We start from the raw sequence: 57,671 nt of genomic DNA on the forward strand, positions 1-57,671 counted from the left end.
ACGTCAGTTGTACGTACGTAGAACTGTGGACGGTAGTTATTATGGAATGGAGTGTGACGTCCACCTTCTTCTTTTTTCAAGATATAAACCTCAGCTTTGAATTTAGCGTGTGGTTTTACTGAACCTGGCTTAATAATAACCATACCTCTTTTGATATCAGCTTTATCAATACCTCTTAACAATAAACCTACGTTATCTCCAGCTTCACCTCTATCAAGGATTTTACGGAACATCTCAACTCCTGTAATAGTAGAAGTTAATTTTTCAGCTCCCATACCAATGATTTCAACAGGATCTCCAGTGTTAGCAACTCCAGTTTCGATACGACCTGTAGCAACAGTTCCACGACCTGTAATTGTAAATACGTCCTCAACTGGCATCAAGAATGGTTTAGCAACGTCACGTACTGGCTCTTCGATCCAAGCATCAACAGCTTCCATTAATTCGATAATTTTAGGTACCCAGTTTGGATCATTGTTTAATCCTCCTAAAGCAGAACCTTGAACTACAGGACCATTATCTCCATCATATTCGTAGAAAGATAATAAATCTCTAATTTCCATTTCAACAAGCTCTAATAACTCAGCATCATCAACCATATCCACTTTGTTCATGAAAACAACGATTCTTGGAATACCAACCTGACGTCCTAAAAGGATGTGCTCACGAGTTTGTGGCATTGGACCATCTGTAGCAGCAACCACTAAGATAGCACCGTCCATTTGAGCAGCACCAGTAACCATGTTCTTAACGTAATCCGCGTGACCTGGACAGTCAACGTGAGCGTAGTGACGGTTAGCAGTTTCATACTCAACGTGTGATGTATTAATAGTAATACCTCTTTCTTTCTCCTCTGGAGCGTTATCGATTTGATCAAACGATTTTGCTTGACAGTAACCAGCATCTGACAATACTTTAGTAATTGCAGCAGTTAATGTAGTTTTTCCGTGATCTACGTGTCCAATTGTACCTATGTTTAAGTGCGGTTTGGAACGATTAAAATTCTCCTTTGCCATTTTACTTAATTTTTAATCTTAGTTATATATTAATTTTCAATTTCCTACTTACTTGAGCCAATGTCGGGATTTGAACCCGAGACCTCTTCCTTACCAAGGAAGCACTCTACCCCTGAGCTACACCGGCAGAGAGTTCTGATTTTAGAATTCAGATTTTAAATTTTAGATTTTATTAATCCAAAACCTACAACCTAAAATCTCAACTTCTTATTAGTGGGGAGAGCAGGATTCGAACCTGCGAAGTTCACACAGCAGATTTACAGTCTGCCCTCGTTGGCCGCTTGAGTATCTCCCCTAATTTTTAAAATCCCATTATTTTAAAGAACCAATTTCAAATCGCATTTGAAATATTTTGAGCCGATAGAGGGACTCGAACCCACGACCTGCTGATTACAAATCAGCTGCTCTAGCCAGCTGAGCTACATCGGCGAATACATTAAAAAAGTCCGCTATTTCTAACGGACTGCAAATGTAGCTATTTTATCTTTTAATCAAAACATTTTTTGAAAAAAATTTCAATTATATGTGTGCTCTTATTTTTTCTTTCCTTTTCACAAGCAAACGTTCTAACGATTCTGCCGAAAGCTCAACCGCTTCTTCAAAAGTTTTACACTGTTTTTTTACCAAAAAATCATCACCGGGAACATTAATCTTTATCTCCACCACCTTATTCTCCTTATCACTTGTTCTTTCAACTTTTAAAAAAACATCTGATGAAACCACTCGATCGTAGTATTTTTCCAGCTTACCCATTCTCTCTTGGATAAAATCGACCAATTTTCTGTCGACAGTAAAATTAACTGCATGAACATCTACCTTCATAATAAAAATTTTAAGATTAACATTTTAGAGTCATTACTTATTCCTTGGATGCGCCCCCTTATATACTTTTTTCATTTCCGCCAAACTATTATGAGTATAAACTTGTGTAGACGCCAAACTAGAATGCCCTAGTAACTCTTTAACTGAATTCAAATCTGCCCCGTTATTCAACAAGTGAGTTGCAAAAGTATGCCGAAGCACATGCGGACTTTTTTTTACCTTTTCCGAGACCCTACTAAAGTATGAATTTATTAAACGATAAACAAAAGATTCACTCAATTTTAATCCTTTTTTTGAAAGAAAAAAATAATCAGAATCAACAATATCATCCAAGTCATCCCGCTCTTTTACATATAGCCCGATTTGATCAGTTATAATTGGAAGAATTGGAACGATACGCTCTTTATTTCTTTTCCCCAAAACCTTTACAACACCAGACGAAAGATCCACATTCTTAATCATTAAATGAATCAACTCTGCACGACGCATTCCAGTCATATAAAACATCTCCACAATTAATTTATCCCGAATTTCTTCAAAACCAACCGGAAGATCCATTTCAGCCAACAAATCACTTAACTCTTTTTCAGAAAAAGGAACCTGAACTACTTTAGGCGTTTTCAAAGATTTATGCTTCAACATCGGACTAACTTCAATTTGCTTTGACTTTAGAAGAAACTTATAGAAAGCTTTTAAAGAAGCCATCTTCCTATTTACCGTAACATTCGAAACATTATGATCAACCAAACAAACAATCCAACTTCTAATCTGACCATAATTAACCAAATCAATACTATCCTGCTCAAACTCCTCTTTCACAAAACTTTCAAAAGCGTCCACATCTTTCAAATAAGCTTGCACGGTATAAGGAGAATATTTTCTCTCCAACAAAAGATAATCCCTAAAACTTTCCTTATTTGTTTTCATACAAATTAAAATCTGAATATTACGAGCACAAAAAAAACCGTTAGAATCAAAATTAAAACATTTTGATCACTAACGGTAATTATTTTTGAAAAGCTAAATATTAACTTTCTAAGCTATCTTTCAAACCTTGAATGTAAGCAGCTTTTTGAATTTGAGCTCTTTTGATAACAGAAGGCTTAATAAAAGCAGTACGTGCTCTTAATTGACGAACAGTTCCTGTTTTATCAAATTTTCTTTTATAGCGCTTTAATGCTCTATCGATATTTTCTCCGTCTTTAATTGGTATAATTAACATAATATAGACACCTCCTCTCGTTAAGGCTGCAAAAGTAAAAATTAATTATTAATTATAAGCTATTATTCTAAATTATTTTTCATAAACTCCATTTTTACCCGTATGCGTGAGGGATTGCAACGGAAATCCTTTTTGTTTTTTCTTTAAAAACAAAAAGATTGCAGTGAAAAGCCCGACCTTAAAAACAAAAGCCACTCTGCACCTGCTAAATGGCTTTTGTTTTTAAGGGCACGCCCAAAATATTATTATCCTTTTAATAGATTTCTAGAAATAACAACCTTTTGAATTTCAGTTGTGCCTTCTCCTATGGTACAAAGTTTAGAATCTCGGTAGAACTTTTCTACAGGGAAATCTTTGGTATAACCATAACCTCCGTGAATTTGGACAGCATCATTAGCAATTTTAACACAAGCTTCTGAAGTATACATTTTTGCCATAGCACCAGCTGTTGTAACTTCTTTATGTTGTTGTTTTAAAAAAGCAGCCTTTTGAAGCAATAACTCTGAAGCTTCGATTTCTGTAGCCATATCTGCAAGTTTAAAAGAAATTCCTTGAAAATTACTTATAGGTTGACCAAACTGATGTCTTTCTTTCGAATATTTCAATGCAGCCTCGTATGCTCCTTTTGCAATTCCTAAAGACAAAGCACCAATAGAGATTCTTCCTCCATCAAGAATTTTCATTGCCTGAACAAAACCTTGCCCAACTTCACCCAGTCTGTTTGCATCGGGAACACGGCAATTATCAAAAACCAATTCTGCAGTTTCACTGGCTCGCATTCCAAGCTTGTTTTCTTTTTTTCCTGACGAAAAGCCTTTCATTCCTTTTTCAAAAACAAAAGCAGTCATTCCTTTAGAATCTCCTTTTTCTCCAGTACGAACTACTACAACCGCAATATCTCCCGAGATTGCATGTGTTATAAAGTTTTTCGCTCCATTTACAATCCAGTGATCTCCATCTTTTACCGCAGTTGTATTCATTCCTCCCGCATCAGATCCCGTATTGTGCTCTGTTAAACCCCAGGCACCAATATATTCAGCAGTAGCTAATTTTGGCAACCATTTTTTCTTTTGTTCTTCATTTCCAAAAGTCAAAATATGATTGGTACATAACGAATTATGCGCCGCAACTGATAATCCTATTGAAGGATCTACTTTTGAGATTTCTTCAATTATAGTAACATATTCATGATAACCCAAACCTGAACCTCCATATTCTTCGGGAACCAAAACTCCCATAAACCCCATTTCTCCAAGTTTTTTAAATAACGGAATTGGAAAAATCTGCGACTCATCCCATTCCATTATATAAGGTCTAATATTTTTTTCTGCAAAGTCTTTTATAGACTGAGCAATCATTAATTGTGTTTCGTTGTAATCAAAGTTCATCAGTTGGTTTCTTTTAGAACTCCAAATATAAACTAATTATTTTTGCTTTTTCAACAGGAAAATCTTTAATTTTTGCTAAATCCTCAATATTATTAAAATTTCCGTTCATACTTCTATAAGTGACTATTTGTTTTGCCAATCCATATCTGAAATATGAAAATTGAGCCAATTCCTTTAAAGACGCATTGTTTATGTTTATTTTCTTTAACGTTGGAGGAATTATAACTTTAAAATGGCTGTTTAATTCCTTTACAACCTCAGGCGAGAGTCCCCAGATATCTTTCATCTGTTCCATTGAGACAAAACAGCCTAAAATTTCTTTTTGCTTTAATATTCTTACCGACAAGCCTTCGCCTATTCCATATACCTTCATTAAATCTTCCTGGGTTGCCTGATTGATATCTAGTACCGGAAGTTTTTCTTTTTTAGGAAATTCTTTTTTTACGAAATAAGGCTTATTCGATTTAAATTCTGTTTTATGTTGCACCCAATTTGGAAATTTGAATAATGGAGCCATTTTCTTTAGTAAAGAATCTGAAATACCAGTCACCTTTTGAAACTCTTCGGCAGAATTCACAAATTTATTTTCTTTACGAAATGCCACCAAGCGATCTATTTCCTCAACTGACATTCCAAGCTTATATCCTTTATAATCTGAAATAAAATTAGGATTAAACAAAAAAACGACTGGCTTTCTATTTTCTGTTGCCGCTTTTTCATTATCAATTTCAGATTGTAAAGAAAGCCATTGTTCTTTTTCAGGATTTGCCTGTTCTGAAACATTAAAATCAGAAAACAGATAAAACAACTGTAATCCTACTATAATAATAAAGAGTAAAAAAATACCTGTTCGTTGATATTTCGTAAAGTGTAAATACGTTTTAAAAGATCTAAAATTCATAACAAAAAACATTTTCAATAATAAAGAAAGAAAAAACTTTCAAATCTATCAAGAAAATTAGTAAGAAAAGTAGTTTTTAAAAAATTATTGAATCTGTTACAAAACGTCAATTAATTTAATGAATATCAATACTTCCCGAAAGTTTCTTGAGAGTCCTATAAAAAAATTAAACTTTTTATAACTTAAAACATGATAATTGTTTTTATTTTTTACAAAAAACAATACATTTGGCACTTAATAACAAATAAACCAATAAAATAGTATGTCAATTTGGAGAGTTAAACCTATATCAGCCTTTGAGGCCGATATGAAAAAAAGTGATTTAAAGAGGGTCCTAGGAAAATGGAGTCTTACTGCCATTGGTGTTGGTGCCATTATCGGTGGGGGAATTTTTGTACTTACAGGTACTGGGGCTTATTATCATGCAGGTCCAGCATTAGCAATTTCGTTTATAATCGCAGGTATTGCTTGTGTTTTTGCGGCTCTTTGCTATTCTGAATTTGCTTCCATTTTACCTGTTGAAGGATCTGCTTATGCTTATGCCTATGGTACGATTGGAGAAATTTTTGCTTGGATAATTGGCTGGGGACTTATTTTGGAATATGCAATGGGATCTATGACCGTCGCCGTTTCCTGGTCTGGATACTTTAATAAATTACTTAAACTATTTCACATACAACTTCCTGATTGGCTTACAACAGATCCTGCAAGTTACACTGGCGAAGGTTTCTCAATGAATCTTCCAGCTTTCTTGATCGTTATTTTAGTTATTTCTCTACTTATTAAAGGAACAAAAGATGCTGCAAAAGCGAATAACGCCATAGTTATTCTTAAAGTATCTGCAGTAATCTTCGTAATTATAGCTGGTCTTTTCTTTATCAATACAGCAAACTGGAGCCCATTTATTCCTGATGCGGCTCAAATCGTAGAAAAAGAAACCACTCACAATGCTTACGGAATTGGAGGAATTGTTTCTGGAGCTGCTGCGATTTTCTTTGCTTATGTAGGTTTTGATGCTGTTTCTACACAAGCCGGAGAAGCTATTAATCCTAAAAAAGATGTTCCTTTTGCTATTATCGCTTCTTTATTAGCTTGTACTACACTATATATTCTTGTTTCTTTAGTATTAACAGGAATGATGAATTACAAAGATTTTAATCCACTAGGAAAATATCCTGAAGCGATTAAAGCTCCTGTTGCTTATGCATTTGATATTGCTGGACAAAGTTGGGCTGGATCTATTATTACCGTTGCTGCAACTATTGGTTTGATTTCTGTATTGATGGTAATGATCATGGGACAATCTAGAATTTTCTTAGGGATGTCTAAAGACGGTTTAATTCCGCCTGTTTTCTCTAAAGTAAATCCTATTTCTGGAACTCCAAAAACAAACTTAATGATATTGGGCGCTATTATTGCAATCGTTGCCGCATTTACGCCAATCAATAAATTAGCCGATATGACAAGTTTTGGTACTTTGTTTGCCTTTACAATGGTTTGTATCGCTGTGTGGATTTTAAGAGTAAAACAACCTGGGTTAAACAGAACTTTTAAAGTTCCTGCTTTACCAGTGATTGCTGTTTTAGGAATCGCAATCAATTCTTACTTAATTTTCAATTTAAGTTTAGACGCTCAATTGTTATCGTTTGGATGGCTTTTAATTGGTATTGTGGTTTACTTTGGATACAGCAAGAAAAGATCAAGACTTAACAACAGAACTGAAGAATAAAAATACTATTTCAAAAATAGAAAAGGCTCCAATTAAATTTGGAGCCTTTTTTTATAAATCAAATACCGATGTTCTTTTGGAGCGAATTAGATCCTTTAGTCGAATCCAAAAAGCGAGCGTCAGATAAACTCCAAAACCTAAACCTGCAGTAACAAACGAAATATAGATAAAAAACAACCTTACACTTGTTACACGCATTCCCAGTTTATCTGCTAGTCTTGAAGAAACATGAAAACCATATTTTTCAAAAAAGAACTTAAGTTTTAAAATAGCTGACATTTAGATTTTTTTAGATTTTACAAAAATACAAATTATCTCATAATCTTATTTCCAAATTTTCTAATTGTTTTTGAGTAGCTCCACTCCTACCGCACATTTTAAACAGGCTTTATGATTACAATATTCGTTTTTGAGTTCTAACAAGGACTGACTTTCAAATGCAGTCTTAGATTTTATCCCAAATGAATTAAACTTATCTATTACCGCATTTTTCTCTGAAGCTACTTCATTCATAAAATCAATCAAATCTTCAGCTATTGATTCTCCTAAACTACTAGAATAAGCAAACTGAATTGGAATGATTGTATTTATAACGATTAAATCTAAAAATGATTTTGACAGCAACTTCGATTTCTTGGGACTTTCTTTGTCAAACTGATAGTGATTCTGCCAATAAGCGCTTGCCGAAACATACAATAAATCATGAACTTCATTAAGTGTTTTTAGCTTTATAATCTTAGAAAACAAGTTGGGTATTTTTTGATACAAGCCTGCTAATTGAGAAAGTCGTATGGTTGGAAAATTATCTGGACGAAGTTTAAAAAACTGAACTGGCTCAACAAATGTTCGCTCTAACTGATATTTATTAAGTAAATAAAAATATCTAAATTTTAAATCTTTAAAATAGACATCTTCTTTTTCTGTCTCTAATAAACGTGCTGTTCCAAAGAATAAAGCTTCTAAGTTTTCATGTTCAAAACTTTCTTTTCTGATAATCGAAAACGGAATTGATTTGGCAATTTGTAGAAAAGAAGTTCCGTTTGTGTTTAAACCAAAATTCTTGGCTAAAAGGCAAAATAAAACAGCTTCCCAATCTTGATTTGTTTCTTCCAATAATTCATAAACAAACTTTGATTTACGCTCTAAACGCTCAAAAAACAATCTTTCCTGCCAACTTTTAAAAACAAAATCATCGATGTCTTTAATTTGTTTCTCGCATGAAATCCATGTTTTAGGTGAAATCAATTCGGCATAATTGGACACCATTTCTTTAGCAACATAATCTTTAAGAACCAAAACAGGAATTTCTGAATTGTCTTCTCTAAAAATAGCCGTATCGTTTTCCCAAACCACATGCAGAATTACATTCTTGTATGCAGGATCATTTTCGTGGTTGTGTAGATACCAATCAGATGATTTGACATGAATTTCTACATTTCCAGCCCATTTCTGATTCCCTAATTCAATATGAGCATTAAAAAAATCAGGGCCCGAAAGTTCCAAATAATCACCCGTTTTCAAAATTGTAATTAATTCTCCCTGAACCGTTTTTAAATTTAAAGTATTAAACTTCTTGAATTTCCAGAGATAATGAAGAAAGTCTTCTTTCATTTTTTTTAGACATTATAATGATTTACAAAATCTAAAATTAATAAAAATTTAAAACTATTCTTACAAATTATATTTATTTAACGGAGCATGTATAATTTTGCACAAGCTCTTGCATCAGATAAAGCTTCATGGTGATTCAGCTGAATTTTCATTTCTCGACAGCAATCACTCAATTTTGTTGGTTTTACACCTTTAGCCTTATAAATTTTCACAGTGCATTCCCATTTTAATGCAATATTTAAATCTTCATAAACCAAACCATGCAACAGCATTGATTTCATCAAAACATTGCGGTCAAAACTTTCGTTGTGTGCTACTACAACACGATTTTTCAATCTTTTTTCAATCTCCGGATAAATCTGAAAAAAAGATTTCGCATTGACTGTATCTTTTGGATAAATCCCGTGAACACGAATTGTAAACGGACTGTATTCGTTGTTTGGTGGTTTAATCAATGATACATATTCGTCTACAATTATTCCGTTTTCGACCGTCACAATTCCGACAGAACAAGGATGATAACCCGTAGCTGTTTCAAAATCTATCGCTGTAAAATTCATTTTATATTTTTAAAAGAGAAATCCATAAATCTGATTACAAAAGCAATCATATTTATGGATTAATTTATTTTATCAATGGTCTATTTTATAGAACCAATAATATCATATTTTGTAATAATGTGATGATTTCCATTGCCTAAATCAACTAAAACGGCATCATTTTCTTTGCTGAAAAGTTTTGACACTTCTTCAATTGGAGTTCCTAATTTTACAATAGGAAAAGGTTTTCCCATTACCTCTTTAATTGGTTTTTCGGCTACATTTTTATCTGCAACGTAACTTCTAAACAAATCTGTTTCATCTACAGAACCTACAAAACCATTGATATCCACAACAGGAATTTGAGAAATTTTATATTTACGCATACGTTCAATAGCATGCGAAACCAATTCTTCTGTACGAACAACAATTAATTCTTTATCAATATGATCTTTAATAACGTCTTCTGCTTTTGTTACGTTTTCTTCTAGAAATCCGCGTTCACGCATCCAGTCATCGTTAAACATTTTTCCGACATAACGGCTTCCAGAATCATGAAACAGAACCACCACAACATCATCGGCTTTAAAATGTTCTTTTAACTGCAATAAGCCTTTGATACAAGCTCCAGCTGAATTCCCAACAAAAATGGCTTCTTCAAGTGCAATCTTTCTGGTATACACTGCTGCATCTTTATCTGTTACTTTTGTGAAACCATCAATTAAAGAAAAATCAACATTTTTAGGCAAGATATCTTCTCCAATTCCCTCAGTAATATAAGAGTAAATTTCGTTCTCATCAAAAATTCCAGTTTCGTGGTATTTCTTGAAAACAGAACCATAAGTATCAATTCCCCAAATTTTAATATTTGGATTTTTTTCTTTTAAATATTTCCCCACACCAGAAATCGTTCCTCCGGTTCCAACACCTACAACAAAATGCGTGATCTTACCTTCTGTCTGTTTCCAGATTTCTGGTCCTGTTTGTTCATAATGTGCCAATGAGTTAGACATATTATCATATTGGTTTACATACCAAGAATTTGGTGTTTCTTCGGCTAAACGCTTTGAAACTGAATAATACGAACGAGGATCTGTAGGTTCAACATCTGTTGGACAAACCACTACTTTTGCTCCAACAGCACGAAGAATATCCATTTTTTCTTTTGATTGCTTATCTGAAATCACACAAATCAATTTATATCCTTTTACGATTGCAACCAAAGCGAGTCCCATTCCTGTATTTCCAGAAGTTCCTTCAATGATAGTTCCTCCTGGTTTTAATCTTCCGTCGGCTTCTGCATCTTCAATCATTTTCACAGCCATTCTGTCTTTTACAGAATTACCTGGATTAAAAGTTTCGACTTTTGCCAATACTAACGCATCAATTTCAGCAACAATTTTGTTGAGCTTTACCAATGGTGTGTTACCAATTGTTTCTAAAATATTATTTGAAAAGTCCATTTTATTTAAGTTTATTATGTGGTTTTAAAATTAAAGTAGGTTTTTATTGGAAGAAATTCCAAACCAAACCAAAACGCAATACAAAATCACGATACGGATTATTTGGCGTGGCATAATAGTTACTTTGTGAAAACAATGCATTAAAATGCTCTGCTTTTAAATAAAATCTTGTCTGACGGATTCTTGCATTTAAAAAGAAATCAAATGTTGCAAAACCACCTGTTTTTTTATTTTGCTGCACAAAGAACTCAGCAATAACAGGGTTATAATCATCTCCATAATATTCAGTTAAATAATTAAACACAAGTCCCGTTTGCAAAAATAATGCCTTTTTAAAGAAATGACCTGAATAGTAAAATGTGTTTCTAGTTACAAAATCAGGAACATTTAAAATCAAGTCGGACTGATCTACTTTTTGATATAAAAGTGTATTGTCTAATGCAAAATGACCAAATTTAAACTCACGACTTGCTTTTATTTCCAAATAATTAATCACATTCCCATATTGAAGCGGTCTAACAATTTGAATATTGGCTGCTTTTTGTGCATCTGTACCAACATTAGCAAAATACAAATGATCATTAAGAACCGTATATTGAACTTGTCCTGTCAACCAAGGAGTCTGAATTTCAGCACTAAGCGAATTAATTTTTTCGTTTTTAAAATCATTTGACCAATTGTACTCTACCCAACTACTTTGATATAAATTGTAATTATTGTTTGGTAGTTTATTGATGTTTCGATATCTAAAATCAAACTTAATTTTATCATTTAAATCGTATCGCAGCTTCGCATCCAAATCAGAAAGTGACTGATTCGTAATTGATCTGGAGTACAAAAATCGACCATTCCATTTGTTTTTCTGATATTCGTATTGCCCTCCAACATTATTAAATTGCAAATACAAATTTGCTGGTACAGCATGCCCTGAACTATCAATTATAATTCGCTCGTATTGATAATTTGATCTGTAATCATCAATAAAGAAGTTAAATTTCCCTAAAAGTGAATTTTCATAGGCTAGTCCAGCTTTATTATAAAGCCTTTCATACTTTGTCTTATCATTAATATTACTTGCTGCATAAGAATCTCCAAATCGTGCTACTCGCGTACTAGCATTATTACTATCTGTAACAGTAGAAAGTATTGTTGGTTGCTTATATTCATACGTTTTACTCTCGTAATTGAACTGATGAGTTACATACAAATTATTACTTCCATCTGTCGGATTTACTCTAAATGCATGATCAAAAAACAGTCTTCTTCCTTTTAAAAGAGATTCTGCATCGGTCAAATAAACCTGTAATCTTTGCCTGTTTTTATAGTCTTTATTATCGCTTTCAAAATTATCAGTATTTGTAATACCGCCATTTTCTTCATTTAAAACGTCCTGAGAAGTAAAATGTGCGTTTATCGCATAACGTTTGTCGGTTGTAGCATAACTCGTTGTAAATCTAAAGCTCCCTGCACTAACTAATTGATTAATATAATCTCCCTCAGATCTTAAACCTCTATAGGCAATCGAAAAATTCAGGTTTTTGGAAGTATTTAAAGTGATAAAAGAATCTACATTTTGACCTTTATTAATTGTTGTATTAAAAAACAATTCAGTAAAAGGAGTTGCAGCAGAGTAATATCTGATTTGATCTGCCTGCATATAATTAAAATGTTTTCCGTTAAAACCAATTTCCGGATAAGGAGAAAAACTCGTTAAACTATATTGTAAGGTATTCAATGGCTGCCCAATATTCGAGAATTCCTGATATCCGAAAAGATCTTTTCTAAGATGATTTTGTCTGTAAGCACTTTTAATTGTTAGCGATGTATCAGCATAAATTGTATCGTGCTCCAAAGTGACAATTTTATACTGATCGATCGTCGCTATTTTTTGCTTTTTCTTTTTTACGGTATCCGTAATACTTGAATATTCCGTATTCATATCTAAATTATTTTTAGAAGCTGGCTTTTTTTCCTGAGAAAACAATAACGTTGGTACAACTAATAGATATAGAAAAATGAATATTCTCATTTGATGGCTTTGTATAAATTTATTTTGACAAAATTTGCTAAGCAAAGGTAAATTATAAAAACAAATAAAGAAAAAAACACTTCATTTTATACAATTGCCTTGGCTGACAGTACGAAAACGAATATTTTTGCTGAAAATTTCATCTAATTTGTTATTAAAAACCTAAAAAAATGCTCGAAAAAAATTTCTCAGGATTTGTTTTAGAAACTGGAACAGACGAAGCCGGAAGAGGATGTCTGGCTGGCCCGGTTACTGCCGCTGCTATAATTCTTCCTGCTGATTTTGAGAATACAATCTTAAATGATAGTAAGCAATTATCTGAAAAAGCAAGAGCACTTTTAAGACCAATTATAGAAAAAGAAGCACTCTGTTTTGCCGTGACGCATTTATTTCCAGATGAAATTGATGAAATAAACATTCTTAATGCGTCTATGAAAGGAATGCAGGAATGTATATTAAAATTAAAACATGTCCCTGAATTTATTATTGTGGATGGAAATCGTTCCTTAAATGCCAAACTTGGACTTAAAAATGTTTTTGGAAAACAATTTTCTCAGGATGAAATTACTCTTTTAAAATCGATTCCAAATCAAAGTATTATAAAAGGGGATGGAAAATATTTAAGTATTGCTGCCGCATCTGTTTTGGCAAAAACGTATCGTGATGAATACATGGATCAAATTCATGAAGAATTTCCAATGTACAACTGGAAAAAAAATAAAGGTTATCCAACCAAAGAACATCGAGAAGCCATTAAAGAATTTGGAACTACAAAATATCACAGAATGAGTTTCAGACTTTTACCGGATCAACTAGAACTTGATTTGTTTCAATAAAAAAAAGACTTATCTAAAAATGATAAGTCTTTTCTATTTAGATCTTTTACTTTTATTTCTTAAACAAATTCGGCTTCGAAAAGCTCCGTAAAATGTTTGATGATTTTAGATTTCACTTCTTCTTCATCTACTTTTTCAACACCAAGTTCTACATTTAAAGAAGTCACACCTTTTCCGCGAATTCCACACGGAATAATATTATCAAAATAACCTAAATCGACATTTACGTTTAAGGCAAATCCGTGCATGGTTACCCAACGAGAGGCACGAACGCCCATTGCACAAATCTTACGTGCAAACGGAGTTCCTACACCAAGCCAAACGCCTGTTTCGCCTTCACTTCTACCCGATTCTAAACCATATTCTGCCAAAGTCAGAATGATTGATTCTTCTAGCAAACGTAAGTATTTATGAATATCGGTAAAGAAATTTTCTAAGTCCAAAATCGGATATCCTACAATTTGTCCTGGTCCATGATACGTGATATCTCCACCACGATTGATTTTATAGAAAGTCGCTCCTTTGGCTTCTAATTGTTTTTCGTTTAATAATAAATTTTCCAAATCACCGCTTTTACCTAAAGTATAAACGTGTGGATGCTCAACAAATAATAAATAATTTGGTGTTGGCAGGTCTAGTTCTTCTCTTCTGTTCTTGATTTTTAAATCGACTATATCTTTGAAGATTTCTTCCTGATATTCCCAGGTCGATTTATAATCTTTTTTGCCCAGATCCTGAAGTTGGATTTTTTTATTCATTTTAATTATTTTTCAAACTCAACATCAAAGTTAAGTTTGTCAGGATTCTCCATATAATCCGTAAAAGAGTATTGAATTGTAATTGATTTTCGATCATCGCTAAACAATGCGTTCGGATTAGAAACTTTCTTAATCTTTTTTGGGAAATGATATTTTACAATATAATTAGACGAAGCAAACATCATTTTAGACATATCTGCAGCCGAATCTTTAGCTTTTGCTGCCAGCTTTTGCTGATCTATTGTTGCTTTTCTTGTAAATTTCTTCCCATCATAAGTATAAACTAATTTACTGCCATTGTCTCCAAAACCATTTCCAAGCGGATTTGCATTTGCTCCTCCTTCTAATCTTTGGAATGTACTTAAAGTTTGAAGAATATCCTGCAGTTCATTTACATTTTTAAAATCAGTTCCCATTGTCATTAAAAACTGTTTCTTCTCTGAACTCATTTTTGTACTAACAACAAAATTCTCCAATTTCTTAAGTTCTTTTTGAGTTTCAGGAGACAATTTAGCGATACTGTCTTTTTTTTCTTCAAATATTTGTTTGAATGTAAAAGTGGAGTCAATATCTTTTTTAGTATCTCCCATTTGACCAGCAATTTGGTCTCCAGCCATTTCCATCAAAGCAGAACCATCCATATCTACAGAGAATTTTCCGGTTCCGTTATCGTTAATGTAAATATTTTCTGTGAAGGTGCAACTCGTTAATGTTGCTATTAAAAAAGAAAAACTAAGTAATTTGTATAATTTCATCGGAGTACAATTTTTTATCAAAGATACAAACTCTATTTGAAAGAATACTGTTTTACAATCTTAGTGCTTAATCTTCAAAAGTTACTTTAAAACCAACTTCCATATTATTGCTATCCTCCATATTTTCTAATGGTGCATCGTAAGTAAAACTCTTTTTGTCTGGAGCAATTACAGCACCTTTTAAAGAAACAGTTTTAATTTTCTTTGGAAAATGATATTCCATTGAATATTTGCATTCTTTTAGCATTTCATTCATTTTGGCAGAAAAAGGATCATTTTCGTCTTTTTCTTTCTTTTTACTTTTAGCTTTTGGAAGAGCTTTTTTAGTGTCTTCCGAAGATGTGATTGTTTTAATAAAAACTTTTCCATCATACTTAAAAGAAGCCGAATTTTTACTTTCTGATTTTGGGCCAGCACTTAAAGCTCCAAGATTTTTTTTATCAGATAATGCTAGCTTTTCCATCGCTTGAGCTGGAGAAGCCATTTTTTGAATACTATCTAAATTCGGAAAATCAAAAGCCATATTATACTCCATTTGCTTTTTCTCTTCGTTGATTTTCAAGTTGATTTTAAAATTTTCAAGAACCTTAAGCATTTCTTTTTCAGCGGGTGGCAATTTGGCGATGCTGTCTTTTGCTTTGTCGAAAAGTTCTTTGAAATTGAAGGTGGTATCTATAACTTTTTTATTTTTTAAAGTATCAGAACTCTTCATTCCCATTTTGTACATGCCTGCCATGTCAAATCCGTAGGAGAAAGATCCAGAACCATCTTCGTTTATGGTTACTTTTTCTTTAATGGTGCAACTGGAAATACTTAACGCAATGAACAAACAAAGTAACATTCTTTTCATAGTTTTAGATTTAGGTTGATGAGCGAACGAAGATACTTTCTTTTGTAAATTATTTAGATTTTTATTCTAAAATTACTTCAAGATTTGTGCTTTGAGGATCTTTAATACAATCAGCAAGCTTAAATTCTATAGTCAAAGATTTTTGGTCTGAAGCAATAATTGTTTTTGAATTTGAAACCGATTTTATTTTTTGAGGAAAATGATACTTTAAAACATAAGATTGTGTCAATTTCGCATCACCATATTTAGCTTTAAATCTTTCTGAATCGCCTTTTGCTTTTTCAAATTCGGTTGTATTGATAATGGAAACTGATCGTTTGAAAACTTTTCCATCAAAAGCGTATTCAATTCTGAAATAATGATTTTCGGCTGTCAAAGCATAATTATGCTGAATATCGGATGCATAATCTTCCGTTTTAAATAAATCTGGGATTTCTGAAACTTTATTAAAATGAAGAGTAAAAACAGATCTGAATTCTTTTTCGAATGAACTTCGTTTAATATACGTCTTTACATTTGCATATTTTTGAAATAACTGCTGTTCTTCTACTGTATATTTTTGAAAATTCTCTTTGTATTTGGCTATATAATCTTTGAAAACATAAGTAGTATCCTGAAAAACATTTTCTTTAGAATATTCTTCTCCTACCATTTGCATATAACTGTTTTCTTCTCGAAGCTGCACAACCTCAACGTCTCCGCTTCCGTCTGAATGAATTGTTATTGTTTCTGTAATTTGACAGCTTGTAAAAGAAAGCAATAGGAGAAAAAAGGGTAAATATTTCATGTCTTATTAAAAATCTAAGTTTTGAGCAGCTAATATAGTAAGTTTTTTCACTCATTTAATTCTAACTAAAATGTCTTTTGAAAACAAAAACTTCTACTCTAGCCCCGATAGAAGCGGTATCCTTTTTCTTGCTTCTTTAGCAAGGAAAAGATACAAGCGAATAGCGGGACAAAACGTTCTTGAAAAAACGGAAATTTCTGCTGCAAAAAACCTTAACACTTTGAGTTGAAACTTGAAACAAAAATTTTATCTTTGCACACTTAAAAAAATAGCACAAAATGGCATTATCAGAACAAGAAATCATTAGAAGAGAAAAACTTCAGAACTTACGCAACTTAGGAATCAATCCTTATCCGGCTAATCTTTTTCCTGTAAATCATACATCTAAGCAGATAAAGGAAACGTTTGAAGAGGGTAAGAAGGTGATCGTTGCGGGACGTTTAATGAGTGTTCGTGATCAAGGTAAAGCTTGTTTTGCTGAGTTACAAGACAGCGAAGGACGTATTCAATTGTACGTAAATCGCGATGTTTTGTGCGAAGGTGACGATAAAACTTTGTACAACCAAGTTTTCAAAAAATTAACCGATTTAGGTGATTTTATTGGTATTGAAGGTGAATTGTTTACTACTCAGGTTGGTGCACAATGTATTCGTGCGACTGGTTTTACTTTCTTGAGTAAAACATTACGTCCGCTTCCGTTGCCAAAAGTTGACGAGGAAGGAAATGTACACGATGCTTTTAACGATGCTGAATTACGTTATAGAATGCGTTATGTTGATTTAACGGTGAATCCTCAGGTTAAAGAAACTTTTATAAAACGTACTAAGTTATTTACTGCAATGCGTGGTTATTTTAACGATGCTGGATACCTTGAAGTTGATACTCCGGTTTTGCAATCAATTCCTGGTGGTGCTTCTGCACGTCCGTTTATTACGCACCACAACTCGCTTGATATACCGCTTTACATGCGTATTGCAAACGAATTGTATTTGAAAAGATTAATTGTTGGTGGATTTGAAGGTGTTTATGAGTTCTCTAGAAACTTCCGTAACGAAGGTATGGACAGAACGCATAATCCTGAGTTTACTGCAATGGAAATATATGTAGCTTACAAAGACTACAACTGGATGATGGAGTTTGCAGAAGGCTTATTAGAGCATTGTGCAATTGCTGTAAATGGAACTAGCGAAGTTACTTTTGGAGAACACAAAATCAACTTTAAAGCACCTTATGCTCGTGTTACGATGACTGATTCTATCAAACATTTTACTGGTTTTGATATTTCTGGTAAAACGGAACAAGAATTGTTTGAAGCAGCACGTGGAATGGGAATCGAGGTTGACGAAACAATGGGTAAAGGAAAATTGATTGATGAGATTTTTGGAGCTAAATGTGAAGGAAATTATATTCAGCCAACTTTCATTACTGATTATCCAAAAGAAATGTCGCCGCTTTGTAAAGAGCACCGTGATAATCCAGATTTGACGGAGCGTTTTGAATTAATGGTTTGCGGAAAAGAAATCGCAAATGCTTATTCTGAATTAAATGATCCAATTGACCAAAGAGAGCGTTTTGAAGATCAAATGCGTTTGGCTGCAAAAGGTGATGACGAAGCTAATGGAATTATCGACGAGGATTTCTTAAGAGCTTTAGAATACGGTATGCCTCCAACTTCTGGAATGGGAATTGGAATGGATCGTTTGATTATGTATTTGACAAATAACGCTTCTATTCAAGAAGTTTTATTGTTCCCGCAAATGCGTCCTGAGAAAAAACAAACAATTGAACTTTCTGATGAAGAGAAATTTATTGTTGATTTATTGAAAGGAAATGAAAATAGAATGGATTTAGGACAACTTAAAATTACAGCTAACTTAAGCGGTAAAAAATGGGATGCTTCTATGAAAAACTTATCTAAACATGGTTTGACTAAAGTTGTTGTGGATGGTGAGTTTAAGTTTGTGGAACTTGTTGGGTAAATTCCAATCCTAAAAATTCCAAATTCCAACTGGATTTTATAATATTTCAAACCCGACAGGCTTTTATAAACCTGTCGGGTTTTTATTTAAATTCGTAAATAAAAATAATTAATTATGAACGCATCTTATATTTACCAATTTGACCAGCATGAATTGGATATGCTTAAAGAAAGTGAAGAAGACATCAAACACGGAAGAGTTATTTCACAAGAAGATTTGGATAAAGAAGACCTAGAATGGCTTTCAAATTAAAAGCTTAAAACGAATACTTTTCCAATGTCTTTCCTTGAATATCCAAAACAGAAGTGCTTTCCTTTGGAACTTCGCCCTTCCATTTTTCTTCTACAGAAGGATTTGATGGATATTTTCCGTTTTTCATTTTTATGAGATGAAAGGTTCCTCCACTTTTCATTAAAAGATTATAGAATTTCTCTGAAGATTCTGTTGTAATCAAAATTGGAAAATCGGTCACAGAGAAACTATTTATTACGCTTCCATCATTGTTTAAAATATAACCTGAACAGCCTCCGCTTCCGCAGAAATAAGAATTAGAGAAACCAACGAAATATTCATCCTTTTGATCGTTGTTTAAATCGAAAGCTTCGTAATAGAAATAACGATCCTCTTTTGTCATTGCTGGTAAATCTTTCTTCAATAAAACCTGCAATTGTTTCTGGATTAATTCGACTGCTTTATTATCTTTTTCAGAAACGTCACTTAAATCTGCTGTTCCTCCAAGTGTTTTTGATAAGGTATCTTGAACAATTGTTTTGATGATATTTTTTTTCTCTTCCTTATTTTGACAAGAAGACAAAACCAGAATTCCGATTAGAATTAGCATTTTATTTTTCATAATCTGATTCGTTTAATTATTACTTTCTAAACTAATAATGCTGCTTTATTTTCAATATCATTTTGTTCTAAAAGAGATTTAATATTATTGAAAGTCACTAATGCAATCTGTGTTAAAGCTTCATTGGTGAAAAATGCCTGATGCGCTGTTACCAAAACATTCGGAAAACTCATTAAACGCTGAATTGCGTCGTCTTGAATAATATCGGCAGAAAGATCTCTAAAGAATAGTTTTTCTTCCTGTTCGTAAACATCAATTCCGAGATAACCAATCTTTCCAGCCTTTAAACCTTCAATAACTGATGAAGTTTCAATTAATCCGCCACGACTAGTATTGATAATCATAACGCTTTCTTTCATAAAAGAAATAGACGTCTGATTGATAATATGTTTTGTTTGATCGTTTAATGGGCAATGCAATGAAATAATATCGCTTGATTTGAAAATTTCTTCTAATCCAACAAAAGAAACGCCGTCTTTCTTCATTTCGTCACTTTCTACAATATCATAGGCTAAGACTTTACAGCCAAAGCCTAGTGCAATTTTAGAAAATGCTTTTCCGATATTTCCAGTTCCGATAATTCCGATTGTTTTTCCGAATAAATCAAAACCTAATAATCCGTTTAAAGAGAAATTCTGTTCGCGAACTCTGTTGTAGGCTTTATGTGTTTTTCTATTTAAAGTCAAAATCATGGCCATGGCATGTTCTGCAACGGCTTGTGGAGAATAAGCAGGAACACGACAAACTTTTATATTATGCTTTTTTGCAGCTTCTAAATCAACATTATTAAAACCAGCGCAACGTAAGGCGATTATTTTTACGTTTTTTTCTGCTAATTGCTTGATGACGGTTTCGTTTACAATATCATTTACAAAAACACAAACAATTTCACACTCTTCGATTAAGGCAACAGTCTGTGGATTTAACTGTGTTTCAAAAAAATTCAATTGAAAACCAAAATCAGCATTGTATTGATTGAAGAACGTTTTATCGTAAGGTTGTGTAGAAAAAAAAGCAATTTTACTATTGCCGAAATTGGTATTTAAGCTCATAAATATTTCATTAAAATTTTGATTCGTCTCTTAGGTATTATTTCTAAAATTCCCTTTAGGTAAATAATACAACCATCCAAAACCAATTAAAAACAATATAAGAGAACCAACAAATGCTGGAATCAAAATTTCTTTATTATTGTCTAATGCATTATTTAAAGCTGCATATAACAACCAAATTTGAAGACTTACATTTAAGATCAAAACACATATTAATGTCGATAAAATTACATTCAGTTTATTTGGATTGGCTTGGTTTTGGCTTTTTCTAAATGTACTCATAATATATTTCTTAAGCAATTAACTTTCTTTGTTTTCCAATGCTTTTACAAAAATCTTTTCCCCTTTTAAAAAGACTTCTAATTGTGGCAGTGCTCTCGGCGGAGGTCCTGCAATCACATCTCCAGTCAAAGCATCAAAAGAACCTTCGTGACACGGACAATGAATAATTCCCGTTCCTGGTTTGTAATAAACGGCACAAGAAAGATGCGTACATTTTTGTTCGTAAGCTCTAAACATCCCGCTTTCTAAATGTACTAATATGTACGGAATTGCACTTCCTTCAATCACAAAACCTCTTGTTCCGCCTAACGGAATATCTTTTACTTCGCATACAAAATGTTCGCCTACAACTCCTTCGCTTGGTAATAAATATGCCTTTGCAGCAACCAAACCGCTTCCCACCATTAATCCACCAGAAACCAAGGTTAGGAATTTAGCAAAATCGCGTCGGCTGACTTGCATCGATTCTTGTTTTCTATATGGAAAATCTTTCTTCCAGTTTTCTTTTAAATTATCTTCTTTAGACATGGATTATAGATTTAGAATATTCTTAATTCGGTGCTTCCTTTTGGCATCATAATATTCACTTTTGTGTTGACTCTTTCTTTACCAAAAACAAATGAATTTACAGGCGTACTATTCGGACGCATTTCTTCGATCTGAGCACGAGTTCCGTAAAATAAGGCACCGCTTGGACAAACTGTTGCACACATTGGTTTTTTCCCAACACTCGTTCTGTCGTAACACATGGTACATTTCATCATCAAATCGTATTCTTCCATTTTCTTAGGAACTCCAAAAGGACAAGCCATTACGCAGTTGGAACAGCCGATGCAACGTTCTGTATTTGCGGTATGAACAACGCCAAATTCGTCTTGCGAAATCGCATCAGCTGGACAAACGTTGGCACAAACTGGATCTTCGCAATGCATACAAACCTGAACCGTGGTTTGAATCGTAACTTCGCGTTCTACATAATTAACGTGAATCATTGATTCCTGACCATTGGTTTCACATTCTGCACACGCCATTTCGCAAGCTTTACAGCCAATGCATCTTTGTAAGTCTACAAAAAACTCTTCGTTTTTATTATAATTCGTCACATTCATACTTTTTGCTTTTTATAGATTAAACGCTGGCATAAGCAGTTGTTTTGTCTGATGAATTTTCGATTTCTCCTAATGGTTCGAGTTTACAAGCACAAACTTTAAACTCAGGAATTTTAGAAATCGGATCTAAAGTTCCAGGCGTTAACTGGTTGGCTGATTTTTTCCCGGGCCAGTGATACGGTACAAAAACTGTATCTTTTCGAATGGTTTCTACAATATTAGCTGGAAAAATTCCTTCTCCTCTTCGGGTTGAAACTTTCACTAATTCTCTTTGCTGAATATTATATTTCCTTGCCATTTCTGGATGAATTTCTAATAATGGTTCTGGAAATTGATCGACTAATTTTCCGATTCTTCTTGTTTGTGTGCCGCTTAAATATTGCGATACAACTCGTCCTGTTGTCAATATTATTGGATATTCTTTATCTGTAATTTCACCAGGCAATTTATATGGAGCAGGATTAAAATGTGCTTTTCCGTCTGGAGTGGCAAACTTTTTATCTTCCCACAATCTTGGCGTTCCTGGATGGTCTTCGGTTGGACACGGCCAGAAAACGCCCATATTATCTTCAATTCTTTTATAAGTAATTCCGTTGTAATCAGCGGTTCCTCCTTTTGATGCTACTCGCAATTCATTAAAAATAGCTTCGCTGTCAGCGTATGTAAATCGTTCCTCTTCGCCTAATCTTTTGGCTAATTCTAATAATATTGAAGTATCAGTTCTCGCTTCTCCTGGTGGCGTAACGGCTTGTCTGATTCGAATGACGCGACCTTCTGCTGATGTGGTTGTTCCCTCTTCTTCTTCCTGCAACGAACCTGCTAAAACAATATCCGCATGACGGGCAGTTTCGTTCAAAAAGAAATCTATGGCAACGTAAAACTCCAACTTTTCAAGAGCCGAACGCACATAATTATTGTTTGGCAGAGAAACTAACGGATTAAAACATATCGAAATCAATCCTTTTATTTCACCACTGTGAATAGCTTCGATAATTTCGTAAGCGGTTATGCCTTTGTGTGGCATATCTTCTTCTTTAATTTTCCAGACATCAGCAATGTATTTTCGATGTTCCATATTTTCGATATCGCGATTTCCGGGCAATTGATCGCATTTATGACCGTGTTCTCTTCCGCCCTGACCATTTCCTTGTCCAGTAATAGTTCCGTAACCGCAATAAGGTCTTCCAATTCTTCCCGTTGCCAAAACTAGATTGATGCATCCAATTACATTATCAACACCTTTTGAATGATGTTCGATTCCTCTTGCGTGCAGTAAAAAACTTGTTTTTGCTTTTCCCCATAATTCGGCTGCGGCTTTGATTTTTTCTTTAGAAATTCCTGTGACTTCTTCTGCCCATTCCAGCGTATACTCTTTTACCGAATCAATAGTTTCTTGAAATCCTGAAGTGTAGTTGTCAATAAAATTGTGATCCAACATATCGTGATCTACCAAATATTTTAACATTGCTCCGTATAAAGCAGAATCTGTTCCGGGTCTTACATCCAAATGAATATCTGCAGTTCTAGCCAAAGGAATCACACGCGGATCGACAACAATTAATTTTGCACCTCGATCTCTGGCTTTCCAAATCCAATGGGTTAAAGTTGGAAAGGTTTCGCTGATATTCGCTCCCGCCACAATAATAACCTCAGCATATTCTAAATCGGAATAGTTGTTTGAAGCTCGGTCTAAACCAAAAGCTTTTTTATTTCCAGCGCCCGCACTTACCATGCAAAGGCGTCCGTTGTAATCTAAATTTCTTGTTTTTAAAGCGACTCTGGCAAATTTCCCAACCAAATAGCTTTTTTCATTCGTAAGCGAAACTCCTGATAACATCGAAAAAGCATGTTTCCCATATTTTTCCTGAATTCTTTTGATTTCAGAGACAGTTTTGTCCATTGCTTCATCCCAAGTCGTTTTCTCAAATCCTTTTCCTTCTACTCTTTTTATCGGATGTAATAATCGATCAGGATGATTGTTCTGCATATAACGCTGAACGCCTTTTGGACACAAACGACCTTCGTTAAAAGGAAATTCCATCCAAGGCTCAAAACCCACGACTTTATTGTCTTTTACAGATAATTGAATCCCACATTGCATACCGCAGAAACAGCAATGTGTTTTTACCATTTTGTCTGGTTCATCACGCCCTTCATACCCTTCTTTTGGCGTATAATTCAAATGTGGACCAAATGCTTCAATTATCTTTTCAGCTGCTACAGGTAGTTTTGCCATTTTTTTTAGTTTTCGGTTTTCGGTCGCAGTTTTCAGTTATAAACTTTGACTGAGTATATTTTTATATTTTAATCTCAGTATACAGTTTTTAGCTGTAAACTAAAAACTGAGACTGAGACTTTAAAAATCATCCAAATAAATTTCCGCCTTCTATTCTAGCTTTTAAATGTGCTTTTGCCAAGCGATCTCTTTTTCCTTCTGGGCTTAAATCAAGATGTGAATTCCCTTTATCATCACTAAAATCAAAACCTAATTGCTTGGTTACTATTTTTAAATCATCGATGTGGAGCTGTGTTGTAAAAGGTTTTCCTGTTTCTGGACATATTGCCATTCCTTTTTTCATTCCTTCTTTTTTATAAATGTGAGCGCCAATTTGAGCTGGTCTCTGAATGATGTGGAAGAATTTTCCAAACGGAATCCAGATCAAAAACATAATAACCGTTACGGCATGAATTACAGCTAGAAAATCATACGCAAATCCCTTCATAAATTGATAAGAATACGTCAAACATAAACCTGTCACTGAAATAGCGATTAATAAAATAAGAGGTAATAAATCACCTTCAAAAGTCTGAGTGGCGATTAATCCTGGATTGGTTAAACGGCGTCTTAAATAATAAAGCGAACCAAAAATAACCAAATAAGAAGACCAGTTTAAAGCATGAAAAGTTAAAAATGCCATTAGAGAACCCAATTCAAAATCCATTACTTTGAAACCAAAAAAATGAGCTTCGTAAACTGAAATGGAATTTGGAGCCAACGTAAAATGAATCCATCCAAATGTTAGTGGGAAAGTAATTGCAAAAGCAGAAAAACAACCAATTGCAATACAAAAATGTGCGATCCAACGGTATTTTCCTCTTGGATAAATGAATTTCTGTAAAGCGATATTTTGAACCGATTCTTTTCCTAAAAACCATAAATGTGAAAACACTTTCCCGGTAAACAGAAAATGAATTCCTCGTTTGAAATACATCCAAGTTGGCGGACGCTGTAACCAAACGGTGTATCTGTAAACCACTCCAAAAAAAGCGAAAAGTGTTCCGAATAAATACGTTATTAAAGCCGCATCAAAATTTTGTAGTTTTCTTGATCCATAGAAAACCAAAACGACCATAAAAACCGAAGCAATGGTTGCAATTAATAATGCTTTTCTATTGAATGTTCTTTCTTTCATGATACTTTATTTTCGATCAATATCTTTAGCCATTTCTGGCAGTCTTTCTTTTGTCATTTTCACAATTACCCGGTGCATCCAGATCAGGCAAGTCAGCGATAAGGCTAAAATGAAGAACCATGAACTGGTCCAAAATCCAGTAAAGGATAATAAATACCCGAAAATAATCGGTCCGAAGAATCCGCCCAAACCTCCTAAAAGTCCCACCATTCCGCCAATCACTCCAACTTCATTTGGAAAATAATCTGGAATGTGTTTGAAGACTGCGGCAGAACCAATTCCCCAAGAAATTCCAATTAGAATCACCAAAACCAAATACACCCACATATTGGCTTCAAAATGAATTTGAGTGATTCCTTCTGCCAAAAGCTCTTTCTTTTGTACTTTTTGATTTTCGGCTACAACTACTTCCTGCCATGTTTTTTTAGATGGAAAAAATTGAGAATACGGCTGATTTTCATCTTTCTGACTGATAGCATATTCTTTTCCTTCAATTACTATTTTATCTGGAGCAACTGTCGTAACTGTTCCTGCTTTACTGGCTAACAATCCGCTTCCTGAAGTCGTAACATCCATTTTGGGAAACAGCAGCAAAAAGCTTAAAATCACTGAAGAACTCAAAACCCAATACATCACTTTTCTAGCTCCAAATTTATCCGACAAAAAACCACCAAAAGCACGAACTACTCCAGCAGGTAAACTAAAACAAGAAGTAAAGATTCCACCAAGAATTAAAGAAGTATGATAAACATTCATAAAATTAGGCAAGAGCCATTGAGAGAATGTCACAAACGAACCAAATACTAAAAAATAATAGGTTCCAAAACGCCAGACACGTACTCGTTTTAAAGGCTGTACCAATTGCTTTAAGGTTTTAGACTGGGCTTCGCTTTTTTTGCTTTTTGCGAAAATCAGAAATACAATTCCCATCAATAAAAGAGCAGAACCATAAATTACAGGAAGCAATTTCCAACCGTTTTCTGGATCCGTTTCTGAAAATTTACTTAATAATGAAGGCGCTAAAAAAGGTGTTATGGAAGCTCCTGCAGTTCCCATTCCGAAGATTCCCAAGGCTCTTCCTTGCCACTCTTTTGGATACCAAACTGACGTTGAAGCTACACCAACAGCAAAACTGGTTCCGACCATTCCGAATAGAAAACTTAGAATAGCAAAAACAGTAAATGAAGTTGCAAAAGGCAAAAGAAATAAAGGTATTGAAGCTAATATCAATAAAGCAGAATGTACAATTCTTCCCCCAAATTTATCTGTTAAGATTCCCATTGGCAGCCTCATAATGGATCCTGTTAAAACAGGAATTCCTAAAAGCCAACCAATTTGTACAACGCTCCAGTCAAAAATTTCTTTATCGACTAAAAAAGTAACTAATACTCCATTAAGTGTCCAACAAGCAAAACAAATGGCAAAAGCCAAAGTGTTTAAGAAAAGAATACGATGGGATTGGGAGAGATCTGCCATAGAATTAAGTATTAAATTATGTTTTTGGAAATCTATACTGAAATATGGGGTACCTAAAAATTGTTTTTCATAAAACACTGAAAAACAATAACTTTCCTAAAGTTAAAAAAAAATATCCAAAGTAAAACACTTACAAATACAGATTTAGCGTTATCATAATCTTATTTAAACTCATTCTTAAAAAAGCTAGTGTTCAATCTGTTAAATAAAACACAATTTTAAAAGTGAGATTAAACCTGTTTCCAAGAAGAAAGTCTAATCACTATAAAACAATTAAAAAAACTTAAAATGAAAAAATTATTTATCGCAGCTATGTTATTTGTTGGAATAGCAAGTTTTGCACAGGACATGGACCAAAAACCATCTCGTGAACCAAGAGAAAGAATGACTCCTGAACAACGTAATGAAAAACAGCTTCAAAAATTGACAACTCAATTAAGTTTAGATGCCAGTCAACAAGCACAAGTAAAACAACTTTTGGCCGACAGAACTGCTAAAGCTGAAAAATTTAGAGAAGCTAGAAAAGACAAAAAAGACAGCAACACTAAACCAACTGCTGAAGAAAAAGCGGCTTTCAAAAAACAAATGGAAGATGAAGTTGCAGCAAACGATGCTAAAATGAAATCGATCTTAAAAGCAGATCAATACACCAAATGGAAAGCTTTACAAGAAGAGAAAAAAGACAAAATGCGAGATAATATGAAAGAGCGCAGAAAAGATAAAATCTAATTTGATGCATAAAAAAAGAGGCTTTAAAAGCCTCTTTTTTGTTGTTATTATTTAATCGGATTTAAAATCAAATCAATTCTTTTGATACAATCTTCATAATGGTATTTTGTTTCTGTATTTACAGCTCCAGCGTTTGCTGTAACAAGCAATTTTCTTAATGTACTTAATTCTCCACGAACTAAAGCTCTTAAATCAGATTGTCCTGTGTTAAAATAAACAAATGATCTATCATTCGGCTTAATTTCCTCAGTCATTAAATAGCTCATTCTGTCAATGTAAGCACGCTGTAGATTTCTGCGATAAACCGTTACATTTCCTGCAGTCGCAGCTTCTTTCCAAATTCCTTTACGAATATCTTTAAAGAAGTCTAAAGCTTTATAATTGTCACCGTTTAAAATTTCATTATCCATCAAACGTCCAATTCTTCCTAAAGTCATTAGATTGTTGAGTTGTCTTACCTGAATGTTTCTAAACTTTTCTGTATAACCAGCAAACTCCGTATTTTGTAATGTTTTGGTATTGACAATCCAAGTTGGTGACTCAAACGCATTTTTCTGAAGCCAGTTCATCGCTTCAATTTGTTTGGCTTTTGGAACTACTTCATAAACACTTCCCGCCTGATTTGGCTTTTTAGTATTTTCATAAATTCCTCCAACATTGGTAACAACATGGCCAACATAACGGCTCCAGCAATCCAAAAGCTCTTTGTATAATTCATTTAAATCTTCATAGTCATTAGTCGCTGTGCTTGTCCATTCACTTAAATGACTTGCCACATATTCTAAATTTTTAAGCGCATAAGTACTTGCTTTCATCGAATTATTTCCAATATCTTCAGTTTGAGAACTTGGGTCAAAAGCGCTGCTTTGTTTTCCAAACTTATAAATCGGATTTCCTGCTTTTTCTAAAATCCATTTGTCTAAAGTTGGCGTTTCTGCCTCAGGAGATTTTGCGGTTGGAATTATTCTATACCCCCAATTCAAAGCATAGTGATCATAAGCTCCCATTTTTCGAATAAAACGAATATTCTGATCACCCGGCTGCGCAATATAATTGAAACGAGCATAATCCATAATACTGGCAGAAATTCCATTTTCTTTTGTAAAAGCACCATTTCTATAACTCTCCACATCAAAAGCACAGCTCGCTCCCATATTATGCGGAAAACCTAATGCATGTCCAACTTCGTGAGCAATGACCATTCGCATCATTTCGCCCATTTCTTCGTCACTTGTTTTCAAAGTTCTTGCTGAAGGATTTGCGGCTCCAGTTTCTAACAAATATCTATTTCTATAAGAACGTAAATGGTTATGGTACCAAATTACATCACTTTCAATAATTTCTCCTGTTCTCGGATCAACAACACTTGGCCCAACAGCATTTCGAGTTGTACTTGCCACATATCGAATAACGGAATAACGTGCATCTTCTGGACTAAAATCTGGATCTTCCTCTTTAGTCGGTGCGTCTTTTGCGATAATAGCATTTTTAAATCCAGCTGTTTCAAAAGGTTTCTGCCATTCTTCAATTCCTAGCTTGATGTATTTTTTCAATTTTTCAGGAGTTGCAGGATCCAAATAATAAACAATTGGCTTTATTGGCTCAACCAGTTCTCCTCTATTGTATGCTTCTGGATCTTTTGGTTCTAATCTCCAGCGTCTTATATACGTTTTAAGATCTGATTTTAATTCGTTGCTTCCATAATCGTACTGACTTACTGTAAACCATCCTACACGCGGATCTGCCAATCTAGGTTTCATTGGAACTTCTGGCAATAAAATCATAGATTGATTCATTTGAATACTGATGGATTCAGATTCTTCCAACATCGAAGGTTTTGCAGCATTATAAGTAAAGTCCTGAATGACCTCAATATTCATCGGAAAACTTTTCATAGCAGTGATAAAACTTCTAGAATCGTCTAATCCTCTTACTTTATAAGTTTCTCGCATTTCTGCAGAAATTCCGCTAATTGCTTTTACATCGGTACTGTAAAACTTAGTAACATCAATAACCGTATTTGCCGAATCTTTACTGAATGCTACAATATCAAAAGCAAATAAAGTAGGCTCGTAATTATTGGCTTTAACCGAAATACTTATTGGCAAAGAATCGTTTGCAACCGAATTATATGATTTAGATTTGATTAGAATTTTATCCTGAAAACGCTGCCAAACAATCAATTGTTCATTTGTTTCAGAACCAGCATTTACGTAGCCTCCTCCTAAATTAGAAGGCAATTTTGCCAATCTGCTTACCAAAAGCATGTCTTTGTTTAAATACTTATTCGGAATTTCAAAATAGTATTTTTTGTCTACTTTATGAACCGTAAAAAGTCCTTCATCAGAAACGGCATCTTTGGTAATTACTTTATTGTAATCTTTAATTGAAGATTCTGGTTTCTTTTCTGGCGGAGCTATTACAGCATCTTTTTGGTCTTTTTTCTTTTTATTCTGAGCAAATTGGTTTGTAGGAAATAGCGCTAAGACCGCTATTGTAGATAAAATGAAAAATTTCTTCATTTATTGCTAGTTTAATTGTTATTTATCAAACAAAAATAACTTTTCTTACAATATAGATGCGAAATATTTCTTTTTTAACTACAAAAATCCGTTCATAAAAAAAGGCTCAACTTAGTAAAAAGTGAGCCTTAAATAATTCTATTTTTTATTTTAGAAAGTTTTAGAAACTTTATCAATTGCGTTGATTGTAAAATCTAAATCTTCATAAGTCAATGCATCTGTAATAAACCAAGTTTCGTATGCAGATGGAGCGATATAAACTCCTTCTTGCAATAATCCGTGGAAGAATTTCTTAAAGGTTTCATTATCTCCTTTTGCAGCCGTTTGAAAATCGGTAACTGGATTTGCATCAAAGTGAACCGAAATCATCGAACCAACTCTATTGATAGTGAAAACAACATTATTCGCTTTTAAAACTCTATCAATTCCAGCTTCTAAATAAGCTGTTTTTTCTTCTAAACGTGTAAAAATTGCTCTGTCAGAATCAAGTGCTTTCAACATTGCCAAACCTGCTGCCATTGCCAACGGATTTCCAGATAATGTTCCGGCCTGATAAACTGGTCCAAGAGGCGCTAAATGATTCATGATTTCTTCACGTGCTGCAAAAGCTCCAACTGGTAAACCTCCACCAATAACTTTTCCGAAAGTTACGATATCAGCGTCAATTCCATATAATTCTTGAACTCCACCACGAGCCAAACGGAAACCTGTCATTACTTCGTCAAAAATCAATAAGATTCCGTTTGCAGTACACAAATCTCTTAAACCTTGCAAGAATCCTTCTTTTGGAACAATACATCCCATGTTTCCTGCAACAGCTTCAATAATAATAGCTGCGATTTCTCCTTTATTAGCTTCAACCAATGTTTTTACATTTTCTAAATCATTGTATTTGGCTAACAAAGTATCTTTTGCTGTTCCTTCTGTAACTCCAGGACTGTTTGGCGAACCAAAAGTAACCGCTCCACTTCCTGCCTGAATCAAAAATGAATCTGAATGTCCGTGGTAGCAACCTGCAAATTTTACAATTTTATCTCTTTTTGTAAATCCGCGAGCCAAACGAATCGCACTCATACAAGCTTCTGTACCTGAATTTACAAAACGAATTTTATCAATATTTGGAACCATAGAAACTGCCAAAGCTGCGATTTCTGTTTCTAATTCTGTTGGCATTCCAAATGAAGTTCCCAATTTTGCTTTGTCGATTACCGCATCCACAACTGGCTGATACGCATGACCTAAAACCATTGGTCCCCAAGAGTTAATATAATCGATTAATTTGTTTCCGTCTTCATCATATAAATATGCACCTTTTGCGCTTTTTACAAAAATCGGAGTTCCACCAACAGCTTTAAATGCTCTAACTGGTGAATTTACTCCTCCTGGAATTACTTTTTCTGCTTCAGCAAATAGCTGACTACTTCTTTTATATAACATTTAATTTTAGATTTTTGAGTTCAGATTTTAGATTTAAACTATCTGCTTAAACCTTGATTTCTTACAAACTCATTGAAATATTGTTGTTCTATTTGTTTTTATTTTGAAAGCTCTTCCATTTTCATATCAGACATTCCTATCGGAGAATAAAATCTCCATTTCCATGTTGGTCGATGTTTTATAAAAAAGTTTGTTTCTGCAAATTCATCATGTTCATAAACTCCACAAAAAAGTCTGATGGTTAAAACTATCGCAGAAATTAAAATCAAAACTGTAATTTTCTTCTTCATTATCCAAACTGAAAACCGAGACTGCGACTGAAAACTATTTTACTTTTAACCTTTGTCCTATAGAAATCGTATTATCAGTCAGATTATTTTTCTTTTTTAAATCTTCCACCAATAAATTGAATTTTTTCGAAATAGAATACAATGTATCTCCCTTTTGAACTTCATATGAATTCGGATCATATGAATTCATATTGATCTTTGGATCGGAATTCGCAACTGAAGAAGAACTTCTTGTTGGAGCCGACTTGTTAATTGCAACATAATTCCTTCCTGTAACCTGGCAATCATACTGATGCAGATTATAACGTTCAATATAGCTGATTAATTTATCTGGATAATTTGGATCTGTTGCATAACCCGCTGCTCTCAAACCTTTTGCCCAAGATTTATAATCATCTTTTTCATAGGTAAACAATTTTTCGTATCTTTTTTTGCCAACCAAGAACAAAGCGTGATCTCTATACGATTCTGATGCCTGAGGATATTTTCTAAAACATTCCTGAGCCGAATCATCATCATGGCGAACGCTTTCTCCAAGCCAATCTTTATGACATTTTATACCGAAATGATTATTTGCTTCCAACGCTAAATCTCCTCTTCCTGCCCCTGATTCTAAAATTCCTTGAGCCAAAATAATACTAGCAGGAATTCCGTAAGTTTTCATATTTCCCATTGCAATATCTTTATATTGCAAAATATAATTAGAAATCAAATCGCTTGTTACAACTGTTTTTGAAGTAGATTGAATAACCTCAGTTGTATTATTGGTAGAAGGGTAATTTTTACCGATTGGTTTAACAGGAGTGCTTCTTTTTGTTGAGGCTGTTCTGGCCTGAACTGCAGCCGCTTTTTTAGTCGTCGCGATGGCAGGCTTACTAGAAGAGCAGCTTGCTAAAGCTAATATTACGAGAAGTAATACAATTTTTTTAATCATTGGTTTTGAGTATTGGTAATTTTTTCTGCTTCAACTTTATATTCATTCCTTCAATTCCCTGCAATCCACCTGTGTGGATGAGTAAAATTTTTGAATGCGCAGGAAAATAATTTTTGTGGATTAAATCTATAACGCCAAAAACCATCTTTCCTGTATAAATTGGATCTAAAGGCACTTTATTTTCTTCGAAAAAAGTATTGATAAATTCGATTAATTCTAAATTTATCTTGCCATAACCTCCAAAATGATAGTCAGAAATTAAATTCCAGTTATCTTTTTTGGCAAAAATACGAATTTCATCGGTTAAAAAGTCACCTTTTAACGCTGGAAAGCCTAAAATTTGCTGATTTGGCCATGCACTATTTATTAATCCAGAAATAGTTCCACCAGTTCCAACCGCGCAACATACGTAATTGAAAACAGAATCTTCTTCTGTCAAAATTTCTTCGCAGCCTTTTACAGCCAATTCATTTGTGCCTCCTTCGGGAACTAAATAAAAGTCTCCAAATTTGGCTTTCAATTTTTCTATAAAGGATGTTTCGCTCTTTAAACGATACTCTTCTCTCGAAACAAACTCGAATTGCATTCCGTTTTCCTGAGCAAATTTCAAAGTTGGATTTTCTTCGATTTTATCCAAAAGTTCATCACCTCGAATGATTCCGATAGTTTTAAAACCTTTCTCCTTTCCTGCATAGGCTACAGCAGCAATATGATTCGAAAATGCACCGCCAAAAGTCAATAAAGTGGTTTTGTTTTCGGCTTTCGCTTGAAGTAAATTGTATTTCAGTTTTCTGAATTTATTTCCTGAAACAAAAGTATGAATGAGATCTTCACGCTTTATGGTCAAGGAAATATCATTTGGAAAATCAATCGAAATATGTTGATTAAAAACAGGTTTCATTTTAATTTAATGTAGTTTAAAAACTGAAAAAAAGATCGGTTTTTCAGATAATTCAAATCAGTTTCATTTGAATAAGCTTCTCTTTCAAAACTAATATTTCGATAGGCTAAATCTTTGTTTTTATATTGAATTAAACGAATTAAAAATTCAAAAACATACCAAATATAGAACGGAAAAATTAACATTTCCAGCTGTTGTCTTAAATGTATTTTTTCGTGATTTATGAAAACTTTATTTCCTTTATCGAAATCATATTTAACCAAAACGAAAGGAAATAAAGTCATTCCACGATACCCTTTCGGAATTAAATATTTAGCAACAATCAGAAACATTGGCTGTAAAATTTATAAATTTGTAGCTATAGAATTGTTCGATTTCAATAAAATCATAATCAAATATTTATATTTTTGATTTTAAGTTCACTCGAAATGGAACCCGAAACAGATTTATGAAAGAGCAAAGTAATGAAAATAAATTAATCGAAGGTGAAGATTTTTACTATACGCCCGAAGGTTATAAATGCTTTACTGAAAAACATCATTTAAAACGTGGCTATTGCTGCAAAAGCGGTTGTCGCCATTGTCCATACGGATATGATAAAAAAACAGGAAGAATAAACAAAAATTAGAATACCACAAGATGAAGGTTTTTATCAATAAAAATATACCCGAAGCTGGCATTAAATTGCTTCAAGATAAAGGCATTAACTTTACAATAAATCCAACAGAAAACGGATTATCAAGAGCAGAATTTATAAAAATCTGTCAAGAACATGATGCGCTGCTGAATGTTGGAACAAACAAATTAGACGAAGATTTTTTTGAGCAATGTCCAAATTTAAAAGGCATCGCTTTATTTTCTGTCGGATTTGACGCTGTGAATATTCCGTCAGCAAACAGCAGAAAAATTCCTGTTGGCAATACGCCCGATGTTTTGAGCCGAGCAACTTCTGATGTTGCGTTTTTATTGATGCAAAGTGTTGCGAGAAAATCATTTTTCAATCATAAAAGAATTTTGAATGATGATTGGGGAAGTTTTGATCCGTTAGCTAATTTAGGTCAGGAACTTTACGGCAAAACGCTAGGAATTTTCGGTTTGGGAAGAATTGGTATTGAAATGGCTAAAAAATGCAAGGCAGCATTCGGAATGAATATTATTTATCACAATCGTTCTCATAATGAAGCTGCCGAAAAAGAATTGGATGCAAAATATGTTGATTTTGAAACCTTACTTGCAGAAAGTGATGTTTTAAGTGTTCATTCTAATTATAGCGAAGAAAACAATGAACTTTTCAATAAAAATACTTTTGCTAAAATGAAATCTAATGCGATTTTCATCAACACAGCAAGAGGAAAATTTCAAAATGAAAATGATTTGTTTGATGCTTTGACTAACAATATAATTTGGGGCGCTGGATTGGATGTTACGAATCCAGAACCTATGAAATTTGACAATCCGTTATTGTCACTTCCTAATTGTTGTGTTTTACCACATATTGGTTCCGCAACTTATGAAGCCCGAAACGGAATGGCAGTTTGTGCCGCACAAAATATAATCGCACTTTTTGAAGATAAAAAAATGCCGTTTTGTGTTAATGAGGAAGTTTATAATTAATGAGATAATGTGCCAACTTGAAAATTAGATAATCCCAATCTAAAATCAACAATCTAAAATCTAAAATATCACATATGGATATTCGTTCAAGAAAGTTTAAGATTACGATTTATAAATCGTATCACAGGTCGGATATCCGTTATCCTTAGTTTTTTTTAAATTTGAAAATGTGACAATTTGAAAATTAGATAATTAAAAATAAATTTTAATTGAAAATCTAATTTCGCTAATCAATGTTTCGCTCCGCTGGAGCTTTTGTTTGAGTGGTAAATGGTTTTCTATAGATATTTCGCCTTTCCAAGGCTTTATGTTTGGATTGGATATTTTTTATTGATTCGTTTATTAACCGATATTTTCGCTCCACTGGAGCTTTTGTTTCGGTACTAAATTGTTTTCTATAAAATATTTCGCCTTTTTAAGGCTTTATGTTTGGATTGGATAATTTAATAAGCTCCTTTAGGAGCGACATGTTTATAGAAATAGTTGTCATGACATCACATTAAAGCCCCAACGGGGTGACCTAAATTGATCTTGTAAATTTTATCAGCTCCGTTAGGAGCGAAATATTTATAGCATCAATTAACAGTCCGTCACATTAAAGCCCCAGCGGGGCAACATAATTAAAAAAACAAAAATTAATCTGTTGTTAATCTGACTACAATACCTTAGTAGCTTAGAACCTTAGCAACTTAGTAGCTTAAAAAAAATGACTTTCAAAGAACACATACAACAAGGAATCCCTTCTATATTGCCACCAAAGCAGGCTTACGATTCAGCTATTAATCACGCTCCGAAAAGAAAAGAAATCCTTTCGGCAGAAGAAAAAAAGCTGGCACTGAAAAATGCTTTGCGTTATTTTGATTCCAAACATCACGCCGAGTTACTTCCTGAATTTTCAGAAGAATTAGAAAAATACGGCCGTATTTATATGTATCGTCTTCGTCCAGATTATAAAATGTACGCAAGACCAATTGACGAATATCCAGGAAAATCATTGCAGGCAAAAGCAATTATGCACATGATTCAGAACAATCTGGATTATGCTGTGGCACAGCATCCACATGAATTGATTACCTATGGCGGAAATGGAGCTGTTTTCCAAAACTGGGCGCAATATTTATTGACAATGCAGTATTTGTCTGAAATGACAGATGAGCAGACTTTGACCATGTATTCTGGGCATCCAATGGGATTATTTCCTTCGCATAAAGAAGCACCAAGAGTTGTGGTTACAAACGGAATGGTAATCCCAAATTATTCTAAACCGGATGATTGGGAAAGAATGAACGCTCTTGGAGTTTCGCAATACGGACAAATGACTGCAGGAAGTTATATGTACATTGGTCCACAAGGAATTGTACACGGAACTACAATTACAGTTTTGAATGGTTTTAGAAAAATAAAACAAAATCCAGAAGGCAATTTATTTGTAACTTCTGGTCTTGGCGGAATGTCTGGAGCACAGCCAAAAGCTGGAAATATTGCGGGCTGTATTACGGTCTGCGCTGAAGTAAATCCGAAGATTACTAAAATCCGTCACGAACAAGGATGGATTAATGAAGTGGTAACTTCTACTGACGAATTGGTTGCCAGAGTTGCTTCGGCGAAAGCCAAAAAAGAAACGGTTTCAATTGCTTATTTAGGAAATGTGGTTGATGTTTGGGAACGTTTCGATCAGGAAAATATCAAAATTGATTTAGGTTCAGATCAAACTTCGCTTCATAATCCTTGGGCTGGAGGTTATTATCCTGTTGGAATTTCGTTTGAAGATGCTAACAAAATGATGGCTGAAAATCCGGAATTATTCAAAGAAAAAGTTCAGGAAAGTTTACGCCGTCATGCAGATGCGATTAACAAACATACTGCAAAAGGAACTTACTTTTTTGATTACGGAAATGCCTTTTTATTAGAAGCTTCTCGCGCCGGTGCAGATGTAATGGCTGAAAATAATATCGATTTTAAATATCCGAGTTACGTTCAGGATATTATGGGACCAATGTGTTTCGATTACGGATTTGGACCTTTCCGTTGGGTTTGTACTTCTGGAAAACCAGAAGATTTATTAAAAACCGATGCAATTGCCTGCGAAGTTTTAGAAAAAATGGCCGAAACTGCACCTGATGAAATTCAGCAGCAAATGCAGGACAACATTAAATGGATCAAAGGCGCTCAGGAAAACAAACTGGTTGTAGGTTCACAAGCTCGTATTTTGTATGCTGATGCAGAAGGAAGAATCAAAATTGCGGAAGCTTTTAATCAAGCCATTGCGAAAGGTGAAATTGGCGCTGTGGTTTTAGGACGCGATCATCATGACGTTTCAGGAACTGATTCGCCTTACAGAGAAACTTCAAATATTTACGACGGATCCCGATTTACTGCCGATATGGCGATTCATAATGTGATTGGGGACAGCTTTAGAGGAGCAACCTGGGTTTCTATTCATAACGGCGGTGGCGTTGGCTGGGGAGAGGTCATAAACGGCGGATTTGGTATGGTTCTTGATGGTTCTACAGAGGCTTCAAAACGTTTAGCTTCAATGCTTTTCTGGGATGTTAACAACGGAATTTCAAGACGAAGCTGGGCCCGAAACGGAGGTGCTGTTTTTGCTATAAAAAGAGCAATGGAAGTTGAGCCTTTACTTAAAGTAACTTTACCTAATTTTGTAGATGAAAATTTACTTTAGAAAATAAAATTGAGAACATTAAAATTCTAATAATTATGAAAACATTCAAATTAGTTCCGCTTTTTCTGTTGCTGATTCTAAGTTCATGCAGCAGTGTTACTGTATATTCTGATTACGACAAAAATGTCGATTTTGCGCCTTACAAGACTTATGCTTTCTTTAAGCCCGGAATTGATAAAGTAGAGATTTCTGATTTGGATAAAAGACGTATTCTTCGTGCAATAGATGCTGAGATGCAAGCCAAAGGTCTTACTAAAAGTGAAAATCCAGATTTACTAGTAAATATTTTTACCAAATCAAGAGAAGAGGTAAATGTAAACCAATTTAGTGCCGGCTGGGGTTACGGCTGGGGCTGGGGTTGGAATCCGTGGATGATGTATGGAGGAAATCAAACTACTGTTTCGACTTCTACTGAAGGTACTTTATACATTGATTTGATCGACGCTAAAAAGAAAGAAATGATTTGGCAAGGTGAAGGTCAAGGAACTTTGACTAGAAACATTGATAAAAAAGATCAAAAAGTAGCTGAATTTGTAAACAAAATTTTAGCTCAATATCCGCCAGTTAAAAAATAATTATCTATTTTTGCTATTCAATTAGTTAAAATGACAAACTATACTAACATTATTATCGCTATTATTAACATTATTGCAATTCAGCAGTGATGGCGAGGTGTTATATCAGTATGTAAAATATAATTTATAAAACCTCCCAACTCGGGAGGTTTTTTTATTTTAAATGAAATTTAATATTAGCCACGAATTGCACCAATTTTCACGAATTACTTTTTAATTAAAAGATAAAAATTAGTGCAATTGGTGTAATTCGTGACAGAAAAACAAACAAAATGGATTTATTCAACGAAGTACTTAACGCCAAAAAGCAACTTGAAGATGTAGTTGCAGCGACGCCTTTAACCCAAAACCTTAATCTTTCAGACGAATTTGAATCGACTATTTTATTAAAAAGAGAAGATTTACAAATTGTTCGTTCTTATAAAATTCGTGGCGCTTACAACAAAATGTCTTCGTTAAATGAAGTTGAAAAAGCAAACGGGACTGTATGTGCCAGTGCAGGAAATCATGCGCAAGGTGTTGCCTATTCTTGTAATCTTCTGAAGATTCATGGCAAAATTTATATGCCAAAAACTACTCCAAAACAAAAAGTAAAACAAGTTCAATTGTTTGGAAAATCGTTTGTTGAAATTGTTTTAACAGGAGATACTTTTGATGATGCATACGCTTCGGCAACCGCCGATGCTATCAAAAATCATAAAACTTTTATCCATCCTTTTGATGACGAAAAAGTAATTGCTGGACAAGGAACTGTTGGACTGGAAATTCTAGAAAACTTTAAAGAACCTATCGATTATGTTTTTGTTCCTATTGGCGGTGGTGGATTGGCTTCTGGATTGTCTGAAGTTTTTAAACATTTGAGTCCACATACTAAAATTATTGGTGTTGAACCAAAAGGTGCCCCTTCAATGAAAACTTCAATTGAAGAAAATCAGAATACGGCTTTAAAAACAATTGACAAATTTGTAGACGGTGCTGCCGTAAAACAAGTTGGTGATAAAACTTTTGAAATCTGTCGATACAATCTGGAAGATATTATTCTGGTTCCCGAAGGAAAAGTTTGTACCACAATTTTAAGATTATACAATGAAGAAGCAATGGTCGTTGAACCTGCCGGTGCTTTAACCATTGCTGCTTTGGATTTTTATAAAGATAAAATAAAAGGTAAAAATGTAGTTTGTATTGTAAGTGGCAGTAATAACGACATTGAAAGAACTGCGGAAATCAAAGAACGTTCTTTGCTTTACGAAGGTTTAATGCATTATTTTATGATTCAGTTTCCGCAGCGTCCAGGCGCTTTAAAAGAATTTGTAAACAATATTTTAGGTCCGGATGATGACATTACTTACTTTCAGTTTGCTAAGAAAAACAGCCGCGAAGTGGGTTCTGTTGTGGTTGGTTTAGAACTGAAAAATAAAAATGATATCATGCCAATCAAACTAAAAATGACTGAAAACGGATTTGAATTTCAATATTTGAACGACAATCAGGATTTGTTTACGCAATTAATTGGTTAGCGATTGCTGATACTGATAAATATCAGTAAACAAAAAAGAAGTTATCGTATTTTTGCATTCCACTTTAAATACTAAAAAAATGACAACTCTTAAAGATATTTCCACGATAGAAGACATTAAACAAATGGTTGACAGCTTTTATGGCAACGTTAGAAAAGACGATCTTATTGGTCCAATTTTCAATGACAAATTACAAGATCGCTGGGAACCGCATTTACAGAAAATGTACGGATTCTGGCAGACTATTTTATTTGATGTCCGTGCCTATTCAGGTACGCCATTTCCACCTCACAAACAACTGCCTGTTGACCAAACTCATTTTGACCGCTGGATCGCCATTTTTAATTCCACAATCGATTTGCAGTTTGCGGGGCCAGTAACTGAAGAAGCCAAAATGCGCGCTACTAATATGGCTTTTATGTTTAGCCATAAAATTGAATATTTTAGAAATGCAGAAAACGAATTGAGAAACGCAGCAAAAAAATCTTAAAAAATTTCTTTCAAACAAAAGTAGAAGTCTATATTTGATTAACTGAATTAACCCCAAATCGATATTCTTTTATTTATGAAAAAAGTAATTTTCTTTATTGTAATCTGTTTTACATTCTTCAATCAATTAACGGCACAATCTCAAGCTTCAATTTCTAATTTATACAAAGGAACGGTTGACGGAAAAACGCCTGTAACTTTTTATATTAGAGCTGAGGAAAATCAGTGTAATGCTGAATTAGACTATATTGCGATGTATCGATACAATAAATCCAACAAATGGATTCAATTGTATCCTTCACAAAATAAAAAGGTTGAAAATGAATTTATAATGGTTGAACATGGTTTCAGCGGTGTTCTGATGTTAAAGAAAGCAGGCAATACTTTCTCAGGTTTATGGATTAGTCCTGACACTAAAAAACAATTGAAAGTAGAATTGAAAGAAACTCCAATGACCAAAAAGGATATTGAAAACTACGCAAACACAATGGAAAGAGTAAGTTTTGAAAATAATGATTGCTAAAAGGCTGCATTCTTCTTTCCGTCAAAAACTTACAAAAACGCAATAAAGGTTCTCTCGAACAAAACTTTTGTGATTATTATCACAAAAAAGGCAGGTTAAATTCGTAATTTTACATTTTAACTTACACGTTTTCGAAATGAATCCAAATATTGAAACCAATCCGCTATTAGAAAAATTGCCTAAACATTTACAGCAATTTATTAAGCCACAAGATTATAGTGATTACACTCCTATCAATCAAGCGGTTTGGCGATATGTGATGCGTAAAAATGTAGATTATCTTTCTAAAGTAGCGCATCGTTCTTATTTGGACGGTTTGAAAAAAACTGGAATCGAAGTTGATTCAATTCCGTCGATGTACGGAATGAACCGAATTCTAAGTGAAATTGGCTGGGCAGCGGTTGCGGTTGACGGATTTATTCCACCAAATGCTTTCATGGAATTTCAGGCTTATAATGTTCTGGTTATTGCTTCAGATATTCGTCAATTAGAACATATTGAATATACACCTGCTCCAGATATCATCCACGAAGGTGCTGGCCACGCTCCTATTATTGCCAATCCTGAATATGCGGAATATTTGAGACGTTTTGGCGAAATTGGCTGTAAAGCGATTTCTTCTCATAAAGATTATCAGATGTACGAAGCAATTCGTCTGCTTTCTATTTTGAAAGAAGCCGAAGATACACCACAGGAAAAAATCGACGAAGCAGAAAAAGCGGTTGCCGATTTACAAAACGATATGGGTGAATTATCTGAAATGGCTCAAATTAGAAACCTGCATTGGTGGACTGTTGAATATGGTTTGATTGGAACTGTTGAAAATCCGAAAATTTATGGTGCTGGATTACTTTCTTCAATTGGTGAAAGCGCTCATTGCATGACCGATAAGGTGAAGAAAATTCCTTATGATATTTCTGCTGCGAATCGGAATTTTGATATTACACAGTTACAACCGCAGCTTTATGTAACGCCGACTTTTTCTCATTTGAGTTTGATTTTAGAAGAATTTGCTAATAAAATGGCGTTGCGAACTGGCGGTTTATCAGGTATTAAAAAACTGATTCAATCGAACGCTTTGGGAACAATTGAATTGAGTACTGGTTTACAAATTTCGGGAGTTTTTACTAATGTTATTAAGGAAGAAGGAAAACCGGTTTATATCCAAACTACTGGAAAAACAGCTTTGGCTTACCGCGAAAAAGAATTAGTCGGTCACGGAACTTTAACCCATCCTCATGGATTTGGAAGTCCGATTGGGAAATTGAAAGGCTTTAATCTAGCGATTGAAGATATGAGTCCGAAAGATTTACAGGCGTACAGTATTGTTGAAGGCGAAAAGATAAAACTGGAGTTTGAAGGCAATATTATTGTGGAAGGAGAAATTATCACAGGTTCGAGAAATCTTCACGGAGAAATCATTTTAATTAGCTTTAAAAATTGTACTGTAACTCACGGAGAAACGATTTTATTTCAGCCAGATTGGGGTAATTACGATATGGCAATTGGCAAAAAAGTGATTTCTGCTTTTTCTGGTCCAGCCGATGTGAATAGTTTTGATTTAATTAATATTGTTCCTTCAACTAAAACTATTAAAGCAAAACATACAGACGAACGTGACGAATTGGAGCAATTATACGCAACTGTTCGCGACATTCGAAACAATAAAAATTCTAAAACTGAATTACAATCTGTTTTTGAAAAACTAAAAAACAATCATACAAACGACTGGTTATTATTAGTTGAAATTGCTGAACTTTTGAAAGATTCTGATGAAAAACAACTTTTACAAGAAGTCTTGGCACAGTTGGATCAATTGAAAATTAAACGCCCTGAAATTGCGCATTTAATTGCTGGAGGATTTGATTTAATTTTTGATAGTTCTTCTAATTTGCCACAAAGACACTAAGGCGCTAAGTTTTTTTTTAGTTTAAACTAGTTAATTTATAATCTCTCGCAAAGACGCAGAGTCGCAAAGAAAATTTTTTTAAGTAAAATACTTTGCGACTCTGCGTCTTTGCGAGATTCTTTTTTTTAACTACAATTTCAAATCCTGGGTCAACTCCGTTTCAGACTCAATAGTTTTCCCATTGTATTGGAGTTTCCATCCCATTGAATTTGTCATGATTAAAATCTTCGACAATTCGCTGATTAATCTGTTTTGGGCGTTAGTTTTAAGTGTAGATTTTTCGATTTTCTTAGCCAGATTCGCTTTTACTGATTTGTTGATTTTATTATAATCGTCTCCCGTAAAAGGATTCAGTTTACTTTGTTCAACATCGTAAAACTTAATATCAGGATTTATGGTAATTTCTTCTTTTGGAATATTTAAAATCGTAATCGTTTTGTTTTTTTCATCGATATCATATTTCATCTGATGTAAATCGTAAGCAACCGTAACATTTGCATTTACAACTACTAAAGCTTTCTTCTCAAAAGAAACCATGTCCATAAAATATTTCTGCTGATTTTTATAAGTAACGACTTCTGAAAAATGTCCTTCGGTTACCACCAATTTCCCAACATTTAAAATTTGCTGCTGAATTAAATTGGTATTATAATCCATTGAAGAATCGTCGTCTTTTTTGAAATCACAATATTTAAAAGCGAGAACAATTAATAAAACGATGACACCGACACCTATAATTCTTTTGATCAAGTTTTGCATTCTAATAAAAATTTAAGACCAATTTACTTAATTTTTTAGTTTTTTTAGCCACGAATTCACGAATTTTAGCTAATTTCTTTGAGTACAAATATGTCTTAATTTCACAAATTAAAATTCGAATAATTCGAACTTAACGTTAGTAAATTAGAGCTAATTCGTAAATTCGTGGCGAAAAAAAAACCTAAAACGGATATCCGATTGCGATATTCAAAATAAGATTGTCTTTTCGCCATGAACTGCTTCCGAAATTAATATCATCAATTACCCATCTTTGTCCGTCTGGTAATGCTGGATTTCTAAGCGGTATGGCTAAATCTGTTCTTAAAACTAAAAATGACAAATCGAAACGTAGACCTGCTCCTGCTCCAACTGCAAGTTCTTTCATAAAATCCTTCGAAATTTCGGCTCCCGGTTTATTTGGATCGGCATGCAAAAGCCAAATATTACCTGCATCTAAAAAGACAGCGCCTCTCACAATACTGAATAATTTCGCACGATATTCGGTATTGAATTCCAATTTTAAATCGGCAGATTGATCTGGAGTATAATTTATATTTGTTGTCGTTGGCGGAATAACATAACTTCCCGGCCCAAGAGTTCTTGCTCTAAAGGCTCGAATACTATTTGTTCCTCCTACTACAAATTGTTTTGATGCAGGAAGCGTATTTGAGTTTCCATAAGCAAATCCAGCACCTAAAATTAATCTACTTGCTAATTCGCTTTCTTTTCCTAGTTTCAAATAATGCCTAAAATCTGTTTTAATTTTAACGTATTGACTAAACGGAACATCAAATATCGTTTTTACCTTATCCGGATAATCTGCACCAGTAACCAATCCTGTAATATTTCCAGCCAAATCCAATTCACCATTAAAATAAATGGTGTTTTTTCGGCGTTTCTGCATCGTATTGGTATACGTATAATTATATGTTGGACCAAAAATCAATTGTTTTTCAATCACTTTTCCTAAAGCGGGATCTTCGTCTATGTCGGCTAAATATTCTGGTGTCACGTGATTTGGACTTACATAAGTCACATCAATTACATTTAGCTGATGTTCTTTACGAATGTTTTCTTTCCACAAATAACCGAATGAAGTATTAAAAGAATTCAAAGCATACAATTGTGTTCTTTTTTGATATTCGTAACGTAAAGTAGCTTTGGTTCTTGGCACAAATTCGCTGTTTCCTTCAATATTAAATGGTGTAATAAATCTTGGCCAAGTCAAACTAACTTCACCTCCAATTTTATAAATATTTTTTCCTTTATTAGCGCCTCCAAGTTGAAAATCGGCTCCTCCAAAAACAGAAGCGGTAAACAATTCTGCTCCTTTTAAGAAGTTTCGATTATTCCAATTCAAATTTATTTCGGTACCTGTATAACTTGCCGAATTCGTTTTTCCAATGACTTCAACACGAATAAACTTTTTTGGTAAAAGTGTTAGGTAATAATAGGAATCTAATGCATTCGGAATCGAATCTGATGGTTTAAATTCGTTTTTAACAAAACTAAAAGTTCCCAAATTTACAAAGCGGTTTAAAGTCAAATTATGATCTTTTCTATTGTAAACATCGCCTTTTTTGAAATAAATCGTTCGGTCGTAAATTCTTGGTTTAAAAGTATCCGCCGTATCAATTATCGTAAAATCTTTGTACTGTGTGATATTTCTTTTTCTATAAACCGCGCTGTCATTGGTTAGCGAATAATTTGGATAAACGAAGATTTTATCAATTTTATAAGCTGTCAATGCTTTAACAGGCGTATCATCTTTTATAACCAATCGAATTTTTACCTCATGGTCGCCTTTACTGCTGTCTACTTTTGCTAAAATATAATCGGGATTAAAGTAGAAATATCCTTTTTCTTTTAGTCTCGCATCAATCCGTTCTCTTTCGGCTTTAATTACCTCCAAGTCATACGGATTCCCGACTTTCAACAGACTTCTTCTGTGACTTTTTGCAATAATTTTTGACATTTTCAAAGAATCATCTGGAAAGATCACACTTTTTATAATGTATTGTTTTCTTGGTGTAACCGTATATTCTGCCGTAACTCTCTTGTTTCGAACAGTCGAATCTGCACTGACACGTGTTTTAAAATACCCTCTGTTTTCAGTAAAATTTCGTAAAACAGATGCATTGTAATCTAAATCTACCTGACTGAAAAGAACTGGTGCTTCACCGACTTTGTTTCTTAGCCAATATCTAGTTCCTTTATCTTTTTTAGGTTCTCCGGCAAGATTGTAAATCAATAATTTAGGCCGAAGGCCAAAGATTTGTTTGTTTGGTTTTGGACGTAATAAACCTTCTAACTCTGTTTCTAAAGCTTTTCGATCTTTCTTTTTCATAATCGAATCTTTTATAGTCACAGAACCGCCAGTATAAAGCAAATCGCCTTCTGGAAGATATTTGGTATTACTGCATCCTACGATAAAAAACAAGGAAAACAGTGCGATACACTTTATATAAAATGGGTTTATATGATTATGTTTTAAGCTCATTTCCTTTAATTTGATTTTCTTCTTCTTTGTCTTGCAGTTTTTCTTTTTCCTTCTCCTCCTGCTTCTTTTTCTTTTCTTTCTCTTTGCGAATTTTCTCTTCTCTAATTAATTCTTTTTCTTCTTCTGAACGATGAAAAAGCTCTCTGAATTTATTGTAACTCATCGTAATTACAAAAGCAACGCCCGTTTCTACAACCTGTCCTTCAACCGCAACCTGATATTGATTTTTACGATACGCACGAACCATATATCGACCGTCTTTGGTAAGCTGATAATCTAATGCCACATCACCCGCAATATTGGTACTTTCTTCGTTGGCACGTTCCTGGCCCTCAACTCCAAAACTGCTTCCAACAGTAACTTTCAATCGATCGTCAAGTAATCTCTTAGAAACTTCGACGTTCAAATCTGTTCGGTTTTGCATGGTTCCTGTCGTGTAATCTTCTGTCGATTCTAAGTCGAAATTGACTTCAAAACCTGTAATTAAATCGCCCGCAAGATTGTTTAGTTGCTGCGAAAGAATTTTACTCACACTTTGTCTGGCAAAAGATTCGGCATTTGTACCACCGCTTTCGCTCGAAAACGGATTTTCACCAACAAATCTGTTCAATAATAAAAGTGCAAAAACCTGTTTGTTTAACTCCGCTGGATCTTGTTCAAGCTGTTTTAATTTTGCTTGCGTCAATTCAACAACATCTGAAGAAACATTATAATTTCCTTCAGGAAGTACAATTCCGAAAGAGATTTCTGGTTTCAATAATTCTCCATTCATTTTCAGTAAAGTCTGAAAAGGAAGTTTTTGTTTGTATGTATTTTGCACTGTTTGCGATTCACCTTTCAACTGGTTTCCTAATAAATCAATTGGCGCTGTGTTTACTTTGTAAATTGCCGTAATATTTAAAGTTGCCATTGTCGGCTCGCCATTCCAGGTAATAAAGCTTCCTTTTTGAATATCAAACTTTCTTTTTATTCCGTTGAAGTTCATTTGATAAGCACCTTCTGAGAATTCATATTTCCCAGTTAAAGTTGTTTTTCCAGATTGATCAATTCCGCCGACTAATTCTGCTTCTCCTTTCAAATTCAAGTAATCACCATTTGATTTATCGATTAGCAAAGTAAGTTCTGCTTCTTTATCAATTGAAATCGCCACATTTACATTCATTCCTTTCAACTCCGATTGATTCAGTTTGTTCTGCATATCAACCGTTTGTTTCAGATAAGCGTTATCCTCATCAACAAACTCAACAATTCCTTCACGATCCGCAATTGAAGGATCTGATTGTGGCATTACAACTGTAAATTTGGTCTCTTTATTAATTTTTAACGTTCCATCAATTACTGGACTGTCGAGATCTCCTTTGATATTTAATTTTGTATCTAAAAAAAGATCTCCGTAGAATAAATCATTGTCTTTTGCTTTGGAATTGATGGCTCTAAAATCGTCTGCCTCAACCAATAAATCGAAATTGTATTTTCTGAAATCTGGCGATTTTATATTTCCGTTGATATACAATTCATTGTCATTTTCATCTAAAAGAGAGAATTTATCAAATGAAATGGTTCCGTCATTAAAAGAGATTTTCTCGTTTTTAACTTTAAAATAAGAATTCAATTGCGTTACTCTAAAAGCGGCATCATTAAAATTCAATTCCCCGTTAATTCTTGGAGTCGCGGTATTTCCTGTAATTTTAAAATTCCCCGACAAATAACCTTTTCCTTCCTTGATATTATCCATACTGAAACCTTGAATACTGGCAATATTCAGTTTATTGATATCAACATCAAAATCAAAATTTCCAGCGTCTAATTGATAATCTCCAGTCAGTTTAACATCATTTCCTTCATCGCTTAAAGTCACATTTGCCGCAAGCGTGTTGGCTGTTTTATTGTCTACTTTTATTTCTAAATCACCTACTTTATCTCCTTTGAAAGTGAAATCATCAATTTTTAAATCAGATGTAAAAGTTGGATTCGTCATTACATTTTCAACTAATGCATTTCCGTTGATCAAACCTTGCATTAAGAGCTCGTCTTTTTTAACCATATTCATAATGGTCTCGATTTTGAAGTTTACAAAATCGACTTGTAATGGCGCATTATCCTGCGTTCCCTGCGACTGAACTTTTAATTCATTTCCGTTATTATTCAAATTGAATTTATTGACATAAAGTTGTTTATCTCCAAATTCAATGGCATTTTCTGGATCAATATTCCATTTGTCATAGTTTAAAACGAAATTTTCAGCATCAAGTTTTAAGATGTTTTTAGAATCTTCTGCTTTAAATTCACCCGCAATAAAATATTGCTGTTTTTGTTTGGCATCCTGAACTTCAAGTGCGTAAGTCAAAATATTATTTTGAACATCACCTTTTAAACTTGTAAACGGAATTTTTAAAGAACCGCTTTCAATTGTTGCGATTGAAATTGAATATTCTAAAGCATTTTCTTTAGCTTCAATATTGATTTTTCCATCAGAAATCGTGTTATCACCATAAGTAATTCTTGGAATTGTACCTCGAACTTCCAAAGAATCTGTGACATTGTTATATTTTCCTGTAATTTTAATTGGCTCTAAACCTGTTAGTTTTGGAATCAATTTGAATAAAATCGGATCGTTGTCTACAGAAAGTGTAAAAGCCAATCTCTGCTCGTCTGATTCTCCATTTACTTTTGGATTCTTCAAGTCAATATATTTTGACAATGATTTTTTCATTGCCGCTGCAAGTGTTGTCAACTTATATTTTCCGTCAACCTCGGCTTTTAAAAATTGAGACGAAACTTTAATATTATTACGTGTTTGGTCTGAAAACGCAATTACACGAACCGAGTCTAAAACAATTGGCTCTTTGTCTTGCAAAATCTGAACATTCGAAAGGAATACTTTTCCGTTCAAATAATCTGGATTACTGTTGGTAATATCGGCGTCGACATTGCCTCGTAATTTCATTGGTCCGGCATGCAGATTCAGTTTTTCTAAATCGGCGATATCCAGATTCAATTTTAATTTTACGGTAGGATATTTGTCTTTTGTGTCGCCACTTGCCGTTAAATCAAAATTCAGATTTGGATCTTTCATTCCAGATTTTACTGCAAAAGAACCGTTTTCTATATTTCCTTTTAAAGCTAAATCTTTATACGTATATCGGTTAAAAACAGCTTTCTGAACTAAACCGTCAATTACGGCATTTGCAGTTTTCGGATCTAAACCGTTTCCTTTTACTTTCGCTTTAAGCGTAATTTTTCCAATCGAATCGTTTTTAATTAATCGGCCTAAATCAAAATCTAAAAGATAAACTTGGGCATCGTATTTTTCTTTTTTCTTGATTCGTTGATCAAACAAAGCGTCTACTTTTGCATTTCCAAAACTGCTATTTAAAGATAGATTAGTTTTAAAATTCTGAACCGAACCTTTAAAATTTCCCTGTAAATTTAATTGAGAAGGCAATTGAATATTTTTCGGAATTGTTCCTGCCGGCACAAACATATTGATGTCTTTTGCGGTGCTGGAAATCTTTTTAATATTCAAATCGTAATACGCTTTTTGAGCATCAGGCAAACCAGCGATTTTCCCCGAAAGGGAAACTTTTGTTGTTCCTATTCCGCTCATTTCAAATTTCGAAATATTCAGATCTTTTACTTTCCCGCTTACACGACTGTCTACATACAAAATCGCATTTGGATTACTCTTAAACGGATTTGTTTTCTGCAAATCCGGAACAAACAATAAAATGTCTTTGAAACCAATTTTTGATTGTTTCAAATTAGCATCAACAGCCAAATCTCCTAAATCTTTTTGAAGAGATTCAAGCGATTTGTATTCGGCTTTAATTTTATCTTGAACGAGAGTTTGCGGTGTTTTTAAATACAAATTATCCAAAGATGCATTTTTCGGTCCGTAAAAGAAATCGGTTTTTAAAGATTGAATGGCTAAACCATTTTTTTCATTTACAGTAAGCGTTTTGATACTTCCAGAAATCGTATCATTTCCGTAGTATAGTTTCTCGGCTTTAAAGTTGAATTTGTTTAAATCTAAATGTTTGTAATCGATTCCTTTTGAAACTGGTTTCGATTGCATATCATCAAATTTGAAAGCAATATTTTCTAAATTGGTTTCGTTTAATTTTACTTTCCAACCTGCTTGTTTTATGGCTGTGGTGTCGAGGTTTGGCGCTTGAATTTGCTTATCTTTTGTACCCAGACGTAAATTTCCTTTAAGATTTTTAACTTCAAAAGTATCAAAATCCAAAAACTGTTTATTAAGATCAATCCCATTTACTAACAAATTTAAATTTCCTAAACTTATACCCGAATTTAATTTCGAGTCTTTATTATCATATAAAATATCTATTTTGGATAAGGCAATTTTATCCAGTTTCAATTTGAAATCTGCTCGTTTCGAAACAGTATCAACAGTTTTAACGGAAACTTCAGCAATTTTCTCGACAACATCTTGATCTAAAACTACTTTTAAACCATTTAAATTGATGGTCGGAATATTAAAATCCATTTGATCCAAATCGAACTTTTTGAATTTGGTATCAAAATGCGTTAGATTTACTCGAATATCATTTTTAGAAAAATCATCTTTAAAGTTAAATTTAACCTGATCGAGATTGACTTTTACAACCGAAATTTTGAAAGGCTTGGCATTAGGATCTTCTACTTTTGGCTCTTTAGATTCAAATGCTTTGATGATATAATCGAAATTGAAAACGCCGTCTTTGTTTCTAGAGATATTTGCCTTTACATTTTCAAGCGAAACAGAGTTGATTTCGAGTTCACTGCTAACCAATTTAAAAAGATCAACATCAACTTCTAATCGTTTACCTGCCAGCAAAGTATCTTTTTTTTGATCTTCAAAATAGAAACTTTCCAGAACTACATCTTTTGGGAATTTGATTAAGATTTTATCTAGAGAAACTTTGGTTTTTATTTTACCTTCAAGGTATGTAATCGCTTTGTTTTTAACGAAATTCTGAACCGATGGAACCTGAATTAAAATAATAACAAGCAATAAAAGCGTAATCACAGAACCCACACACCAAAGCAGTATACGAAGTGTTTTTTTTAAATAATGAATGGGTTTCTTATTCATACCTCAATAAAAACGTTTAGATTAAATTGCTTCTGAAAAAAGCAGGATTAGACATTTTACAAAAATGTAAAATTTAAATCTTAACAATTTACACAATTATGAGGAATTATTCTAAAATTTTACTGCTAAATGAGCTTTTTCTTGCCACAAAGGCTCGAAGGCACGAAGTTTCTTTTTTAATTCTGCGATGCTTTTAAAACAAAATTAAAATTTAATGTGTGGCTGTTTTTCTCCTAAAGCTTCAATTTTCTGGTGCAGTTTTGCTAAGAATTTTTGATGCTGTTCTGATTCGGGATTGAAACTTCTATGGCGTAGGCTTTTTTGGATTTCCTCTACTTCTTTCATTAAAGAAAAACTGTCTTCTGAAATATTGCTTTCGCTGAAAAGCTTCCAGATATAATCAATCGCAATTTGGTTTGGATGAAGCATATCTTCGTTATAAAAACGATAATCTCGTAGTTCATCCATCATGATTTCGTAAGAAGGAAAATATTCTGATTTTAGATTGTAGATTTCAGATTTTAGAATGTCATGAATTGCTGTAAACAAATGTGATTTACTCAACTGATTTTCTACAAAACCGTCTTTGATATGACGAACTGGCGAAATCGTAAAAATGAAATTGATATTAGGATTTAAGGTTTGAACCGCTTCTATTGTATTTTGAATACTTTTCTGAATGACTTCAACAGACAATAATTCTTTTGAAAATTGTTTCTGGGGAACTTTATGACAATTGGCTACAACTTCATTGCTTTCAGTACTTCTGTAAATCCATGACGTTCCTAAAGTGATGATAAGATGTGAAGCTTCTTTTAATTGTTTGTGCGTTTCTGTAACTGCTTTGCTCAGTGTTTCTAGCAATTCCTGCCTGTCAGAATTACTCAAATCAGAATGCACTTCGTAACTATGCCAGCGTTCATTATGAAAGAAAACATCTTTTTCTCCAAATAATTCTTGTTTACAAATCCTTTGAAACAATTTTTCTATCGAAACGGGATTAAAAATAATTCCAAACGGATTAGTTTCATTTTGAAATTTAAAATAATCGAATTTCTCCGCCATATTTTCTGCAAAACAGGAACCAATAGAAAGTACTTTCGAATGATAATCGATTGGAAAATTACTTTTTGAAATTGGTATTTGGGTTCTGAATTGCATGAGATTTTATTTGAACACGAATTTCGCCAATTATCAGCAATAAAAAAACCAAATACAGAAAGTATTTGGTTTTTTATAAATCTTAAAAGTGTTTTTTAAATCAATACGTATACTCTATTTCGTACTCAATGGATGCGTCACTAGCATATGAAGTATGTTTGGTTGGAAAATTTTTATCGTTATAAATATAGCTTGTCAAGTAAGTAACAACTGTAGAACTTCCAGATGGTTTTAAGGTTGTTTTTACAACATTCCCTCTTCCTATATCACTGATTTCATTTAACAGCTCACTGAAACCTAAAATATTCTTTAGAGGATTATTTTTCCCATCATATTCATAATCTCTGGTTGCAGTTCCAGAACTAGTAGTCCTTTGCTCTTTTATAAGATTTCCATCTTTATATGTTAAAACACCCTCGCTTGTTTTCAGCTCTGCTTTAGTATTTTTATCAACTGAATAATTTACATATGAAATAGACTCATTAGAAGCATGAGTGTAAACGACTTTTTCGATGTATTCTCCATCAGGATATTGCGCAGTAATGCTTTCTTTAAAAATTCTTGTCTTTAATTTACCGTTTTCGTATGTGTAAACTGCTTCATCTGTTTTAGTTTCTTTGCCCTGTCTGTCTACCTCAAATACTTCTTGCTTGGTGATTAAATCTCCCGTATAAGTAAAGACAGTTTTTGAATCTTCGTCAGTGCTATTAACAATTTTATTTCCGTTATAAGAAAGTGTACTTTTTGTATTTGTGCCTAAATAAATACTAGGATATATATAAGAAATGGTTTTGGGCAATACCGATTTATCTTCTGAAGAACTACTGTCGTCACTGGAGCAAGAAATAATAATTAGTGAAAATACAGTAAATAGAAGTAATAGTTTTTTCATTTTTAGCAGGTTAAGATTTGTGATTTCAAAATAAATCAAACCTAGCTAAAAAAGCAATAAAATCTTACCTTATTTTAATATTAAAAAAACTTTTTGTGGCTTTTGTGGAATTTAACTCTTACATGATAATCCCAAAACTTAGTACACGAATTCTATTATATCAAGTATTCGCCCAGCATAATCATAAGTTGATTTCTTGGTTGGATACCCTTTTTTATTGTATTCATATTTCATTGTATTACAATACGGTTCAAATACAATATTTCCTGAAGTAATTGGATAATAATTATGTTTAGTTAAATTGTTTGCAGATGAAATATTGAGTTCTAAACCAAAAGCTTCTTGATCTAAAAGCAGATCAAAGCCCAGAACATTTTTAAACGGATTGTTGTTTCCATCATATTCATATTTACCGCATGTAACCACATCACTATACCCCCAATCAGAAACTAAATTAATTAAATTTCCATTTATGATTGTTAAAATAGTACGTCCTCGATTTTTTTGCTCTTTTTTGTTTTCAGCATCAAAAGAATACGTTTCTTTTGCAATTGAGCCATCTGCATTTTTATTATAAATCCATTTCGTTTCCTGTCCATTTACTGTTTGCGATACCGTCTTTAAACCATTATTTTCGTATTTATAAATAGTTTCTGAATATTTAATTTCCTGCTGATTTCTAATACTGTATTTGATTTCATTTACGATACGATTGTCATTATAACCATACTCAATTCTTTGAAATTTATTGCTTACCAGAACAATCTTATTTCCACTGTAAACAATATTTGTAGCATAATTTTTTTCAGGATGATCCAGATAAATAGTGTTTAATGTTTTGGGTAGAATGATGTCTTCGCTATATCCATATCCTTCATTAGAACAGGAAAACGAAAGAAAAGAAACAATTGACAAACAATACAATAAGTACTTTTTCATTTTGATAAAATAAATAATTCACAAAATGAAGCTTTTATCTTAAGATTGTTTTTCCACTAAAAGTTATAATTGTAACACTATAGGACATAGTTCTATTGTGTTTTAAAAAGATGTTTCTTCTTGTTTTAAATTTGCTTTTTCTTTCAAAAAACACATATGCAAAGGCTTGGTAGATTCTTTATTTCATTTTTGTTCTTACTATTTTTTTCATGTAATAATGAAGAAAATCAGATCTCTAATGATGAAATTCGTTATTGCAGTTTTAATTATATCGACTTAAAATCTGATCCTACCACCAAACCGAATGCTGCCATTATCAATTGGCCGAGATGGCAAATTGGTCAGACTATTAAAATTAAATTTCTGGATGGCGATGCTGTGGCTCAGGAAAAAGTTAAAAGAATTGCAGCTGAATGGACAAAATATGCCAATTTAAAATTTGAATATGTTACTACAAAAGAATATGCTGATATCAGAATAGGTTTTAACGTTGGCAGTTATGGAGCTTGGTCTTTTTTAGGAATGAAATCTGCTTATGGAAATACCGAAGAACAGTCTATGCGATTGGGACCTCTTACGGCTTCAAATGAATCTTCGATTAGAAGAACCATTTTACATGAATTTGGACATGCACTGGGCCTTATTCATGAAAATGCCAGTCCGGCATCAACCATAAAATGGGATTTACCAAAAGTATACAAATACTACAATGAATTAAACGGCTGGTCTAAAGAAGAGGTCGATCAATTTGTCATAAAAAGTCCCGAATCGACCAATTACAGTCAGTACGATCCTCTTTCTATCATGCATTATTATGTTGCTCCAGCTCTTACCACTGATGGCGTTGGTGTAAACGAAATGACGGAATTATCCATGACCGACATTACATCCATTAATAAATGGTATCCTTTTCCTATAAGATCGGTAATAGAATCTGGGGAAAGAATAGATTATATTCCGTGGGCACAAGCTATCAAATCATCAAATGGTTTATTTGTTTTACAATTCAATTCCGGAATATTAGCTATTAAAAATGTAACTAATGATGCTATAATATGGGAGAAAGGAAAAGCGAATTATAGCAATCGTGCTTCCTGTTATTTACAAACTGACGGAAATTTGGTAATCAAAGGACATGCTTCTGGTTTTACAGCACCAGAACAAACAACTTGGTCATCTGATACCGCAGGATATCCTGGCGCAACCTTGCAGTTGCAAGATGACGGAGATCTTCAATTAATTTATAAGGGATCTTTAAAATGGTCTTCTAAAAAAGGAAAAATCTAAATAATAAAAATCCCCAATTAACTTTTGCTAATTGGGGATTGTTTTATTATTTCAGAAGTTGATTAGTAAACAATTTCTAATTTAAAAGAATTTTTTGCATCTCCTGCAGCTATTTCAGTAGCGTAGTTGCTGTTATTGTATTTGTAAGTAGGCTCTTCAGTTGTTGTTTGAGTAACTACACCTTTATTATCGTAAGCTACTGTAACTTTTTTCACTACATTATTTACAGAATAAAAATCGAAATAATCATTATCTAAATCGAATAAAGCTTTTACTCCAATAATATTAAGAAAAGGACTTTTCTTATTGTCAAAAGTATTTGTTACTTTATCTCTTTCACCATTAATATATTCTGAAGAAACAATATTTCCATTCTGGAAAGTATAAAGTGTAGTAGTATCGTATTTAATTTCAAATCTGTTATCTATATCAGACTCATTAGCATTAACTGTTCCGTTTGCATTGTAAACGTAAGTTAATTTACTCTGATAGTTTTTATTAGCTTCTCTAGTAGTAATTTTAGAGACTAATTTATCTCCTTCGTAAGCATAAACATCTGTAGAATACAAAACACTTGAACGGTATAATTCAACTTTAGTAATAAGATCTCCTGTGTACGTAAAAACAGATCTTGAAGCATCTGAAAGAGCGATTTCTTTCAATTTGTTTCCATCATACGATAAAGTGTAGGTAAGACTTCCTGGTTTTCCGTTTTCTACAAGTGTTTCAGTAATTTTTTTTGGTAATAATACTACATCTGTAGCTTCTGACGAATCATCACTAGAACAAGAAGAAATTAGCACCATTGATAAAGCGCTAAAAAGGCATAAAATTTTTTTCATTTTGACTTGGTTAAATTTGTTTGCTGCAAACGTAATACATCCCAAAATCTAAACCTTACGTGATTCCACACTCCAAAAAAAATATGCATCAAAATCTTCATAACCTATTACTAAAAAGCAAAATACGTTGTGTAAAAATTTTAAACAAAAACAAATTATGCACTAATCCATCTTCTTTTTTTTTCTATTTTTTATTACTTCAGATTAAAAAAACTGCGTTAAAATATTAAAACATAACAACAAAAAAACATTGACAAGTTTACCTGTAAAAAATTTACCTTTTAAATAACAAAAATGAACTTCACAAACTAAAACAATTCCTTATTTTTGCATCTTCCATTTTTTTAAATCACTTATGAAATTATTATATACTTACATCATCAAACATAAAATGCTTTTATTTTTTGCTTTGATAATGGCTTCTATCAACATTTGTTTCAGTTTATCAGACTCAGTAATTACAGGAAAACTAATGCAGGATTGCGGGGTTGGACTGGCAAAATACAAAGGAAACGAAATCGGTTTTATTAAATCATTGTCTTTCTGGCTTGGACTTTCGCTTGGAGCAGCCATGATTTCCAGAATTACTAAAAACTTTCAGGATTATTTTACGAATGTGGTTATTCAGCGTACAGGTGCACAAATGTATACTGATGGAATCAAAAAATCACTTGATCTTCCTTACGCCGAATTTGAAGATCAACGAAGTGGTGAAACTTTAAGCAAACTGACTAAAGTTAGAATTGATTCTGAAAAATTAATTACACTTTCTATTTCGCTAATTTTCCAAACCATTATCGGATTCATCTTCGTAATCGTTTATGTAGCAAGAATTGATTTGAGAATTTCTATTATCTTTTTAGTTACAGCTCCAATCATTGCTTTGGTTAGTTTGTATTTAGGAAAGAAAATCAAAATCGTTTCTAGAAAAATTGTAAATCAGACTAATGCGCTTGCGGGTTCTACAACAGAAAGTTTACGAAATATCGAATTGGTAAAAAGTCTTGGACTGACATATCAAGAAGAAAAACGTTTAAACTTAAATACTTTCAAAATTCTTCAATTAGAATTAGAGAAAATTCGTTTTATCAGAAGTTTGAGTTTTATTCAAGGGACAACTGTTCACTTTTTAAGAACTTGCGTAGTTTTTGCACTTTACTATTTCCTATTTGGAGGAAAAATCATCGTTGGTGATTTATTGAC

At 33.4% G+C, this 57,671-nt stretch carries 51 protein-coding genes and 3 tRNA genes (2 of these 54 running past the window's edge); 15 read left to right on the forward strand and 39 right to left on the reverse strand.

The window, feature by feature from the left end:
* The 9 genes from tuf to NQQ59_RS20915 form a co-directional block, all read right to left on the reverse strand.
* Positions 1–1,016, reverse strand: the 5' portion of a protein-coding gene (gene tuf, locus NQQ59_RS20875; protein ID WP_115889623.1) for an elongation factor Tu. It extends 172 nt beyond the left edge of the window; the window shows 1,016 of its 1,188 coding nt (coding positions 1–1,016); the start codon lies at positions 1,014–1,016; its stop codon lies beyond the left edge, outside the window.
* Positions 1,017–1,071: 55 nt separating this feature from the next.
* Positions 1,072–1,143, reverse strand: a tRNA-Thr gene (locus tag NQQ59_RS20880).
* Positions 1,144–1,230: 87 nt separating this feature from the next.
* Positions 1,231–1,311, reverse strand: a tRNA-Tyr gene (locus NQQ59_RS20885).
* Between the two features lie 60 nt (positions 1,312–1,371).
* Positions 1,372–1,445, reverse strand: a tRNA-Thr gene (locus NQQ59_RS20890).
* A gap of 90 nt (positions 1,446–1,535) precedes the next feature.
* Positions 1,536–1,838 carry a ribosome hibernation-promoting factor, HPF/YfiA family gene (hpf, locus tag NQQ59_RS20895; RefSeq protein ID WP_008466930.1) on the reverse strand — a complete coding sequence of 101 codons (303 nt, stop codon included), beginning with the start codon at positions 1,836–1,838 and terminating at the stop codon, positions 1,536–1,538.
* A 33-nt stretch (positions 1,839–1,871) separates the two neighbouring features.
* Positions 1,872–2,765, reverse strand: a complete 894-nt coding sequence (locus tag NQQ59_RS20900) for a tyrosine-type recombinase/integrase (RefSeq protein ID WP_144215160.1) — start codon at positions 2,763–2,765, stop codon at positions 1,872–1,874.
* Positions 2,766–2,865: 100 nt separating this feature from the next.
* Entirely contained in the window at positions 2,866–3,060 is a 195-nt protein-coding gene (rpsU, locus tag NQQ59_RS20905; RefSeq protein WP_026730435.1) for a 30S ribosomal protein S21, read from the reverse strand.
* Between the two features lie 245 nt (positions 3,061–3,305).
* The gene (locus tag NQQ59_RS20910) at positions 3,306–4,448 is read right to left on the reverse strand and encodes an acyl-CoA dehydrogenase family protein (RefSeq protein WP_144215161.1); all 1,143 of its coding nucleotides are present in this window, start codon (positions 4,446–4,448) and stop codon (positions 3,306–3,308) included.
* Positions 4,449–4,461: 13 nt separating this feature from the next.
* Positions 4,462–5,361 (reverse strand): helix-hairpin-helix domain-containing protein, encoded by a 900-nt coding sequence (locus NQQ59_RS20915; RefSeq protein ID WP_257698428.1) that lies wholly within the window; start codon positions 5,359–5,361, stop codon positions 4,462–4,464.
* 250 nt (positions 5,362–5,611) lie between these two features.
* On the opposite strand from NQQ59_RS20915, the gene NQQ59_RS20920 reads away from it, so the two are divergent.
* Entirely contained in the window at positions 5,612–7,078 is a 1,467-nt protein-coding gene (locus NQQ59_RS20920; RefSeq protein WP_144215162.1) for an APC family permease, read from the forward strand.
* Between the two features lie 51 nt (positions 7,079–7,129).
* On the opposite strand, the gene NQQ59_RS20925 is transcribed toward NQQ59_RS20920, so the two are convergent.
* From NQQ59_RS20925 to NQQ59_RS20945, 5 genes are all read right to left on the reverse strand, one after another.
* Positions 7,130–7,357, reverse strand: coding sequence for a PspC family transcriptional regulator (locus NQQ59_RS20925; protein ID WP_008466940.1), 228 nt, complete (start codon positions 7,355–7,357; stop codon positions 7,130–7,132).
* 60 nt (positions 7,358–7,417) lie between these two features.
* Positions 7,418–8,689, reverse strand: a complete 1,272-nt coding sequence (locus NQQ59_RS20930) for a DUF2851 family protein (RefSeq protein WP_144215163.1) — start codon at positions 8,687–8,689, stop codon at positions 7,418–7,420.
* Positions 8,690–8,766: 77 nt separating this feature from the next.
* Positions 8,767–9,249: a 3'-5' exonuclease gene (locus NQQ59_RS20935; protein WP_144215164.1), complete on the reverse strand. Its 483-nt coding sequence runs from the start codon at positions 9,247–9,249 to the stop codon at positions 8,767–8,769.
* 80 nt (positions 9,250–9,329) lie between these two features.
* Positions 9,330–10,691 carry a pyridoxal-phosphate dependent enzyme gene (locus NQQ59_RS20940; RefSeq protein WP_144215165.1) on the reverse strand — a complete coding sequence of 454 codons (1,362 nt, stop codon included), beginning with the start codon at positions 10,689–10,691 and terminating at the stop codon, positions 9,330–9,332.
* Between the two features lie 43 nt (positions 10,692–10,734).
* Positions 10,735–12,720 (reverse strand): putative porin, encoded by a 1,986-nt coding sequence (locus NQQ59_RS20945; protein ID WP_144215166.1) that lies wholly within the window; start codon positions 12,718–12,720, stop codon positions 10,735–10,737.
* 170 nt (positions 12,721–12,890) lie between these two features.
* On the opposite strand from NQQ59_RS20945, the gene NQQ59_RS20950 reads away from it, so the two are divergent.
* On the forward strand, positions 12,891–13,556 hold the full coding sequence (locus NQQ59_RS20950) for a ribonuclease HII (RefSeq protein ID WP_144215167.1): 666 nt from the start codon (positions 12,891–12,893) through the stop codon (positions 13,554–13,556).
* 59 nt (positions 13,557–13,615) lie between these two features.
* Here NQQ59_RS20950 and lipB read toward each other — a convergent pair whose 3' ends face one another.
* The 4 genes from lipB to NQQ59_RS20970 form a co-directional block, all read right to left on the reverse strand.
* Positions 13,616–14,314: a lipoyl(octanoyl) transferase LipB gene (gene lipB / locus NQQ59_RS20955; protein WP_144215168.1), complete on the reverse strand. Its 699-nt coding sequence runs from the start codon at positions 14,312–14,314 to the stop codon at positions 13,616–13,618.
* A gap of 5 nt (positions 14,315–14,319) precedes the next feature.
* Positions 14,320–15,069: a hypothetical protein gene (locus NQQ59_RS20960; RefSeq protein WP_144215169.1), complete on the reverse strand. Its 750-nt coding sequence runs from the start codon at positions 15,067–15,069 to the stop codon at positions 14,320–14,322.
* A gap of 67 nt (positions 15,070–15,136) precedes the next feature.
* Complete coding sequence (locus tag NQQ59_RS20965) at positions 15,137–15,919, reverse strand: hypothetical protein (protein ID WP_144215170.1); 783 nt, start codon at positions 15,917–15,919, stop codon at positions 15,137–15,139.
* Positions 15,920–15,980: 61 nt separating this feature from the next.
* Positions 15,981–16,706, reverse strand: coding sequence for a hypothetical protein (locus tag NQQ59_RS20970; RefSeq protein ID WP_144215171.1), 726 nt, complete (start codon positions 16,704–16,706; stop codon positions 15,981–15,983).
* A gap of 278 nt (positions 16,707–16,984) precedes the next feature.
* On the opposite strand from NQQ59_RS20970, the gene lysS reads away from it, so the two are divergent.
* Both lysS and NQQ59_RS20980 read left to right on the forward strand, forming a co-directional pair.
* The gene (lysS, locus tag NQQ59_RS20975) at positions 16,985–18,685 is read left to right on the forward strand and encodes a lysine--tRNA ligase (protein ID WP_144215172.1); all 1,701 of its coding nucleotides are present in this window, start codon (positions 16,985–16,987) and stop codon (positions 18,683–18,685) included.
* Between the two features lie 114 nt (positions 18,686–18,799).
* Positions 18,800–18,937 (forward strand): hypothetical protein, encoded by a 138-nt coding sequence (locus tag NQQ59_RS20980; RefSeq protein WP_186296583.1) that lies wholly within the window; start codon positions 18,800–18,802, stop codon positions 18,935–18,937.
* 4 nt (positions 18,938–18,941) lie between these two features.
* Here NQQ59_RS20980 and NQQ59_RS20985 read toward each other — a convergent pair whose 3' ends face one another.
* From NQQ59_RS20985 to NQQ59_RS21020, 8 genes are all read right to left on the reverse strand, one after another.
* Entirely contained in the window at positions 18,942–19,538 is a 597-nt protein-coding gene (locus NQQ59_RS20985) for a hypothetical protein (protein ID WP_144215173.1), read from the reverse strand.
* A gap of 26 nt (positions 19,539–19,564) precedes the next feature.
* On the reverse strand, positions 19,565–20,590 hold the full coding sequence (locus NQQ59_RS20990; RefSeq protein ID WP_144215174.1) for a 2-hydroxyacid dehydrogenase: 1,026 nt from the start codon (positions 20,588–20,590) through the stop codon (positions 19,565–19,567).
* 30 nt (positions 20,591–20,620) lie between these two features.
* Positions 20,621–20,872, reverse strand: a complete 252-nt coding sequence (locus NQQ59_RS20995; RefSeq protein WP_144215175.1) for a DUF6755 family protein — start codon at positions 20,870–20,872, stop codon at positions 20,621–20,623.
* An 18-nt stretch (positions 20,873–20,890) separates the two neighbouring features.
* Positions 20,891–21,400 carry a QcrA and Rieske domain-containing protein gene (locus tag NQQ59_RS21000; protein WP_144215176.1) on the reverse strand — a complete coding sequence of 170 codons (510 nt, stop codon included), beginning with the start codon at positions 21,398–21,400 and terminating at the stop codon, positions 20,891–20,893.
* An 11-nt stretch (positions 21,401–21,411) separates the two neighbouring features.
* Positions 21,412–21,981 carry a 4Fe-4S dicluster domain-containing protein gene (locus tag NQQ59_RS21005; RefSeq protein WP_144215177.1) on the reverse strand — a complete coding sequence of 190 codons (570 nt, stop codon included), beginning with the start codon at positions 21,979–21,981 and terminating at the stop codon, positions 21,412–21,414.
* A gap of 19 nt (positions 21,982–22,000) precedes the next feature.
* On the reverse strand, positions 22,001–24,217 hold the full coding sequence (locus NQQ59_RS21010) for a molybdopterin oxidoreductase family protein (protein WP_144215178.1): 2,217 nt from the start codon (positions 24,215–24,217) through the stop codon (positions 22,001–22,003).
* 127 nt (positions 24,218–24,344) lie between these two features.
* On the reverse strand, positions 24,345–25,394 hold the full coding sequence (locus NQQ59_RS21015) for an MFS transporter (protein ID WP_144215179.1): 1,050 nt from the start codon (positions 25,392–25,394) through the stop codon (positions 24,345–24,347).
* 6 nt (positions 25,395–25,400) lie between these two features.
* On the reverse strand, positions 25,401–26,870 hold the full coding sequence (locus tag NQQ59_RS21020) for an MFS transporter (RefSeq protein ID WP_144215180.1): 1,470 nt from the start codon (positions 26,868–26,870) through the stop codon (positions 25,401–25,403).
* 288 nt (positions 26,871–27,158) lie between these two features.
* On the opposite strand from NQQ59_RS21020, the gene NQQ59_RS21025 reads away from it, so the two are divergent.
* Positions 27,159–27,599, forward strand: a complete 441-nt coding sequence (locus NQQ59_RS21025; RefSeq protein WP_144215181.1) for a hypothetical protein — start codon at positions 27,159–27,161, stop codon at positions 27,597–27,599.
* 47 nt (positions 27,600–27,646) lie between these two features.
* Here the strand turns inward: NQQ59_RS21025 and NQQ59_RS21030 are convergent, their stop codons facing one another.
* The 6 genes from NQQ59_RS21030 to NQQ59_RS21055 all read right to left on the reverse strand — a co-directional run bounded on the left by NQQ59_RS21030 (position 27,647) and on the right by NQQ59_RS21055 (position 34,015).
* Positions 27,647–30,121: a zinc-dependent metalloprotease gene (locus NQQ59_RS21030; RefSeq protein WP_144215182.1), complete on the reverse strand. Its 2,475-nt coding sequence runs from the start codon at positions 30,119–30,121 to the stop codon at positions 27,647–27,649.
* A gap of 150 nt (positions 30,122–30,271) precedes the next feature.
* Entirely contained in the window at positions 30,272–31,558 is a 1,287-nt protein-coding gene (gene hemL, locus NQQ59_RS21035) for a glutamate-1-semialdehyde 2,1-aminomutase (protein ID WP_144215183.1), read from the reverse strand.
* Positions 31,559–31,656: 98 nt separating this feature from the next.
* Positions 31,657–31,848, reverse strand: a complete 192-nt coding sequence (locus NQQ59_RS21040; protein ID WP_144215184.1) for a hypothetical protein — start codon at positions 31,846–31,848, stop codon at positions 31,657–31,659.
* 34 nt (positions 31,849–31,882) lie between these two features.
* A complete protein-coding gene (locus NQQ59_RS21045; RefSeq protein ID WP_144215185.1) occupies positions 31,883–32,782 on the reverse strand; it encodes a glucosaminidase domain-containing protein in 900 nt (299 codons plus the stop codon).
* Positions 32,775–33,683, reverse strand: a complete 909-nt coding sequence (locus tag NQQ59_RS21050) for a 1-aminocyclopropane-1-carboxylate deaminase/D-cysteine desulfhydrase (protein WP_144215186.1) — start codon at positions 33,681–33,683, stop codon at positions 32,775–32,777. Before NQQ59_RS21050 ends, NQQ59_RS21045 begins: the two co-directional genes overlap by 8 nt.
* On the reverse strand, positions 33,680–34,015 hold the full coding sequence (locus NQQ59_RS21055) for a hypothetical protein (RefSeq protein ID WP_144215187.1): 336 nt from the start codon (positions 34,013–34,015) through the stop codon (positions 33,680–33,682). Before NQQ59_RS21055 ends, NQQ59_RS21050 begins: the two co-directional genes overlap by 4 nt.
* A 116-nt stretch (positions 34,016–34,131) precedes the next feature.
* Here NQQ59_RS21055 and NQQ59_RS21060 point away from each other — a divergent pair, with 116 nt between their 5' ends.
* The 8 genes from NQQ59_RS21060 to NQQ59_RS21095 all read left to right on the forward strand — a co-directional run bounded on the left by NQQ59_RS21060 (position 34,132) and on the right by NQQ59_RS21095 (position 42,993).
* A complete protein-coding gene (locus NQQ59_RS21060; protein ID WP_095928730.1) occupies positions 34,132–34,311 on the forward strand; it encodes a DUF5522 domain-containing protein in 180 nt (59 codons plus the stop codon).
* Positions 34,312–34,322: 11 nt separating this feature from the next.
* Complete coding sequence (locus NQQ59_RS21065) at positions 34,323–35,297, forward strand: 2-hydroxyacid dehydrogenase (RefSeq protein ID WP_144215188.1); 975 nt, start codon at positions 34,323–34,325, stop codon at positions 35,295–35,297.
* A gap of 706 nt (positions 35,298–36,003) precedes the next feature.
* Entirely contained in the window at positions 36,004–37,980 is a 1,977-nt protein-coding gene (locus tag NQQ59_RS21070; protein WP_144215189.1) for a urocanate hydratase, read from the forward strand.
* Between the two features lie 35 nt (positions 37,981–38,015).
* On the forward strand, positions 38,016–38,555 hold the full coding sequence (locus tag NQQ59_RS21075; RefSeq protein WP_144215190.1) for a DUF4136 domain-containing protein: 540 nt from the start codon (positions 38,016–38,018) through the stop codon (positions 38,553–38,555).
* A 272-nt stretch (positions 38,556–38,827) separates the two neighbouring features.
* A complete protein-coding gene (gene ilvA, locus NQQ59_RS21080) occupies positions 38,828–40,072 on the forward strand; it encodes a threonine ammonia-lyase IlvA (RefSeq protein ID WP_144215191.1) in 1,245 nt (414 codons plus the stop codon).
* 79 nt (positions 40,073–40,151) lie between these two features.
* Entirely contained in the window at positions 40,152–40,562 is a 411-nt protein-coding gene (locus NQQ59_RS21085; protein ID WP_144215192.1) for a group III truncated hemoglobin, read from the forward strand.
* Positions 40,563–40,637: 75 nt separating this feature from the next.
* On the forward strand, positions 40,638–41,084 hold the full coding sequence (locus NQQ59_RS21090; RefSeq protein ID WP_144215193.1) for a hypothetical protein: 447 nt from the start codon (positions 40,638–40,640) through the stop codon (positions 41,082–41,084).
* 136 nt (positions 41,085–41,220) lie between these two features.
* Entirely contained in the window at positions 41,221–42,993 is a 1,773-nt protein-coding gene (locus NQQ59_RS21095; RefSeq protein ID WP_144215194.1) for an aromatic amino acid hydroxylase, read from the forward strand.
* Positions 42,994–43,122: 129 nt separating this feature from the next.
* Here the strand turns inward: NQQ59_RS21095 and NQQ59_RS21100 are convergent, their stop codons facing one another.
* From NQQ59_RS21100 to NQQ59_RS21125, 6 genes are all read right to left on the reverse strand, one after another.
* On the reverse strand, positions 43,123–43,752 hold the full coding sequence (locus NQQ59_RS21100) for a DUF4230 domain-containing protein (RefSeq protein WP_144215195.1): 630 nt from the start codon (positions 43,750–43,752) through the stop codon (positions 43,123–43,125).
* Between the two features lie 181 nt (positions 43,753–43,933).
* Positions 43,934–46,252 carry a translocation and assembly module lipoprotein TamL gene (gene tamL, locus NQQ59_RS21105; protein ID WP_144215196.1) on the reverse strand — a complete coding sequence of 773 codons (2,319 nt, stop codon included), beginning with the start codon at positions 46,250–46,252 and terminating at the stop codon, positions 43,934–43,936.
* Positions 46,236–51,347: a translocation/assembly module TamB domain-containing protein gene (locus tag NQQ59_RS21110; RefSeq protein ID WP_144215197.1), complete on the reverse strand. Its 5,112-nt coding sequence runs from the start codon at positions 51,345–51,347 to the stop codon at positions 46,236–46,238. The genes tamL and NQQ59_RS21110 overlap by 17 nt, the downstream gene beginning before the upstream one ends.
* Positions 51,348–51,551: 204 nt before the next feature.
* Positions 51,552–52,508: a GSCFA domain-containing protein gene (locus NQQ59_RS21115; RefSeq protein ID WP_144215198.1), complete on the reverse strand. Its 957-nt coding sequence runs from the start codon at positions 52,506–52,508 to the stop codon at positions 51,552–51,554.
* Positions 52,509–52,608: 100 nt separating this feature from the next.
* A complete protein-coding gene (locus NQQ59_RS21120) occupies positions 52,609–53,400 on the reverse strand; it encodes a hypothetical protein (protein WP_144215199.1) in 792 nt (263 codons plus the stop codon).
* 138 nt (positions 53,401–53,538) lie between these two features.
* A complete protein-coding gene (locus NQQ59_RS21125) occupies positions 53,539–54,339 on the reverse strand; it encodes a hypothetical protein (protein WP_144215200.1) in 801 nt (266 codons plus the stop codon).
* Positions 54,340–54,495: 156 nt separating this feature from the next.
* Here NQQ59_RS21125 and NQQ59_RS21130 point away from each other — a divergent pair, with 156 nt between their 5' ends.
* Positions 54,496–55,626, forward strand: a complete 1,131-nt coding sequence (locus tag NQQ59_RS21130; protein WP_144215201.1) for a matrixin family metalloprotease — start codon at positions 54,496–54,498, stop codon at positions 55,624–55,626.
* A gap of 62 nt (positions 55,627–55,688) precedes the next feature.
* On the opposite strand, the gene NQQ59_RS21135 is transcribed toward NQQ59_RS21130, so the two are convergent.
* Positions 55,689–56,468 carry a hypothetical protein gene (locus NQQ59_RS21135; RefSeq protein WP_144215202.1) on the reverse strand — a complete coding sequence of 260 codons (780 nt, stop codon included), beginning with the start codon at positions 56,466–56,468 and terminating at the stop codon, positions 55,689–55,691.
* Positions 56,469–56,823: 355 nt separating this feature from the next.
* Here NQQ59_RS21135 and NQQ59_RS21140 point away from each other — a divergent pair, with 355 nt between their 5' ends.
* Positions 56,824–57,671, forward strand: the 5' end (the start) of a protein-coding gene (locus NQQ59_RS21140) for an ABC transporter ATP-binding protein (protein WP_144215203.1). 898 nt of this gene lie beyond the right edge of the window; the window shows 848 of its 1,746 coding nt (coding positions 1–848); its start codon is at positions 56,824–56,826; the stop codon falls past the right edge of the window.

Source organism: Flavobacterium panacis (assembly GCF_024649945.1).
GTDB classification, from domain to species: domain Bacteria; phylum Bacteroidota; class Bacteroidia; order Flavobacteriales; family Flavobacteriaceae; genus Flavobacterium; species Flavobacterium panacis.

Bases quoted from the DNA above. Each gene is read 5' to 3' on its own strand.
- hpf (WP_008466930.1), bottom strand. From the start codon at position 1,838: ATGAAGGTAGATGTTCATGCAGTTAATTTTACTGTCGACAGAAAATTG.
- NQQ59_RS20900 (WP_144215160.1), bottom strand. From the start codon at position 2,765: ATGAAAACAAATAAGGAAAGTTTTAGGGATTATCTTTTGTTGGAGAGA.
- rpsU (WP_026730435.1), bottom strand. From the start codon at position 3,060: ATGTTAATTATACCAATTAAAGACGGAGAAAATATCGATAGAGCATTA.
- NQQ59_RS20910 (WP_144215161.1), bottom strand. From the start codon at position 4,448: ATGAACTTTGATTACAACGAAACACAATTAATGATTGCTCAGTCTATA.
- NQQ59_RS20915 (WP_257698428.1), bottom strand. From the start codon at position 5,361: ATGTTTTTTGTTATGAATTTTAGATCTTTTAAAACGTATTTACACTTT.
- NQQ59_RS20920 (WP_144215162.1), top strand. From the start codon at position 5,612: ATGTCAATTTGGAGAGTTAAACCTATATCAGCCTTTGAGGCCGATATG.
- NQQ59_RS20925 (WP_008466940.1), bottom strand. From the start codon at position 7,357: ATGTCAGCTATTTTAAAACTTAAGTTCTTTTTTGAAAAATATGGTTTT.
- NQQ59_RS20930 (WP_144215163.1), bottom strand. From the start codon at position 8,689: ATGAAAGAAGACTTTCTTCATTATCTCTGGAAATTCAAGAAGTTTAAT.
- NQQ59_RS20935 (WP_144215164.1), bottom strand. From the start codon at position 9,249: ATGAATTTTACAGCGATAGATTTTGAAACAGCTACGGGTTATCATCCT.
- NQQ59_RS20940 (WP_144215165.1), bottom strand. From the start codon at position 10,691: ATGGACTTTTCAAATAATATTTTAGAAACAATTGGTAACACACCATTG.
- NQQ59_RS20945 (WP_144215166.1), bottom strand. From the start codon at position 12,720: ATGAGAATATTCATTTTTCTATATCTATTAGTTGTACCAACGTTATTG.
- NQQ59_RS20950 (WP_144215167.1), top strand. From the start codon at position 12,891: ATGCTCGAAAAAAATTTCTCAGGATTTGTTTTAGAAACTGGAACAGAC.
- lipB (WP_144215168.1), bottom strand. From the start codon at position 14,314: ATGAATAAAAAAATCCAACTTCAGGATCTGGGCAAAAAAGATTATAAA.
- NQQ59_RS20960 (WP_144215169.1), bottom strand. From the start codon at position 15,069: ATGAAATTATACAAATTACTTAGTTTTTCTTTTTTAATAGCAACATTA.
- NQQ59_RS20965 (WP_144215170.1), bottom strand. From the start codon at position 15,919: ATGAAAAGAATGTTACTTTGTTTGTTCATTGCGTTAAGTATTTCCAGT.
- NQQ59_RS20970 (WP_144215171.1), bottom strand. From the start codon at position 16,706: ATGAAATATTTACCCTTTTTTCTCCTATTGCTTTCTTTTACAAGCTGT.
- lysS (WP_144215172.1), top strand. From the start codon at position 16,985: ATGGCATTATCAGAACAAGAAATCATTAGAAGAGAAAAACTTCAGAAC.
- NQQ59_RS20980 (WP_186296583.1), top strand. From the start codon at position 18,800: ATGAACGCATCTTATATTTACCAATTTGACCAGCATGAATTGGATATG.
- NQQ59_RS20985 (WP_144215173.1), bottom strand. From the start codon at position 19,538: ATGAAAAATAAAATGCTAATTCTAATCGGAATTCTGGTTTTGTCTTCT.
- NQQ59_RS20990 (WP_144215174.1), bottom strand. From the start codon at position 20,590: ATGAGCTTAAATACCAATTTCGGCAATAGTAAAATTGCTTTTTTTTCT.
- NQQ59_RS20995 (WP_144215175.1), bottom strand. From the start codon at position 20,872: ATGAGTACATTTAGAAAAAGCCAAAACCAAGCCAATCCAAATAAACTG.
- NQQ59_RS21000 (WP_144215176.1), bottom strand. From the start codon at position 21,400: ATGTCTAAAGAAGATAATTTAAAAGAAAACTGGAAGAAAGATTTTCCA.
- NQQ59_RS21005 (WP_144215177.1), bottom strand. From the start codon at position 21,981: ATGAATGTGACGAATTATAATAAAAACGAAGAGTTTTTTGTAGACTTA.
- NQQ59_RS21010 (WP_144215178.1), bottom strand. From the start codon at position 24,217: ATGGCAAAACTACCTGTAGCAGCTGAAAAGATAATTGAAGCATTTGGT.
- NQQ59_RS21015 (WP_144215179.1), bottom strand. From the start codon at position 25,394: ATGAAAGAAAGAACATTCAATAGAAAAGCATTATTAATTGCAACCATT.
- NQQ59_RS21020 (WP_144215180.1), bottom strand. From the start codon at position 26,870: ATGGCAGATCTCTCCCAATCCCATCGTATTCTTTTCTTAAACACTTTG.
- NQQ59_RS21025 (WP_144215181.1), top strand. From the start codon at position 27,159: ATGAAAAAATTATTTATCGCAGCTATGTTATTTGTTGGAATAGCAAGT.
- NQQ59_RS21030 (WP_144215182.1), bottom strand. From the start codon at position 30,121: ATGAAGAAATTTTTCATTTTATCTACAATAGCGGTCTTAGCGCTATTT.
- hemL (WP_144215183.1), bottom strand. From the start codon at position 31,558: ATGTTATATAAAAGAAGTAGTCAGCTATTTGCTGAAGCAGAAAAAGTA.
- NQQ59_RS21040 (WP_144215184.1), bottom strand. From the start codon at position 31,848: ATGAAGAAGAAAATTACAGTTTTGATTTTAATTTCTGCGATAGTTTTA.
- NQQ59_RS21045 (WP_144215185.1), bottom strand. From the start codon at position 32,782: ATGATTAAAAAAATTGTATTACTTCTCGTAATATTAGCTTTAGCAAGC.
- NQQ59_RS21050 (WP_144215186.1), bottom strand. From the start codon at position 33,683: ATGAAACCTGTTTTTAATCAACATATTTCGATTGATTTTCCAAATGAT.
- NQQ59_RS21055 (WP_144215187.1), bottom strand. From the start codon at position 34,015: ATGTTTCTGATTGTTGCTAAATATTTAATTCCGAAAGGGTATCGTGGA.
- NQQ59_RS21060 (WP_095928730.1), top strand. From the start codon at position 34,132: ATGAAAGAGCAAAGTAATGAAAATAAATTAATCGAAGGTGAAGATTTT.
- NQQ59_RS21065 (WP_144215188.1), top strand. From the start codon at position 34,323: ATGAAGGTTTTTATCAATAAAAATATACCCGAAGCTGGCATTAAATTG.
- NQQ59_RS21070 (WP_144215189.1), top strand. From the start codon at position 36,004: ATGACTTTCAAAGAACACATACAACAAGGAATCCCTTCTATATTGCCA.
- NQQ59_RS21075 (WP_144215190.1), top strand. From the start codon at position 38,016: ATGAAAACATTCAAATTAGTTCCGCTTTTTCTGTTGCTGATTCTAAGT.
- ilvA (WP_144215191.1), top strand. From the start codon at position 38,828: ATGGATTTATTCAACGAAGTACTTAACGCCAAAAAGCAACTTGAAGAT.
- NQQ59_RS21085 (WP_144215192.1), top strand. From the start codon at position 40,152: ATGACAACTCTTAAAGATATTTCCACGATAGAAGACATTAAACAAATG.
- NQQ59_RS21090 (WP_144215193.1), top strand. From the start codon at position 40,638: ATGAAAAAAGTAATTTTCTTTATTGTAATCTGTTTTACATTCTTCAAT.
- NQQ59_RS21095 (WP_144215194.1), top strand. From the start codon at position 41,221: ATGAATCCAAATATTGAAACCAATCCGCTATTAGAAAAATTGCCTAAA.
- NQQ59_RS21100 (WP_144215195.1), bottom strand. From the start codon at position 43,752: ATGCAAAACTTGATCAAAAGAATTATAGGTGTCGGTGTCATCGTTTTA.
- tamL (WP_144215196.1), bottom strand. From the start codon at position 46,252: ATGAGCTTAAAACATAATCATATAAACCCATTTTATATAAAGTGTATC.
- NQQ59_RS21110 (WP_144215197.1), bottom strand. From the start codon at position 51,347: ATGAATAAGAAACCCATTCATTATTTAAAAAAAACACTTCGTATACTG.
- NQQ59_RS21115 (WP_144215198.1), bottom strand. From the start codon at position 52,508: ATGCAATTCAGAACCCAAATACCAATTTCAAAAAGTAATTTTCCAATC.
- NQQ59_RS21120 (WP_144215199.1), bottom strand. From the start codon at position 53,400: ATGAAAAAACTATTACTTCTATTTACTGTATTTTCACTAATTATTATT.
- NQQ59_RS21125 (WP_144215200.1), bottom strand. From the start codon at position 54,339: ATGAAAAAGTACTTATTGTATTGTTTGTCAATTGTTTCTTTTCTTTCG.
- NQQ59_RS21130 (WP_144215201.1), top strand. From the start codon at position 54,496: ATGCAAAGGCTTGGTAGATTCTTTATTTCATTTTTGTTCTTACTATTT.
- NQQ59_RS21135 (WP_144215202.1), bottom strand. From the start codon at position 56,468: ATGAAAAAAATTTTATGCCTTTTTAGCGCTTTATCAATGGTGCTAATT.